Below are 57671 nucleotides of genomic sequence, written 5' to 3'. Positions count from 1 at the left end.
CTTGCTGACCACCGTGTCCAGATGTGTGGATATTGTTGACCTTACCATGGATAACCTCAACACCAGCTTCCTGAATGGTGTTGATGAGTTTATTCACGCTTGTGGTATTACCTGGAATTGGGCTGGATGAGAAGATAACCGTATCGCCAGGTTGCAGGGTCACTTGGCGGTGGGTACCATTTGCGATACGTGCTAAGGCTGCCATGGATTCTCCTTGGCTACCTGTACACATAATCATGATTTCACTAGCGTGGTAGTCTTTGATCTCATTGGGCTCGATAAATGTACCATCTGGCACTTTGATATAACCAAGTTCGATACCATTGACGATGGCTTTCTCCATGGAGCGACCAAAAACAGCAATCTTACGCCCTGTCTTTACAGCAGCTTCAGCAGCTTGTTGGAGACGGAAGATATTGGAGGCAAAGGAAGCGAAAATAATGCGTCCGTGAATGCCTTCGATAATCTTCATGATAGATTGTCCAACGACTTTTTCAGAATTAGTAAAGGTCGGTATCTCAGCATTGGTTGAGTCAGAGAGCAGGCATAGCACTCCTTCCTCACCAAGGGCAGCCATACGATGGAGATCAGCTGGCTCACCTACAGGGGTAAAGTCAAACTTGAAGTCTCCGGTACAGACAATCTTTCCTTGAGGTGTATGGATAACGATCCCTAAGGGTTCTGGAATAGAGTGGGTGGTACGGAAAAAAGTAACACTCAGATTTTTAAAGGTTAATTCAGTATTTGCGTTGATCTCGTAGAGAGTGGCATCACGTAGAAGACCGTGTTCTTCGAGTTTACCACGAATGAGAGCTAAGGCTAGAGGGCCTGCATAGATAGGGATATTGGCCTGCTTTAGTAAAAATGGAATACCACCAATATGGTCTTCGTGACCATGGGTGATAACTAGAGCCTTAATGCGGTCAACATTTTCAACAATATAAGAATAATCAGGAATAACGTAGTCGATACCTAGGAGGTCATCTTCTGGAAATTTAATACCAGCATCAACGATGACAATCTCATCTTGATACTCGATACCGTAGGTGTTTTTACCGATTTCTCCGAGACCACCAATGGCGTAGACACCAACTTCTTCCGGTTTTAAATTGATGTTTGACATATTAGAACTCCGTTAGTGAAAAAGCACCTGTTTCTTTTTCATATTCAAGGTGTTTATCTGATAGTAACTCGATTAATTCGATATTGTAGGTGGTATTGTCTTCGATGAGCTTACGAGCTTTGATGCGACCTTCTAGCTCTGTCGTAGCATCGATGTCTAGGTAAAGGGTTTGTGTTGATTCGCGACGAGGACTGCGATCAGTTGTTTCTTGATAAAAAACTTTGTAAATCATAAGGTTTCCTTTCTGCAATGTCAAGGTCGGTTACACGAAAGAAATCAAAGTCAGCTTACCTGGTCCAACTTTGATAACTTCTACTCTTCTATAAAATTGTCTAGTGTAATAAAATTGACCTGAACTGTTTATAATTACTAACATTGTACCACAAATCCTTTTATTCGTAAAAGGAGAATGAGAAGAGTCCCTGATATTAGGTTAGGTTTTTACTTTACAATGCTTGTCTATTAGTATAGACTTGAGTGAATTTCGATGAAAGGGGGAATTCATATGGCAGTTGGTTGTTATACATTATGTCATGTAAAACCTGATAGAGTGGCGGAATTCGAAGCTATTGCTAGTCGTTTTGTGACAGAATCGAATACTCATTCAGGCTGTTTGCACTATGATTGTGGCAAAGTTGTGGATAGTGATAGTGATTATGCTTTCGTTGAAAAATGGAAAGATCATGATGCTTTTGAAGCACATGTTAACCATCCGTTTTTCTTAGCTAATGCGCCAGAGATGGAAAGCTATACTGTAGATGGTCTCTTACATACACAATTAGTTGATTTATTTGAAATATAAAAAAACAGTACATTATGAATTGCCTCCTAAAAAGTTGGATACACAATCCAATAAATAGGGTGAGGTTCATTCATAGGTGCTGTTTTTATTTTGTTTAATTTAAATAGCCGTGATTACGATACCATTTGATGGTATCTACCATTGTCTCTTCAACTGGTCGGAAGTTTCCACCTAGTTCCATCTCCATCTTGGTGTTATCAAAGTGGGTGCGCTGGTATTCTTCAGCAAAGAGATCTACTAAATCTTTACTGACTAGGACGGGTTTTCTGGTGATGGAATGATAGATTTCATTCCACATGGCGAGGGTTTTCAGCAGAGGACGGGAAATGTTTCTTTTAGGAGCAGGAATCTCTGTGACTGATTCTAGAGTATTCATTAGTTCCTGCATGGTCATGTATTGACCAGCAGCTAAATAGCGTTCGCCTTTGCGTCCATATTTCATAGCTCGGATATGGATATCTGCCACATCTCTGGCATCAACTACACTGTAGCTAGCTTTGATAATCCCTGGAATTTTCCCTTGCATATAATTTAAAATCATCTGGCCTGTAGAGGTTGGTCCCATATCACCAGGACCATACATAGATCCCGGAAGCACAAAGGTCAAAAACAAATCGGAGTGTTTGGCCAGAAAATCTTTAGCGGCATTTTCACTAAGAATTTTACTGCGATAGTATTCTATTTTGGTATCGGGACTGCGAGACATTGTCTCATCAATGAGCTGGTTAGGCTGGCCTTTGAGCACAGCAATAGAAGAGGTGTGTACGATTTGTCGAATTCCAGCGTCATAGGCAGCTTGCAAGAGATTTTTTGTTCCTGTGATATTAGTATCGTAGAGTTCTTGCCAGTGTTTGCCACCCTTATGGCTGTCACGAAAGAAAGCTGCTGTGTGAAAAAGGCTGTCACAATCAGGTAGATGGGATTTATAGCTTTCTGGATCTAGAATATCTCCTTGAACAAAACGAATGGGAAGATCTCCAAATTGTTTTTGTGCTCTATCCATTGACCTGACCAAAGCCGTAACGTGGATATTCTCTTTGAGTAAAGCACGGACAAGGTTATTTCCTAGAAGTCCTGTTGCTCCGGTAACAAAGGCGTGTTTAATGGTTCGAGAGGGAGTTATCGTATTCATGAGAAATCTCCTTTTAATGAATTTTAAAATAGATGACATGTCATCTATTTTCTTCTATTCTAGTTTTTAACTATTTTATTGTCAACAATTTACTTAATCTGTTGTACAATAGTAAGAGATTGAAATAAAAGGAAAAATTATGTCAGTACACGAAATAGTTCGTTTTAGGTATATGTTTAAAAGTGTTGAAAACATAGTGAATAAAGAGTTAATTCATCTGTTGGCGCCTTTGCATATAACGCCCAATCAGAGTGAGGTTCTTCTTGTTCTTCAAGAGTACGGTCCTTTATCTTTAAAAGAACTAGGTGACTTATTAATTTGTGAGGAAAGAAGTCCTAGTCGCTTAGTTAGCTCTCTCATTAAAAAGGGACTTGTTACCAAGGAAATATCTGAAAAAGATCGAAGAGCTAGTCTTTTATTCTTATCGCCTGAGGGGGAAACCTTAATTCCTAAAATTCTAGAGATAAGAACCCAGTATGATCAACATCTGTTAGGGGAAAACATTGACTTTGAAAGACTTAGTGAGATCTTTAAAGCCTTTATTGCAGGGACATCTTATGAAAAAAAATTGAAAGAGCGTTCTATGTGGAATCATTAAGAGGAAGTTCATGAAATTATTAGCATTTGATACGTCTAGTCAGGCTTTGTCGGTGGCGCTTTTGGAAGATGGGGCCCTGATTGCGGATTTGACATTGACGGTAAAAAAGAATCATAGTATTAGTCTGATGCCGACCATTGAGTTTTTGATGGCTCAGGCTAGTTGGGCGCCCAGCGATTTGGAGCGTATAGTTGTAGCGCAAGGACCTGGATCTTATACTGGTCTGCGTGTGGCGGTGGCAACTGCCAAGACTTTGGCCTATACGTTAGATGTGGATTTGGTTGGTGTCTCGAGTCTACTAGCTTTAGTTGGTGGTCATACTCATATTTCTGGTGTGCTGATTCCCTTGATGGATGCTAGACGTAACAATGTTTACGCTGGATTTTATAATGAAAAGTACCAGTTGGTAGAGCCCGAAGGGCATGCTTCTATGCTTGAGGTAATTGAGCGAGCTAAGGCCTACTCAGATGTGACTTTTGTAGGTGAAGTGGACGGTTTTAAAGAACAGATTATTCAAGAGTTACCAGACGCTAAAATCTTGCCAAGTTTGCCTAATGCTAGCTTTATTGGTCGTTTGGGTGCGGAATTGCCAGCACAGGATGTGGATCGTTTTGTCCCTAATTATCTCAAGCGTGTAGAAGCTGAGGAAAATTGGCTTAAAGATCATGAAGAAGATGGCAGTGAAGCTTATATTAAGCAAGTATGATGAGGATTGAGGATTATGGTCAGGCTGTTCATGCTATTTTAAAAGATGTCTACGGGGAGTCCCCTTGGACCTATCAGCAAGTTCGAGATGATCTTGCCAAGGACAGCAGCGAGTATTTTTTTAGCTATGATGGTCAAGAAATTGTTGGTTTTATGGCGGTACAAGACTTGGCGGGTGAGCTTGAATTAACGAATATTGCTATTAAGCAAGCTTATCAAGGACAAGGAAGGGCAGATAAGCTCTTATCTTATCTGAGCCAGCGTGAGGAGGCCATTTTTCTTGAGATGAGAGTCTCTAATCAAGAGGCTTATCATCTTTACCGTAAACATGGTTTTGAAGAGGTGGCTAGGCGTAAGGCCTACTACCATAATCCTATAGAGGCTGCCTTGATCATGAGACGTCAAGCTAGATGAAAGTGAGGAGAAAGCTGTTTTTTCCGATGAAGAATCAGTAAAGTTTTATGGCAGAAGATAGATATATTTTAGCTATTGAGTCATCTTGTGATGAGACTAGTGTAGCTGTTCTGAAAAATGAGAATGAGCTTTTAAGTAATATTATTGCTAGTCAGGTGGAGAGTCATAAGCGTTTTGGCGGTGTTGTTCCAGAGGTGGCCAGTCGCCATCACGTTGAGGTGATTACTCTTTGTATCAAGGAGGCCTTAAAAGAAGCAGACGTTGATGTAAAATCTTTGAGTGCTGTTGCTGTGACTTATGGTCCTGGTTTAGTTGGAGCGCTTTTAGTTGGTATAGCTGCTGCCAAGGCTTTTGCTTGGGCCAATGGTCTACCTTTAATCCCTGTCAACCATATGGCTGGTCATTTGATGGCGGCGCGTGAGTCAGGTCCCTTGACTTATCCTCTTATGGCCTTGTTGGTGTCGGGGGGACACACTGAACTGGTTTATGTCAGTGAGCCTGGTAACTATAAGATTATTGGGGAAACTCGAGACGATGCTGTGGGTGAGGCTTATGATAAGGTTGGCCGAGTGATGGGCTTGAGCTATCCAGCAGGTCGTGAAATTGATGAACTAGCTCATAAAGGTAAGGATACTTATCAATTTCCTAGGGCTATGATTAAGGAAGATAATTTAGAGTTTTCATTTTCAGGTCTCAAGTCAGCTTTTATTAATTTGTATCATAATGCCCAGCAAAAAGGTGAGGTATTGTCTACAGAAGATTTGGCTGCTTCCTTTCAAGCAGCTGTTCTTGATATTCTTATGGCTAAGACCAAGAAGGCTTTGGCGCTCTATCCTGTAGAAACTTTGGTTGTTGCTGGTGGTGTAGCTGCTAATCAAGGATTGCGTGAGCGTTTGAGTCAGGAAATTTCAGAGGATGTTAGAGTGGTTATTCCTCCTCTTCGTCTCTGTGGTGATAATGCGGGTATGATTGCTCTGGCGGCTGTTATTGAGAATGAGAACAAGCAGTATGGGGATCTGTCACTCAATGCTAAGCCCAGTCTTGCCTTCGAGCCCCTTGAGCAAGGTAGCTAGAAGGTTTACGCTTGGGATTAGGAACTGCATCTGTTATGGTGGAAGGTGGCTGAGGCTAGTCGGTTATAAGTGATTGCTTAAACCATTTTTGATGTATTCGGGTTGTTTTATTTGGACACTAATATTGAGGTGAGTGTTATGGTTTTATCGAAAAAACGGGCGAAAAAGGTTATTGAGGAGATTATTGCGCTTTATCCTGACGCTCAGCCTAGTTTGAATTTTAAAAATAATTTTGAATTGGTTATAGCTGTTTTGTTATCGGCTCAGACAACAGATGCTGCTGTTAATAAGGTGACACCAGCTCTGTTTGAGGCTTTTCCGACACCAGAGGCTATGGCAGAAGCTAGTGAGACTGAATTAGCTCGGTATATATCAAGTCTGGGGCTTTATCGTAATAAGGCTAAATACATGAAAAAATGTGCGCAACAATTAGTCGCTGATTTTCAGGGAGTAGTCCCTCAGACTAGAAAAGAACTCGAAAGTTTGGCTGGTGTTGGTCGTAAGACTGCTAATGTGGTGATGAGTGTGGGATTTGGTATTCCTGCATTTGCGGTAGATACGCATGTGGAGAGGATCTGCAAGCACCATGATTTGGTTAAAAAATCTGCAACGCCGCTTGAGATTGAGAAGTACGTGATGTCTGTTTTACCTGAGCAAGAGTGGTTAGCGGCTCACCAGGCCATGATCCTTTTTGGTCGTGAAATTTGTCACCCTAAGAATCCAGAGTGTGATCAGTATCCTCAGTTGTATGATTTTTCTGATTTGTAAGGAGTAGGTATGCTACATTTTGAAAATGATTATAATGAAGGTGTTCATCCTAGATTGTTGCAGGCTTTAATTGAGACTAATGAGGAAAATTTAGAAGGCTATGGGATGGATCGTTATACGGAGCTGGCAGCAGAAAAGATTCGTAATGCTTGTGACTGTCCTGAGGCCCAGGTGACTTTCTTGACAGGTGGTACTCAGACTAATCAGGTTGTTATCGATACTGTGTTAGCACCGTATGAGGGTGTGTTGGCAGCGGAGACAGGACATATCGCAAGCCATGAGGCAGGTGCTATTGAGTTTACGGGACATAAAGTGCTACCCCTTCCGCAAGAACACGGTAAAATAAAGGCTGAGGATGTGGAGGATTATCTGAAAACTTTTTATGCTGATGGCAATCATGAGCATATGGTTTTTCCTGGGATGGTTTATATTTCGCAGCCGACAGAGTATGGGGCGCTTTATAGTCGCCATGAGCTGGAATTAATCAGTCAAGTCTGTCGTTCTTACAGCCTCCCTCTCTACGTTGATGGTGCTCGTCTAGGGTACGCTTTAGGCTCTCCTGAAAATGATGTGGACTTGCCTACCCTGGCAGAATTGGTAGATGTCTTTTATATCGGTGGGACAAAATTAGGTTCTCTTATAGGTGAGGCTGTGGTATTCACGAAGAAAAATGAACCCAAGCATTTTGTGACCCAGGTCAAGCAACATGGTGCCCTTTTAGCCAAGGGACGAGTCATAGGTGTTCAATTTGATGCCTTCTTTAAAGATGACTTGTATACAAAAATCGGTAGAGAAGCTATTGGTTATGCCAAGCAGCTTCGCTCTGTTCTAAATGATAAAGGTTATCGATTTTACTATGAGTCTCCAACTAATCAGCAGTTTATCATTGTTAAGAATGAAGATCTTGGGGATCTGGCAGAGAAAGTGGTTTACAGTTATTGGGAACCCTATGATGAGTCTCATACGGTTATTCGTTTGGCAACTAGCTGGTCTACGACACAAGAAGATATCAATGCTCTAAAAGAAGTGCTTTAAAGAGAGTGGGACAAAAATCAATAAACCGTGAGAAAATCACGGTTTTGATTTTGTTGTCCCACCTCCGCAAAGTTGATTAGGCTGGTCGCTATCACTTGCTTAGCAAGGGATAAGGACCGCCAATCAACCACTGCGCCTAGCAAATAAAATTGACCAAATAAGGATGAGAATTTTTGAACATCCTTTTAATGGATTGAACCTGCTACCCAGCCGGTACATAGGGCGGATGTGATATTGAAACCGCCTGTATGGGCATTGATATCGAGGACTTCGCCAGCAAAGTGAAGTCCAGGTACTTTTTTACTTTCCAGTGTTTTAGGATTGATTTCCTTTAAATCAACGCCTCCCTTGGTGACAAAGGATTTGGCTAGGGACATCTTACCAGTAATCTTTATGGGAAGTTCTTTGATAGAGGCGGTCAGTTTGTCTATGTCTTGGTGATTGAGCTGTTTGACCTTCTCAGGGTAGTCTTGGCTGAGAAAGTCTGCTAAGCGCTCAGGCAGCAATTGTTTCAGGGTGTTTTTGACAGACTTTTCTCGATTTTTCTCTAGTAATTCTATGATTTGCTTTATGCTTTTATTGGGAAGTAGATCCAGATGTGCTAGTTCCCCGCCGGATACAAAACTGGATAAGCGCAGAGCAGCAGGCCCAGATAGACCAAAGTGGGTAAATAGTAGGTCGTGTGTGATTTTGTGCTTGTTACAGCTCAGGGTGACGTCAGTGAGGGAAATACCTTGTAAGGCCTTGTGGGGAAAATCGGTTAGGAGTGGACTTTCTGCTGCTTCGAGAGGAGTTACTTCTAATTTAAAATGGCGAGCAATGTCATGACCAAATCCGGTTGATCCAGTAGACGGATAGGATTTACCACCGGTTGTGACGATGAGTTTGTCGCAGCTTAGCGTCTGTTCTGGAGTACGAAGGATAAAACGTCCCTCGTCTTTTTTGACTGAAAGAACTTCGATGCCCGTTTGAATCTGTCCGTTTAGCGCCTTGATCTTACCTTCCAGGGTTTGGATGATGGTGCGTGATTGATCTGTTGTTGGGAACATACGACCGTGATCTTCCTCCTTAAGAGGAGTGCCATTATCTTCAAAAAATTGAATAATATCATGGTTGTTAAATTGGGAAAAAACGCTGTAAAGGAAGCGGCCATTTCCGGGAATGCCGTCCATAAGGTCTTCTAGTGTTCCGCTGTTTGTGACATTACAGCGGCCGCCACCTGTGCCGGCTAATTTTTTACCCAAGCGCTTATTTTTTTCGATCAGGAGGGTAGAGAGTCCATAGGAGCAAGAGGCAATAGTGGCCATCATACCAGCAGGACCGCCTCCGATTACGATAGTATCATAATGTGTCATAAGAGTATTATACCATGGGATAGTTACTGGAACCAGACTTGATGATTATTGCTAATAGTTAGAGAGTCCTCGGCTGATTTTAATTAAGAGCAATGAGAAGAGGCAACTAGTCCCAACACCTTAGTTTTTCTTGTAAGCCGACAGATAGGCAGCTCGATTAAAATGAAAAAAGCAGAAATTTTAGTCTTTTTTTGATATGTTAAGAATTGAAATCGAATTGGTCAGTAAAGGCCTGCTTATAAAACGTTTAAATGATAGTATGGAGCTGTGAGTGATTTTAGTTGTTTTAGAAATTTCCGATAGCCTGGGTGTTGGAAGTGTATTCGCTCTTGGAGGCGCTGCTCTAGGCGTAGCTGAGGGGCTGGCATTATTGTGATTTCAGGTGGTTGATATGAGATATGTTATTATTGCTGCATTTGCCCTTATTTCAATTATTGTACTTGTAATTGTTTTATATAAATTGGGAGTTATAAAATTTAAATAAGGACTTATGATTTTAGTTTAATAGATTGAAGGAGTTTGAGACTTTTGTCCCAGCTCCCTTTCTTTTTGTGCTTACTGGAGGGATTTTTCCTATAAATTGACAGTAAAAGGCCATTATGATACTATTTTATAAGAATTTTCGGATAAAAGAGGATGATATGGCTATTGAAAAAACAGTCAGTGAATTAGCTGAGATACTTGGTGTCAGTCGCCAGGCCGTTAATAATCGTGTTAAGTCACTTCCTGAGGAGTTTGTTGATAAAAATGAAAAGGGCGTAACGGTTGTTAATCGTGGCGGCTTGATTAAGCTCGAGGAAATCTATAAAAAAACTATTTTTGAGGATGAGCCTGTTAGTGAAGAGACTCAGCAACGTGAGTTAATGGAAATTTTGGTAGATGAGAAAAATGCTGAAATCACACGACTTTACCATCAGCTAAAAGCCAAAGATGAGCAGCTATCTGCTATGAATGAACAGCTGGGGATCAAGGACGTTCAGATTGCTGAGAAAGATAAGCAACTGGACCAGCAGCAACAGTTGACTTTGACTGCTATGCAAGACAGTGAGAATCTTAAATTAGAATTAGACGAAGCTCGTACACAAGTTGAAGAAATACAAATGAATCAGAAAAAAGGATTTTTTCAGCGCCTTTTTGGTCGCTAATAGCAATGAAGGAGGAGTTGAGGAACTCTTCTTTTTTTATTGAAAGGATGGTTGTTATGAAGGTTTTAAAAGATTATATTGCATTTGATCTAGAGTTTAATACGGTAGATGATATTAGTCATATCATTCAAGTGTCAGCTGTTAAATATAAGGATCATAGGGAAGTCGATGCCTTTGACTCTTATGTGTACTCGGAAGTACCTCTACAGAGCTTTATCAATGGTTTGACTGGGATTACCGCTGAAAAAATTGCGAATGCTCCCAAAATCGAGACGGTTATAGCTGATTTTGCTACCTTTGTTGGGAAGACACCGCTCATTGGCTACAATGCTCTCAAGTCTGATTTGCCTATATTGATAGCTAACGGGCTTGATCTGACAGAGCAGTATGTGGTTGATGTGTATGATGAAGCCTTTGAGCGTAGAAGTACCGATTTAAATGGGATTATCAATCTTAAATTAACCAGTGTTGCTGACTTTTTAGGGATCAAAGGGCATGGCCACGATAGTTTGGAAGATGCTCGCATGACGGCGAGCGTCTATGAGGCTTTCCTAGAATTTGACAATAATAAGTCCTATCTTGAAACTCAAGAAGTAGCTAGTACAGACAATCCTTTTGCAGCTCTTGACGATCTACTGGATTGACAAGATTGTCAATTAATACCCCAAAAAAATTGAAAAAATAAAAAATCACCTTGCGTTAGGACTTGCATATGACCTAAGGTAATAAAGTACATTATGGGTGTAAATCAATTGAATGTGTGCACATAAGAAGCAATGATTTTACAAAAAACACGCTAAAGGAGGTAAGCATGTCTCAATTGTATTCAACAGGAGAGTTGGCAAAATTAGCAAGCGTCTCTGTGAGGACTGTTCAATACTACGACCAAAGAGGAATCTTACCACCGACTGAACTATCAGAAGGTGGACGACGGCTGTATTCGGAAAAGGATCGTCAGCGTCTTGAGGTCATCAGTTTCCTACGAGAAATAGATTTTTCGATCGAACAGATTAAGAAAATCTTATTAGAAGATAATGCCAATCAAGTGCTTAGTCTTTTGCTGGAGGATCACATTCATCATCTTGATTCAGGTATCCAGTCTCAAAAAGAAAAATTGGATAAGGCAAATCGTCTTAAGAAATCACTTAGCCAACAAACGAACTCATCCATTGAAAAATTGAGAGACATGTCCATAAAAATGAAAACACAAGATCAATGGCGTCGCTATTTTTTAAAAACCAATGCTGTTATTATACTCATGATAGCGATTTACATCGCTGTCGAGGTTATCGATGGCTATTTCCTAAAAACGAGATGGTTGAGCTTTGGTGCCATACCAGTCTTTATTGTTTCCTTAACTGCTTGGATTCTGCACCGGCAAAGAGGGCTTGTTTATCTCTGCCCAAACTGCCATCAGGTTTTTACTCCTGATTTTAGAGAGTTTGCCATTGCAGGTCACACCCCACGTACCCGCAAACTAACCTGTCCTCACTGCCACCAAAAGTCCTATTGTCTAGAAATAGTGAAAGAAAAATAAGAAAAACGAGACTTTAAGGTCTCGTTTTTTATAGGTTTAAAATGGTAATTTACCAGCAAAAGCGCCCATTGATTTTTTTGTCGCTTCGTCAATTTGAGCAAGGGCGTCATTGACAGCTTGGGCGGTCATGTCGGATAAGGTTTCCAGATCTTCTGGATCAACGACAGCTTCTTGAAAGTCAATAGCGACTAATTTTTTATCGCCTGTCAAAGTTGCTACAACCAGATCCTGAGCTGACTTGCCGATAAATTCTTGGGCAGCTAGCTCGCTTTGTTTTTGTTCCATTTGCTTTTGTAGCTTTTGTGCTTGCTTCATCATTGACTGCATATTCATCATAAGATTAATAGTTTCCTTTCGTATAGAGCTATTTTATTATTTCAGTATTAACACCTAATAAGTACTGGCTCCAGAGAGACTCTGATTTTCCAGATTCCATTTGAGGTCATGAAGGCATCGTAGTTGACGTGGCTGTAGCATGAATCTCCTGCTCATTATATCATTTTTGCTATTGAATTCAAAAATATCACTTATTGTCATAATATCTGTCTTTCTAATTATTGTTTGTTTAAAGAAAGGATTGACATCAGCTTACCTTATAGATTTCATAAAATTCAGAATAAATACGGAAGTATTAGGTAATTTTAAACATACTTGTGTATGATAATAAACTGGGGGATAGAGGCAGTCTCATCATATTTTGGTAGCTGTAACGCTTTCTACCTTATTACAGTTTTAGAGATGTCTAATGCTGTAAAGGAGGCTGCTAGTATCAGTTGAGCGCAAGGAATTTTATTCCACTGTCTTAAACTGTGTATTATAGCGTTAAATGTTTTTAATGGGAGGGTTTTTAGCTGAATAAGAAGTTTATAACTAGTAGAAAAATAATGCTATTGACGCTTGGAATTGTTATTGTCCTAATAGGGTTGAGTAGTCGTTTATACCTATTATCGGTTAATCACTATGTGACTTATTATGACAAGCAATTTGTTAGTGCGGTTGCCCATGGGTTGGAAGATCAATGGTCTTACACCGATACGCTTTCTCATAAGCATTATTCTAAAGAAGAATACCGCACAATGGTTGGCAAAGAATTGGACCAGATCAAGGAATTTGAGTCAAAGCCTTTTAAAAATGATGACTTGCGTGTTCAGGCTATCGCCTATATTGATACGGTTAATATCATGGACACACTAGTGAAAGACAAGTATGGTTCTAAAGATTTTCATGAAAAGTGGCAGGCGGAACTGGCTAAGCGCCAGTCGGAATTAGTTGCTATTAATAGGATTGAAAAGATTGAAGTATCACAAGACTATCAAAAGCATCTTAAAAACCTGCTCTTGCCATCGGATTGATGAGATTGCTCTTTCTACTGGCTATTTGGTCCATATGGTTTCGTTGTATCGATAGTTACTACTATGAAAAGTTTAATCTTAAGGATAAAGTTCTTGAAGATTACAATAATTTTGCTATGATATGAGTATGTAGTAGTTGTGATGTACTTTTAGAGAAGAATAATAGTGTTGGAGAGAATTAAAAATGAATAGAAAACAGCGTTTTTCGATTAGAAAATATAGCTTTGGAGCAGCCTCTGTTTTGTTGGGGACAGCTCTATTTGCTATCGGTAACGGTTCAGTAAAAGCTGATGAAGTTAATTCTGGTACGGTGGCTTCAACAGCTGCTGAAAACAGCTCTAATCAAGAGAGTTCGGCAGCTCAAGCGACAGGTTCTAGCTCTACACCTGCTCAGACTGAGTCTGATGAGGTTCGTGTGGTTAGTGAGGATCAGCAAGGTAATACTACTGTGACAACATCTGAAGTAGTATCTCCTGAGTTGGAGCAAGCCAAGGAAGCAGCTGAAAAAGAAGGTGTTGAAGTGAAGGAGACAGCTCCTAAAAATCAACCATCTGTAGAAGCTGCTATAGCTGATAATGAGGCTCAGGCTCAAGCTATTAATACAACGTTGAATGAGTATCAGGTGTCTAAGGCTCAGTATCAGCAAGCTGTTGAGAATTACAATAAAAGTAAGCTTGAATTTGACAATAAAGTAGCTGAAAAGGCAGAAGCTGATCGTATTAATGCAGAAAATGAAGTCAAGTATCAGGAAGCTTTGGCAACTTATAATGCCGAAAAGAGTAAATACGATGCTTTGTTGGCGCAATATCATGAAGATAAGAAAAAATATGAGCTAGCAAAGGCAGATTTTGATACTAAGACAGCCGAAAAAGCAGCAGCTGACAAGGCGAATGCGGAGGCAGAAGCTAAGTATCAAGAAGCCCTAGCGGCCTACAATACTGCGAAGGCACAGTACGAGCAAGATAAGGCCCAGTACGACCAAGACAAGGCTAAGTATGATACTGATAAGGCAGATTTCGATACTAAGACAGCTGAAAAAGCAGAAGCTGATCAGATCAATGCTGCCAATCAATTAGCTTATGAGACTGCTTTGTCGTTTTATAATCAATCTAAGGCCCAGTACGAGCAAGACAAGGCAGCTTATGATAAAGCTGTAGCGGACAAGGCCGCAGCGCAAGCGCAAAACACGCAAATCCAAGCGGATAACGCAGCAGCGCAAGCAGCCTATGAGCAAGCGCAAGCCGCTTATGAAGCAGCTCAAGCTAAATACGAACAAGATAAAGCTGCTTACGATAAAGCAGTAGCAGATAAGGCCGCAGCGGAAGCTCAAAACACGCAAATCCAAGCGGATAACGCGGCAGCGCAAGCAGCCTATGAGCAAGCGCAAGCCGCTTATGAAGCAGCGCAAGCCCAGTATGAGCAAGACAAGGCAGCTTATGATAAAGCGGCAGCAGATAAGGCCGCAGCGGAAGCGCAAAACACGCAAATCCAAGCGGATAACGCGGCAGCGCAAGCAGCCTATGAGCAGGCCCAAGCAGCGTATGAAGCGGCGCAAGCCCAGTACGAGCAAGACAAGGCAGCTTATGATAAAGCTGTAGCGGACAAGGCCGCAGCGGAAGCTCAAAACACGCAAATCCAAGCGGATAACGCAGCAGCGCAAGCAGCCTATGAGCAAGCGCAAGCCGCTTATGAAGCAGCTCAAGCTAAATACGAACAAGATAAAGCTGCTTACGATAAAGCAGTAGCAGATAAGGCAGCTGTAGAAGCGCAAAATACGCAAATCCAAGCGGATAACGCAGCAGCGCAAGCAGCCTATGAGCAAGCGCAAGCAGCGTACGAAGCGGCGCAAGCCCAGTACGAGCAAGACAAGGCAGCTTACGATAAAGCGGTAGCAGATAAAGCTGACGTTGAAGCTAAGAATACGCAGATCCAAGCGGATAACGCGGCAGCGCAAGCAGCCTATGAGCAAGCACAAGCCGCTTATGAAGCAGCGCAAGCCCAGTACGAGCAAGACAAGGCAGCTTATGATAAAGCGGTAGCAGATAAAGCTGACGTTGAAGCTAAGAATACGCAGATTGAAGCGGATAACGCAGCAGCGCAAGCCCAGTACGAACAAGCACAAGCTGCTTATGAAGCTGCAAAAGAGCAGTACCAAAAAGATCTTGAAACTTACAACAAAGCACTAGCGGACAAGGCCGCAGTAGAAGCGCAAAACGCGCAGATCCAAGCAGACAATCAAGCAGCATGGGATGCTTACAATACAGCCAAGGCTGAATACGATGCTAAAAAAGCTGAGTATGATCAGGCCAAGGCTAAGTACGATGCTGATAAGGCTGAATATGACGCTAAAGTAGCTGAAAAAGAAGCAGCTGATAAGGCGAATGTGGAAGCAGAAGCTAAGTATAATGCTGATAAAGAGCAGTTTGAAAAAGATACAATTGATTACAATACTAAGCTTCTAGAATATGAAACTGCTCTGAAGCAGTATGAAAACGCTAAAGAAGCTTATGATAAATTCTTGGCTGATACTGGTTTGACCCAGACGCAAGCAGCCCAAGAATTGACTTTCTTGCGTGAACCTAGTGCGACTCACAAGATTGATGGTATCAGCTCTTATGTGACTCGAGCTGCGCAACAACGCCTAGCCAATGATGGCGGCGTTAAGCAGTATGACTCTAATAAACTGGGAAATGATGATGTTGTCAGCACAAGCCCTTATGCCAATGATGAAGCTGAATGGTTGAGCATCAAGGTTGGAGATAAGTTCTCTGTTACCTACGATGGTCTTTCTAAGTCTAAGATGATTGTTGATGGCGTTGAGCGTGATATTAGCCGTGTCATCTATCGTTATGAGATTCTCAACTTGCCATCTAATGATGGTAAAGGGATCGCTAAGGTTGATGCCGATCCAACGATTACCCTAACGGTTGGTGCGTCGACTGACAAAGCTAATGAGCCAATCAAGGTTGCAGTTGATGTTGAATTTTACGATGAAAATGGTGATATGTATGACCTTTCTCAACGTAAGGCTATCGTTGCCCTCAACTCTCTCAACCACTGGGATGGTGCCGCTTATGCTAATGGTTCTGATAAACCACGTGAATTGCTTTTAGAAGCAAAAGATGTTAACGGCAATACCGTTCGTGGGACTTGGAATCCTTATGCGGATGGCAGTTCACCTAATCTGAATAATGGTGCGCCAGTTGTCAAGTCAGGTTATGCTGATTTCGGCGACAAGACTGTCAACATTTCAGAGTCTAACCCGCTTAAGATCATTGCTCAAAAAGCTGGTTGGAATGGCAGTTGGTTTATAGAAAAAGAAACACCTGTTTTTGGTAATTCAGTTTATGCTTCAGGTGGCGGAAATGGTCACTCAACGGGACTTGAAGAATATAAATTTGGTGATCAAGACGATGTTTTGGGCAGCTATGTGGTTGATCCAGCTTCTGGCTTGATTACCTTTACGCCTAGGAAGAAATTCCAATCGATCAAGCACCAAGAGTTTGTTAATATCGGTGATAAAGAGTTTGTCGCTATTCCAAACTCAAGTGTCACCTATAATCCAGCTACCAAGGAAGTGACATCAGAAAAAGACAACCAGTATATCGAACATGGTGCTGTCTTTAATGGTGAGACAACCCCTACCTTACGCGGTTGGGATGATGCTGACTCTCCATATCTTTATTATGGTGGTGCAGGGGTTAAGATGACAGATGGTCATTTAGTCTTTACTGCAACTGGTGCTAACGCTGAAGGTCAGCCGACGGTTTATTGGTTTGCTATTAACTCTAATGTCGGATTCCCTAAGGATCCGGGAGAGGAGCCAAAGGCACCAGAAAAACCAACGCCACCAACGCCACCAACACCAAAAACGGTGACAGTTCCAACCCCACCGACGGAGCCAACGCCACCGACCCCACCGACGGAGCCAACGGATAAACCAACCCTTGATGTTCCTGATGAGCCAACACCGCCGACGGAGCCAACGCCACCGACTCCGGTAACACCAACACCTAAGTTGGATATTCCACCAGTTCCAAGTGAACCGACTCCGCCGACTCCACCAACGGCACCAGAGGTTAAGCCAGTGGTAGATATTCCATCTGTCCCAGATGAGCCAACGCCACCGACTCCACCAACGGCACCAGAGGTTAAACCAGTGGTAGATATTCCATCTGTCCCAGATGAGCCAACGCCACCGACTCCACCGACGGCACCAGAGGTTAAACCAGTGGTAGATATTCCATCTGTCCCAGATGAGCCAACGCCACCGACTCCACCAACGGCACCAGAGGTTAAACCAGTGGTAGATATTCCATCTGTCCCAGATGAACCAACGCCACCGACTCCACCAACGGCACCAGAGGTTAAACCAGTGGTAGATATTCCATCTGTCCCAGATGAACCAACGCCACCGACTCCACCAACGGCACCAGAGGTTAAACCAGTGGTAGATATTCCATCTGTCCCAGATGAGCCAACGCCGCCAACGGAACCAACGCCACCAACTAAGGTGATCGTTGAGGTTCCAAATGAGCCAACGGAACCAAATGAGCCAACACCGCCAACGGAACCAACGCCACCAACTAAGGTGATCATTGAGGTTCCAGAAGAACCAACAGAACCGAATGAGCCAACGCCGCCAACGGAACCAACACCACCGACAACTATTGTGGTTGTTGTTCCAAATGAGCCGGTACCACCAGTTGAACCAGAGGTTCCAGTGGTAGAATGGCATAAGAACTACGTTACCGAAGTTACTACAAAACCTGATCCTGAAATTCCTACTGCGAATAAGCCTAAGGGGAAAGTTTCAGTATCAACTCCTCAGCAGTCAGAATCTGGTTTGCCAGAGACTGGTGATGATAGTTACGGTCTAGTAGCCTTTGGTATGGGGGTTGTATCCCTTGCAGTAGCGATGAATTTGGCTTACTATAAAGGTAAAAAAGATTAAGGCCTTAACAAGCCTTTAATCTAAAAGAGGTTGAGAACTTTTATCTCAGCCTCTTTTTTGTATATGGTAAAGTAAGGTTGCATCTTGGATGATAGTGATGGTTGACTTATTTTAAAAGTTTTAGAAAATAATAAGCAAATAGTTGGGATTTTAAATAGAGTTGGACTATAATGAAGGCGTAAAGGGGTTAGTAATCGTTTAGGTTACACTTTTACATATGTAGGGGGACTTGTTCCCAGTTTTCTGGCCTTATATAAGGAGGACATGTCATATGGTAGTTAAAGTTGGTATTAACGGATTCGGACGTATCGGACGTTTGGCTTTCCGTCGTATCCAAAACGTTGAAGGTGTTGAAGTAGCTCGCATCAATGACCTTACAGACCCAGCAATGCTTGCACACTTGCTGAAATATGATACAACACAAGGTCGTTTTGACGGAACTGTTGACGTAAAAGACGGTGGTTTTGAAGTCAACGGTCAATTCGTCAAAGTTTCAGCAGAACGTGACCCAGAACAAATTGACTGGGCTAACGATGGTGTTGAAATCGTTCTTGAAGCGACAGGTTTCTTTGCCACTAAGGAAGCTGCTGAAAAACACTTGCACGATGGTGGTGCTAAGAAGGTTGTCATTACTGCACCTGGTGGTAATGATGTTAAGACTATCGTCTTCAACACTAACCATGATATCCTTGATGGTACTGAAACAGTTATCTCAGCTGGCTCATGTACAACTAACTGTCTTGCACCATTAGCAGATGCTTTGAACAAGAACTTCGGCATCAAAGCTGGTACTATGACAACAATCCATGCTTACACTGGAGACCAAATGATTCTTGACGGTCCACATCGTAAGGGTGATTTCCGTCGTGCTCGTGCAGCGGCAGCTAACATTGTTCCAAACTCAACAGGTGCGGCTAAAGCTATTGGTCTTGTCTTGCCAGAGTTGAATGGTAAGTTGCAAGGACATGCTCAACGTGTTCCAATTACAGCGGGATCACTGACTGAATTGGTTTCAGTTCTTGACAAGAAAGTTACTGTTGACGATGTTAATGCAGCTATGAAGGCAGCAGCTAATGAATCTTATGGTTACAACACTGATGAGATTGTTTCATCAGACATCGTTGGTATGTCATTTGGCTCATTGTTTGACGCTACTCAGACAGAGGTTACTGAAGGCGCAGACGGTACACAATTGGTTAAGACTGTTGCATGGTATGACAATGAAATGTCTTACACTTCACAATTGGTTCGTACGCTTGAATACTTCGCAAAAATCGCTAAATAAGCGATAGTCAACTTTAGATTTTTTGCTAACTGAATCAATCAGCAAAGGATCCTATAGATAGAGTTCCCTTTATAGTGGACGGTGACCACCAGATAGTCACATGAAGCTATAGGGGGAACTTTTTAGTAGTCTTGCATATTCTAAGATAAGTACTATAATGATTTATATCACATGCATTAAGGAGAATCCTATGTCAAAAATTGATCAAAGTTTTACAGATAAGTTATTTGCTGATTTTGAAGCTAATCCTAAATACCGTTCGCTTGAAAATGCTGTGACCAATGCTGGTTTGCTCAAGAGTTTAGAGAATCGTGCGCTGGTTAGTCAAAATGATTTTGCTTTTTCTATTGATTTGACAAATGATAAGGTAGCTAATCAAAAACAATCTGGTCGTTGTTGGATGTTTGCTGCCCTCAATACTTTTCGTCATAAGTTGATATCTGAGTTTAAACTGGAAAATTTTGAACTCTCACAGGCTCATACTTTTTTCTGGGATAAGTATGAAAAATCAAACTGGTTCTTGGAGCAAATTATTGCAACAGCTGATCAAGACTTAGGAAGTCGTAAGGTGAAATTCTTGCTCGATGTGCCTCAACAAGATGGTGGTCAGTGGGACATGGTTGTCTCTCTCTTTGAGAAATATGGTGTTGTTCCCCAGTCTGTCTATCCTGAGTCTGTATCATCAAGCAATAGTCGTGAACTCAACCAATACCTTAATAAAATTTTGCGGCAGGATGCTCAAATTCTGCGTGAGCTGATGACTTCTGGTGAGGATAGAGACACTGTAGAAGCTAGAAAAAAGGAACTTCTCCAAGAAATCTTTAATTTTTTGGCTGTTAATCTCGGATTACCACCACGTCAGTTTGACTTTGCTTATCGTGATCAAGATGGGAACTTCCACAAAGATGTGGCGATTACTCCTCAGGAATTTTATGATAAGTATGTTGGGATAAAATTGGATGATTATGTCTCTGTTATCAATGCTCCAACAGCTGATAAGCCTTTTGGTAAATCTTATACTGTTGAGCTTCTTGGTAATGTTGTTGGTAGTCGTCCTGTTCGCTATATCAACTTAGATATGAAACGGTTTAAAGAGTTGGCTATCGCACAAATGAAGGCGGGTGAAACCGTTTGGTTTGGATCTGATGTTGGTCAAATTAGTGATCGTCAGGCAGGATTGATGGCTCAAGGTCTCTATGATTTTGAGCAGGGCCTAGATATTGCTTTAGTCCAAGATAAGGCTGGGCGCCTAGATTACAGCGAGAGTTTGATGACTCATGCTATGGTTTTGACAGGAGTTGATCTCGATGAAAAGGGACATCCTCTAAAATGGAAGGTTGAAAATTCATGGGGAGACAAAGTTGGTAAGGATGGTTATTTTGTAGCTACAGATGCTTGGATGGATGAGTATACCTACCAGATCGTTATCCGTAAAGATTTGTTAACGGCGGAGGAGCTAGCTGCTTATGAATCTGAGCCAACTATTCTTGCTCCTTGGGATCCAATGGGGGCACTTGCTTGGATGTAATCAATAAAAAAATTCGGGATTTCCCGAATTTTTTTATTCGAATGATTCTGGCTCAGCTTGATCTTCCTCTTCCTCTTCACCGTCGTCCTGATTAGATGAGCTAGATGATGACTCTTGTGCTTGGGAGCTGGAGGATTGAGAAGTATCATTACCGCTTTGTGAGCTAGAAGATGAAGAACCAGATGAATCTGAGCTGGATGATGAGCTAAAGCTAGCTTGATAACCGCTCTTGCTGATAAAGGAACCAGAGCGGTAGACTCCTGCTGGCATGGTCCAGTCATCTGAGCCACTGCCATCTGTTTCAAAGAGATAGCTACTCATTGAGCTGTAGACCAAAGCTGCAATATCGAGGTTAGAACCATAGAGTGGTGTGAGTCGATCCTTATACCCTGTCCATACAGCAATAGAATACATTGGAGTGATTCCGACAAAGGTTTCGTCTGGTGCCATAGTCCCGACAGAGTCACTGTAGACTCCGGTCTTAGATTCGACTTGGTACAGTTCATCATCAGAATAGTTGGATGTTCCTGTCTTACCGGCGTTGATAGCTCCTGCTACATTGGCTTTCTCACCTGCACCGGTACCACCATCGAGGACAGATTTTAGCATATCGACCATCATGTATGCTGTGTCTTCAGACATAGCTTGCTTACCTGGTGAGGAGAATGTTTGGTCGGTGTCATCACTGAATTCAACTTTATTGATGTAGAGTGGTTCATAGTAGGTTCCGCCGTTTGAGAAGGCTGCATAGGCTGCTGCCATCTTTTCAGAGCTAGCACCATACTTTTGGTCTGAACTGCTCGTATTACTTGAAATGGCATTAGCATAAACTAAATCAGGATATTCAATGCCAAGACCGCCTAAGAAATTTTTGGCCTTGTCGAGACCGACAGCTTCCAGTGTTTTGACGGCTGGGACGTTACGAGATTGCTGGACAGCTGTTTCAATCGAAATGTTGCCTTGGTATTTGCGGTCCCAGTTGTAGACAGGCGTTCCTGTTCCAGGGAAGTTATAAGGGCTGTCATCAATGGAAGCTCCTGTTGAATTATAGACGCCATACTCTAGAGCAGGGCCATAATCAGTGATGGGTTTCATGGTAGAACCCCAGTCACGATCGGTTAGTGTAGCTTGGTTGGTTCCCATGGATACACCTTGTCCTTGATGGCGAGCCCCTATTTGGGCAACCACATTACCATTGGATACATCAACAACGGTAGAAGCGACTTGAAGTTTCTTATCTGGATAGGCTACATGATCATCGCTGTTGATAATATCATAGAGTTGTTTTTGTGCATCAGTATCGACGTTGGTATAGACTTTGAGACCAGCGCTATAAACATCAGCTCCTGTTTTGTCAGAAACTTGCTTGACGACTTCCTTAATGTAATTATCTAGGTAGGCATCATAGCTTGATTTTTTGGTTTGAGGGATTAGACCATCATCGATAGGTGTTGCAACTGCCTTGTCATAGGTGCTTTTATCAATACTACCGACCTCATACATTTCAGAAAGGACGGTATCCCTGCGTTTTTTGGATTGCTCAGGATTGACATAAGGATCATAGAGAGTTGGAGCGTTTGGAAGACCAGCCAAGAGCGCTAATTGAGGAATGGATAGATCTGTTAGGGTTTTACCATAGTAGCCATTGGCTGCTGTCTGCATACCATAGTATCCGTTTCCCATGTAAACCTTATTGACGTAGAATGTTAAGATTTCTTCTTTGCTGTATTTTCTCTCCATTTGGATAGCCAACCAGGCTTCTTGAGACTTACGCTTCAAGGTTCGGTCAGAATTATCAGTTGAGAAATAAGCTAGCTTGATCAACTGTTGGTCTAGAGTCGATCCACCTTGAGTACTTGAGCTAATAAGGTTGTTCCAAGCGGCACCGATGATACGATAAATATCAACACCACGGTGTTTATAGAAACGGTGGTCTTCAATAGCTGTGATGGCATTGACCAAATTGACAGGAATCGTATCTGTCTTAGCGCTGATTCGCTTTTCAGCCCCTAGGTCGGCAATTTTATTATTGTCCTTGTCATAGAGGATGCTAGAATTAGTCGCCACCAACTGTTTTTGAGATAGAGCAGGAGCTGTACTGATATAGTAGGTAAATAAGAGACCACCGGCAATCAAAACAACCAAGAGCAAGGAGAAAAGAATACCAAAAGCATACTTGGCAATCTTTAGGATTCTTTGCTTTCGAGACAATGACCTGTAATTAGAACGAGAACGGCCTGGCTCTTCGGGAACACGTTTCCCAATTCGACTTTTAAGAGAGGAAATAAAATTATTTTTGTTCATACGTCTTTACTTTCATTTAAAAAATAGTGATCAATAGTAGCTAGATAAGGAACCTGTGGGAAAGCACCTTGCTCAAGTTCTATGCCCCTTTTTTTGATATAATCAAGTGGCATAGATTTGCTACCATGGTCTATCTGATAAAAGGAGATCAACTCTTTAGCGGGTAGCAGATAGGTTTGCTTGAGTGTTGAAAAATGTAGGAGTACAAAGCATATACCATCTTGATCAAGGACTTGTTGCATGTGCTTGACTTGGTGAGCATGGAAATTTTTCATAGGCATGGCTGCTTTTTGACGAGTTTCCTTGGCTTCAAAGTCAATATAATGTCCCTTATAGACTCCTGAGTAATCGGTTGTAGATGCTTGCCGGAAGTAAGCTTCCACGATTTTGGCTCGACTTCTTTTAGGATAGTCAACTTTAACGATTTGAACAGGTGTCGGTTTTTTGTGGATGACTGCTATACCATGTGATAGGTAGTAATCATTGGTTTTATTGATTGCCGCTTCAAAGCTCATTCCACGATTAGCAAAATCCGTTGTTTTTTTAATACGATTCGTTGATTGTGTGGCTGGCTTACGAAGCAAGTTATGTGGGTATTTGACCATATTGCTCCTCACCTCTATGGGTATAAAACTCCATAATCCCGAATATTATACCATAAAAGCGTAAAGGAATACAGACTATGACTTCAATTCTTGTAGCTGGCTATAAAAGTTTTGAACTTGGCATATTTAATGATAAGGATCCTAAAATATCTGTCATCAAAAAAGCAATCGAAAGAGATCTTCTTAGTTATTGTGATCAGGGCATGGAATGGCTGATTTTTACTGGAAATCTAGGCTTTGAGTACTGGGCTTTTGAGGTGGCGGAGTCTTTAAAGGAGGAGTATGGCTTTCAAACAGCAGCTATTTTTCCCTTTCAGACTCATGGTCAAAATTGGAATGAGTCTAATCAAGAAAAGTTGAGACGTTACCAGCAAGCTGATTTTGTTAAGTATAGTTATGAAGCTTATCATAATCCTAGGCAATTTCGTCAGTACCATCAATTTTTGATTCATAATACTGATCAAGCCTATGTTTTTTACGATGAGGACGCTGGGCAGAGTAAGTTGAACTATTTTATTCAAATGATGCGAGAGACTCCGGGTTATCCAGTTGATTTTTTAACTTTTGATCGGCTCAATGAAATTTTATCTGAGGACCAATGATAAATTCTTGCTTTTTGAAATTATTGACGATATAATTATATCGATTAGTGCTTGTCATCGACAAGTTACAAGATAAATTTGATAGGTATGGAGATAGTAATGGCAAGTATTAATTTTAGCCCAGAAGAGATCGCTGATTATGACTTTAAAAAGAGCATGCGTGGGTATGACAGAGCTGAAATAGACGAATTTTTGGACAGTGTCATTCAGGATTATACGACTTATGCTGCGCAAGTAGCAGCCCTTCGTAAGGAAAATGAGAAGTTGAAGGCCGACTTGAAAAATGCTGAGTCACAACCTTCTACAACAGGAACCTTCTCCTTTGGAAACGATGGAGTGCGTACAGCCAGCGCTGTTTCGGCACAAGCTAGCAATATTGATTTGTTGAAGCGTGTCAGCCGTTTGGAAAAAGAAGTATTTGGTAAACAGATTGTTGACTAATAACTAGGTCAACTGTGCAATTTTTGGATAATCGCATGTCGTCTTTACGGTGGCATGAGGAAAGTCCATGCTAGCACTGGCTGTGATGCCAGTAGTGTTTGTGCTAGGTGAATCCATAAGCCTAGGGATGTCTTAAATGACATTACGGCGGAGTGACAAGGGCTACGTCTGTTGATAGGTCCTTGTTTCCTGAAAGTGCCACAGTGACGTAGCTTCTTGGGAAACTAAGAAGGTGGAACGCGGTAAACCCCTCAAGCTAGCAACCCAAATATTGGTCGGGGCATGGGATGGCTGGAAGACGAACGGACCATCTCGACTGCTTAGGCAGTAGACAGATGATTATCGAAAGAGATATGGCCTAGTATCTCTGGAACAAAACATGGCTTATAGAAAATTGCATAATAGGTTGTAAAGCTAGCTTAGGCTAGCTTTTATTTGTAAGGTGAACTAAGGACAAGATGGGGAATGTCATGAAGGAACGATTTGAACTTGTAGCAACTGCTGCAGCTGGTTTAGAAGCTGTTGTTGGCCGGGAAATTCGAGACAGAGGAATTGATTGCCAAGTAGAGAATGGACGTGTTCGCTTTAAGGGAGATGTCCAAACGATTGCTGAAGCTAATCTTTGGCTGCGTGCAGCCGATAGGGTGAAGATCGTCGTTGGCGAATTTGAAGCTAAAACTTTTGAACAACTTTTTCAGGGAGTTTTTGCTTTGGATTGGGAAAAATACCTGCCTCTCGGAGCTAAGTTTCCAGTAGCTAAGGCTAAATCTGTTCGCTCTAAACTTCATAATGAACCTAGTGTGCAAGCAATTACTAAAAAAGCGATTGTTAAAAAGCTACAAAAATATTACCATCGTCCAGATAGTGTTCCTTTGCCAGAGACCGGAGCGACCTATTCGCTTGAAATCGCTATTCGTAAGGACTGGGCGACGGTTATGATCGATACGACCGGCGATAGTCTTTTTAAGAGGGGCTATCGTACCGATAAGGGGGGCGCTCCTATTAAGGAAAATATGGCGGCTGCTATTTTGCTCTTGTCTAATTGGTATCCTGATAAGCCCCTGATTGATCCAACTTGCGGATCCGGAACTTTTTGTATCGAGGCCGCAATGATTGGGATGAATATTGCGCCTGGTTTCAATCGTAGTTTTGCTTTTGAGTCTTGGGATTGGGTGCCTCACGACTTGGTACAAAAGGTTCGTGATGATGCTGAAGCACAAGCTAACTATGATATTTCTCTTGATATTGAGGGAAGTGATATTGATGCACGTATGGTTGAAATTGCTAAGGCAAATGCCCTGGAAGCGGGTCTTGGAGATGTGATTAAGTTCAAGCAAATGCGGCTTCAAGATTTACATACGGATAAGACCAATGGCGTGATTGTTTCCAATCCGCCTTATGGTGAGAGACTCCTGAATGACAAAGCGGTTGATATCTTGTATAATGAAATGGGTCAAACTTTTGCGCCATTAGAAACATGGAGCAAGTTTATTTTGACAAGTGATGAAAACTTTGAATTAAAGTATGGTAGCCCGGCAACTAAAAAGCGTAAGCTTTACAACGGGACGTTGCGGGTGGATCTCTATCAATATTTTGGTAGGAGACAGAAACGATTAGATGGTATCGGAAAGGATTGATATGGATAAGGACGAGAAGAACCTCGAGTTTGAGGATGCTAAAGATCTAACCATTCAAGATGCTCTGAAAAAGCATAAGGAAATTGAAGCTGGTATTACTCCAGAAGATAGCGTTTTGGATAAATATATTAAGCAAAATCCGGAAAAGGTTGCTGCTCAAAAATATTCAGGAAAGCTCTCAGATTTCAACGGTATTGATACATCATCATTAGATACCTTTATTCAGCGCCAAAAAGAAGATTTAGTTGATAAAGGATTGTTGAATTCTACTGAAGGTCCTGCTAGTTCGGTCAGCCCTCAGTCATCTGAGGTGGCGGCAGCAGATTTTCCTGATTCGGAAGTGCAAGAGGCTCCATCTTCAATAGAAGAGGGAGTGGCTCAGCAAGCGGCACCAAGTGAGGCTGTCATACCTGATGAGGAAAAAGCTGTTCCTGCTTCTTTGAATCTAAGATCAGAGCAGTCTAGAAACGATGCATTAGATGATGAGGACACGTACGGTTTTTATGAGGAAGACCGTAAGGCTTCTAAGAAAAAAGTCATTGCGATCACATCGGGGATTTTGGTCTCTGCTATTGTTTTGCTAGGCTTGGGCTATGGTCTTAATACTTGGAATAATAATTCCAAAACAACTGTTAGCTCACAAACGTCTTCTAGTGATTCTGGTAAGAGTGACTACCAAGCCTTTGAGAAGACCTATAATTCGTTTTTTATCGATAAGGATCAGACGGAGCTGGATAATGATAAATTCTCTGAGATAGATGATTTAGAGAATCAGCTCAATGCCCTAAAAGGGACATCTTATTACGATGATGCGAAAACGGATTTTGATAATTTAGATCAGCAGGTCACAGCTATTAAGACCATCAATGGTCTCTTTAATAAGGATATTATCGTAGATGGCGCTCTTGTCAAAAAGGTTAGTGTCAAGAAGTCTGCTAATTTTGATAACCTGTCTGATGATGTGCTGAAGACTGGTAATGCTAAATTGGATAAATTAATCCAAAAAGCCATTGCTGAGGGTAAGAAACAGTTGAAAGCTTCTAAGAATAAGAAGACTTCAAGCGCTAATAAGCAGGGAGCATCAGGTAATGGATCTGCTCAGGCAACGCCTGCGCCGTCTAGTCCATCCTCTTCAGCACCAAGCCAAGGTGGTGGTAGCTCAAATCCAGGATCTGGATCAGGCTCTGGTTCAGGTTCAACGCCATCGGCACCAGCTGCCAAGGGAAATATTCGCCAAGCAGGTATTACTAACTATGATCCTGCTATTCTGCAGCGTGATCGCAGTCGTGTTCCTTATAATGCGACAGTCGTCCAAGATGTTAACAATACAGCTTGGATATTCGGAGAAGGTGTTCTAGAAAAGATTATTGCAACTGCTCAGCAGCGTGGGCATTTTACTGGTAATAATTTCATTTTAGAGCCTGTAAATATTATCAATGGGCATGGCTATTACAACATGTATAAGGCTGATGGGACTTATCTTTTCAGTATCAATGCACAAACTGGATACTTCTTTGGTAATGCCAAGGGTCGTGCTGATAAGGCCGATTACTAAAATCTTGATAAACTGCAAAAGAGTCTGGAAAAATCCAGACTCTTTTGTATTGTACTAGAATTATCGGACTGATACCGTGCTTGGAAATTAGACTTGTTGCCTTCGTTCAGTCTTATGAACAGCTTATTAGAGATTTCACATTAATGGATCACCGCTGTTTGACTTTTTGCGATTGTGTAAAGTAGATAAAGGGGAATTCTTTTAAACGATATGGCGCTTAAAAGGATCGTCTGAGATTCCTTGTGATAAAATCAATTTTGCCCATTCTTTGGCAGAGTGAAGGCTGTGATCTTTGTAGTTGCCGCAAGACTCAATCGTTGTTCCTGGGACATCTTCCCAAGTGACTTGATTGGCGATGGCTTCTAAGGATGAGGTGATGACTTTTGCGATTTTGTTGGCATCTTGTTTACCCCAAAAAATCATATGAAAACCTGTGCGGCAGCCAAAAGGTGAGCAGTCGATTAAACCGTCCATGCGTTGGCGGATGAGCTTGGCTAGTAGGTGCTCAATAGTGTGTAGTCCAGCTGTATCAATGGCATTTTCATTAGGTTGGACTAGGCGGAGATCAAAGTTTGTAATAGTGTCCCCCAAAGGGCCTTGCTCTTCCGAAATAAGTCTAACATAAGGTGCTTTTACAGCAGTGTGGTCTAGTTCAAAACTTTCAACAGTAACTTCTTTTGACATAGCTATCGTCCTTTCAGCAATCTATTTTTCTTATCATAACATAATCTGGTCAATTGTGCTTATGGAGACGAGGAGAACTTGGTTTAAGTGGTGAGTTTTTCGTCTTTTAAGCGTTTCTCTTGTTTTTGTATAGATCTCTTTCTCAAAATCTGCGACATATAGGAGTTTTATCAGATTATTGAGTTATTCTCTTAAATGTGGTAGACTTAAGGTTAGCCTTTTAAGGAAAAAATGTATTAGAGTTGAGGTTAAAACATGCTAGAAACTATTTTAGCGCTTGTTGCGATCCTCATCGGTTTAGTGATTGGCTATGTTGCTATGATGGCTAAGACTAAGGCAGATCGTGAAGCTGCAGCCTTGGTCCTTGCAAATGCTGAGCAAGAAGCTGTAACGATCCGTGAAAAAGCCAAGGATGACGCTGACGCTATGCAGCAAACAGCGCAGTTGGATATCAAGGCGGAACGTAAAGCTATGCTTCTTGATGCTAAGGAAGAAGCCAGAAAATATCGCGAAGAAGTTGATAAAGAATTTAAGTCTGATAAACAAGAGTTGAAGCAGATGGAGTCGCGTCTGAGCGAACGTGCGACTAGTCTTGATCGTAAGGATGAGAATTTGTCTAGCAAAGAAAAAGTGTTGGACAGTAAGGAACAAAGTCTTTCAGATAGATCTAAACATATAGATGAGCGAGAGGCAAAAATCGCAAAAATCGAAGAAGATAAACAAGCTGAGTTGGAACGAATCGCTAACTTATCGGCTGAAGAAGCCAAAGCAATTATCTTGGCTGATACAGAAAAAAATCTGACCCAAGATATTGCGACTCGCATTCGAGAAGCAGATGAGGAAGTGTCACGCTCAGTGGATAATAAGGCTAAGAGTATGTTAGCTCAAGCTATGCAACGCTTGGCTGGTGACTATGTGGCTGAACAAACGATTACGACAGTGCATCTGCCTGATGACAGCATGAAGGGGCGCATTATTGGTCGTGAAGGACGCAATATTCGAACCTTGGAAAGCTTGACAGGGATTGATATTATCATTGATGATACACCGGAAGTGGTTGTCCTTTCAGGCTTTGATCCTATCCGTCGTGAGATTGCTCGGATGACCCTGGAAGCCCTTATTCAAGACGGACGTATTCATCCTGCTCGGATTGAGGAGCTGGTTGAAAAAAATCGGCGGGAAATGGATAATCGCATTCGTGAAGCGGGTGAGGCTGCTGCATATGAGATTGGGGCACCTAATCTACATCCAGATCTTATTAAGATTATGGGACGTTTGCAGTATCGGACGTCCTATGGTCAAAATGTTCTTCGGCATTCTGTTGAGGTTGGTAAGTTGGCTGGCATTTTGGCTGGAGAACTTGGTGAGAATGTTGCCTTGGCTCGTCGAGCAGGGTTCTTGCACGATATGGGAAAAGCCTTGGATCGCGATCTAGAGGGTAGCCATGTTGAGATTGGAACTGAATTTGCTAGAAAGTACAAGGAAAATCCTGTTGTTGTCAATGCGATTGCTAGCCACCACGGGGATGTTGAGCCTGAGAGTGTTATTGCAGTTCTGGTTGCAGCTGCGGATGCGCTCAGCTCAGCTCGTCCAGGGGCTCGCAATGAATCTATAGAAAACTATATTAAACGTTTGCGTGATCTGGAAGATATAGCTTCTAGCTTTGAAGGTGTTGAGTCGAGTTTTGCTCTGCAAGCCGGTCGTGAAATTCGTATCATGGTGCAACCTGGAAAAGTCTCAGACGATGAGGTTACGATCTTGTCGCATAAGGTTCGTAAAAAAATTGAGGATAATCTTGACTATCCCGGTAATATCAAAGTTACTGTTATTCGTGAATTACGGGCTATTGATTATGCTAAGTAAGAAAAAGGTTCCTAATCCAGTGAGGATAGGAACCTTTTTAAGTAGATAATTGTCCAGAGCAGTGGACAAAAAAAGAGTCATATCTTCTAATTGATAGAGTAAAATAAAGGTATAGATGAGGATGATACATTATGGTGAAATTGAAGCAAAGTGATTTATTGACAATACTGATTGATAGAAATGGTTATATTACAGCTGAAGAGTTGTCCAGGCGATTGGATGTTTCATCAAAAACTATATATCGCTTAGTAAAAAAGATTAATGCGACTGAAGAGAGTGGAGAACTTATCCACTCTGAATCAGGAAAGGGCTTGAAACTTAATAAAAATTTGTATTATCAACATCTAGGAAATTTTCATTCAACTCAAGAAGAATTTTCAACTGAAGAAAGACGTAATAAAATGTTGGAACATTTGTTGCTGATTTCTCCCCACTCTGTATCAATTTATGAGATGGTAGAAAAGTTTTTTGTGTCGGAATCTGTTCTGTTAAAAGATAAGAGAGAAATTCAGAGAAAAATTGATGACTATCATTTAAAGTTGATAATCAGTCATGGTGAAATATCGATTGTTGGTGATGAATTCAATTTACGAAGTGCTATCGCTGATTTGGTTGCCACCTTTAGCTTGATTGACTTGGAGAACTTGAGTCTCTCAAATACTGATAAAAGTATTGATTATGATCTTGCGAGATTTATCTTATCTGAAATCAATCAAATAGAAATTGATTTGAATGTTTCTATCCCTTATCCCTATAATGTTAATATATTTTCACATCTTTATATAATGGTTGTTAGAAGTAAGCGGTTTAGAAGTATCCCTAATAATGCATATGTCAATATTTCTAGTATTGAATTTTTTGAAGATAATAGTTTAAAGACTGAGAGTCAAAAGGTGATCGATGATCTTTCTCTTTTTGTTGGGTTTTCTATAGCTGAGGAAGAGGTTTACTATTTATATCGCTATCTTATTTCTTCTAGGATGCAGGTAAATAATGAAGAGGTAGATGTTTATTTTCCTAAAATAGTATATGGGGTAACTCGATTTTATTTTGATAATATCACTTTTTTGAAAGAAAAGTTGATATTGGATAAAGATACTATCTTCACAGATTTAGCTAATCATATTAGTCCAATGTTAAAACGATTGGATAATAAGATTCGTATAAAAAATGTCATGCTAGATGAGATAAAAAGAAATTATCGAGAAATCTTTTTAGAATTAGAGAGTTTATCCTTAAAGGTCGCTGATAAGTATGCTATAGGTTCTATCAATCAAGATGAAATAGGTTTCCTTGTTCTGTACTTTGTCCGTTTTAAAGAGATGATTAGAGAGCCTATCAAAGTTTTATTGATGTGCTCATCAGGCATTGGGATATCACAATTATTGAAAGTTAAAATTGAAAATAATTTTAAAAACATTGATATACTTGAGGTTACTTCGAGTTCAAAGTTTCAGGACGCATTAGAAAGGTATCCTGAAACAGATTTAGTGATATCTAGTATTAATTCTGAAATTTCAATTCCAGTGGCAAGTATTTTGGTAAGCGCAATGCTAACGGCTGAAGATCAGAGAAGAATTAGAAATGCAATAGAAGAGATATACTATGGTAGATAATCATAATCTGTTTAAAATTTTTTATAATCAAAATTTGCAGAGTCGGCATGAAGTATATAATTTTTTAGCAACCTATCTTTGTAGGGAGAATGATTATCTGTCTCATAGTGATGTTGTTGAAGCATTTCTTGCGAGGGAGGCTGTTGGAAATATACAGATTGCTAAAAATACTGTACTCCCACATTTTGAGAGTCATAATGCTAACAATCAAGTGATAATAATTAGATTACATTCCCCAATATCTTCTTGGTCAAGTGATATTGATGATATACGATTAGTTGTTGCGATTACCTTTAATCGTAATGAAAGTCGAGAGCGGTGCCTGACGGATTTTATCATGAAATTGGTAGATGATAGTTTTATTGATTATTTGTTAAATGAGGAAGTAATTAATAGAAATAAATTACTAGATTAATCAGTTATTAGAGGAGTGGTTTTATGCTAGAAAAAATGTTGACAAAAGATGTCATAATCTTTAGGGATAGTGTTGAGGACTGGGAGGAGGCGATACGAGTGGCTGCACACCCTTTATTGATTAATAAAAAAATTGAAAATAGGTATGTGCAAGCGATGATTGATAAAGTGAAAGAGTTCGGACCCTTTATACATATTGGAGATCATTTAGCTATGCCTCATGCAGGATCAGATGAGGGGGTGTTAGAAAAAGGGATTTCAATTTTAAAAGTTAGTCAACCAGTTAATTTATTGCATGATTCAAGTCATCCTATCAGTGTTTTTGTTTGTTTGGCAGCTAGTGATGCTAACTCTCATTTAGAAGCTTTGAGAGAATTGACGACAGTTCTATCTAAAAAAGAGAGTCTACAAGCTTTGCTTGATGCACAAAATGAAAATGAGATAATGAATTTATTTGTAGAAGGAGAAGCAAAATGAAAATTTTAGCAGTATGTCAAAGTGGATTAGGAACAAGTTTTATGGTTCAAATGAATATTGAGTCAGCTTTAAGTTCACTTGGTGTAGAAGAGAGTGATTTTGAGGTTAATCACTCTGATTCTGGTAGTGTTAGCGGTGATATGGCTGATTATTTCTTTGCTGAAAAGACATTAGTACCAGCTCTTACTAATCTACCTAATGAAAAAATAATTCCGTTAAATTCCATCATTGATGCTGATGAAATTAAAGAGAAAGTAATTCAAGTCCTTGATCAAAATGGAATTGCTCATACTTGAAGCAAAAGAGGTGATCTATCATGAAGGCTATTCTTAATTTATTTGTATCTATAGTGACTCAACCAGCGATTTTAGTTGCTTTGATTGCATTGATTGGACTAATTCTTCAGAAAAAGAAATTTTCAGATATAATGTCTGGGACTATTAAAACAGTTGTCGGTTTCTTGGTATTAACCGGTGGCGCTGGAATACTGCAAAGTTCTCTTGAGCCGTTTGCAAAGATGTTTCAGGTTGCTTTAAATACGCAAGGTGTGGTTCCTAGTAATGAAGCTGTGGTAGCTATTGCCCTTAAAGATTATGGGAGTCAAACTGCCTTGATTATGTTTGTTGGTATGATAGTTAATATTTTATTAGCTAGATTTACTAAATTTAAATATCTGTTTTTAACAGGTCAGGCAATGATGTATGTTTCTTGTATCACAGCGGTTATACTTATTAGTGCTGGTATAAAGGTGGATGCTGTAGTTATTCTCCTAGGTGGTTTATTTGAAGGAACTCTATTAACGATTACCCCAGCTTTATGTCAGCCTTTCATGAAAAAAATAACGGGTAATGATACTGTGGCTATGGGGCATACTGGTAATATTGGTTATGCTATTTCAGGTTGGATTGGTAAAGTGTTTGGTGACAGTAGCAAATCAACTGAGGAGATAAATGTTCCGCAATCATTTGGATTTTTAAGAGATTCTACAGTGTCAATTATGCTTTTGATGAGTGTGGTCTATATTGTTTTAGCGATTGTAGCGGGTCCACATTATGTAGAGAACGAATTAAGTAATGGAACTAGCTCGTTTGTTTATGCTATTATCCAAGCCGGAACTTTCACAGCAGGTTTTGTGGTTGTACTCCAAGGAGTGCGTATGGTTCTTGCTGAAATTGTTCCAGCCTTTCAAGGTATCGCAAAAAAATGGGTTCCAAATTCAAAGCCAGCTTTGGATGTTCCTATCATCTTTTCCTATGCGCCTAATGCTGTACTAATCGGTTTCTTTACAAGTTTTATTATGGGTACATTGTCTATGCTAGCTATGATAGGATTGCACACAACTGTTATTATTCCAGGTGTTGTTGGTCACTTTTTCTGTGGTGCTGCAGCTGGAGTATTTGGTAATTCAACTGGTGGTAGACGTGGAGCGGTTTTAGGTTCTGCAGTTAATGGATTGCTATTAAGCTGGTTGCCATTATTTATTTTGCCACTGTTGGGTACTTTGAACGTAGCTGCTTCAACTTTTGCAGATACCGATTATCTTATTCCTGGATATATCTTAGGTAAATTAGGTGGATTTGGATCAGGAATCCTTGTTTTAGGAATTTTATCTTTTGTTGTTATTACAGTACTGATCGGTACTTTAATAAAACCTAAGTCTGAGTAAATAGTTATTGTATCTACTATTAGACTGTTATTCGTGAATTACGGGCTATTGATTATGCTAAGTAAGAAAAAGGTTCCTAATCCAGTGAGGATAGGGGCTTTTTTGTGATTGTCAGTGAAATATTGCAGTGAAAATCATTATAATTTATGCTACAATAGGGACAGTAATGTATGGTTGTTGAGGCTAGTCCTCATGAAGTAGAAAGGTCGTTTTCTTTATGACATTTGATAAGATTGATCAGCTTGCTGTCAATACCGTTCGTGCTCTCTCAGTAGAAGCGATTCAAGCGGCTAATTCTGGTCACCCTGGTTTGCCAATGGGGGCTGCTCCAATGGCTTATGTGCTGTGGAACCATATTATGAATGTGAATCCTAAGACCAGTCGCAACTGGACAAATAGAGACCGCTTCGTCTTGTCTGCAGGTCATGGGAGTGCTTTACTCTATAGCTTACTCCATTTATCAGGTTATGATGTGAGCATGGATGATTTAAAGCAGTTTCGTCAGTGGCAATCTAAGACGCCAGGACATCCAGAGGTTAATCATACTGATGGTGTTGAAGCGACTACAGGGCCGCTGGGGCAAGGGATTGCCAATGCTGTTGGTATGGCAATGGCGGAAGCTCACCTGGCTGCTAAGTATAATAAACCGGGATATGAGATCGTTGATCATTATACTTTTGCTTTGAATGGTGATGGTTGTTTGATGGAAGGTGTCAGTCAAGAGGCTGCTAGTCTAGCAGGGCATTTGAGACTTGGTAAATTGATACTTCTTTATGATTCAAATGATATTTCTCTTGATGGCCCTACTTCTATGGCCTTTACTGAAGATATTAAAGGAAAATTTGAAGCCTATGGCTGGCAGCATATCCTTGTCGAAGATGGTAATGATCTAGAAGCTATTGAAGCAGCTATCAAGGCTGCTAAGGCTGAAACAGAGAAGCCGTCTATCATCGAAGTCAAGACAGTTATTGGTTACGGAGCTGAGAAGCAAGGAACCTCAGCTGTTCATGGTGCTCCGCTAGGTTCTGAAGGGATTGATTATGCTAAGAAAGCTTGGGGTTATGACTATCCTGCTTTTACAGTTCCGGAGGAAGTGGCTAAACGTTTTGAAGTCGGTATTAAGTTTCGTGGTGAGGCGGCGGAAAATGCTTGGAATACGCTCTTTGCAGAATACGAAAAGGCATTTCCAGAGTTAGCCAATGATTATAAGGAAGCCTTTAGCGTCAAGCCAGATGTTGTTGAATTGCAAGCCCATGAAGTTGGGACTTCTGTAGCTAGCAGAGTTTCAAGTCAAGCGGCTATCCAACAAATTTCTAAGCAGCTAGGTTATTTCTGGGGAGGTTCAGCGGATCTGTCTGCTTCCAATAATACCATGGTCAAGGCTGAAACAAACTTCCAAGCGGATAATTATGCGGGGCGTAATATCTGGTTTGGTGTACGCGAATTTGCTATGGCAGCTGCTATGAATGGGATTGCTCTTCATGGCGGATCACGTGTATATGGCGGTACTTTCTTTGTTTTCTCTAACTATTTATTACCAGCTGTTCGTATGGCAGCCCTTCAAAGTCTTCCAACGATTTATGTCATGACCCATGACTCTGTTGCTGTTGGTGAGGATGGTCCAACGCATGAGCCAGTAGAGCAGTTGGCTAGCGTGCGCTCGATGCCTAATCTAAATGTTATTCGTCCAGCAGATGGAAATGAAACGAATGCTGCATGGCAGCGTGCTTTGGCGGAGACGAATCGTCCAACCATGTTGGTTTTGACCCGGCAAAATTTGCCTGTCCTGTCAGGAACCAAGGAGCTAGCTAAAGATGGCGTCAATAAGGGAGCTTACATCATTTCTGAAGCCAAAGGAGATCTTGATGGTATTCTTATTGCGACAGGATCTGAGGTTAAATTGGCTCTGGACACGCAAGAAATTCTTGAAAAGGAAGGTAAGCATGTGCGTGTCGTTTCGATGCCATCGCAAAATCTTTTTGATGAGCAAGATGCTAGTTATAAGGAAAGTGTCTTGCCAAGGACAGTTACTAAGCGTTTAGCTATTGAAGCAGCCTCTAGCTTTGGCTGGGGTAAGTATGTTGGTCTTAATGGTAAAGTTCTTTCTATTGATACCTGGGGGGCATCTGCTCCGGGTGCTAAGATCTTTGAGGAGTACGGATTTACAGCTGAGCATGCTGCCGATCTTTATAGATCACTATAAAAAGACGTTAAAGAGGCTGGGATAAAAGTTCTCAGCCTTATTTATTTGGTCTATTTTAGAGTGGTTGGATATCTTTATCTTGGAGTGTGCTCTTATTTTACTTGGTCAGTTAGAATAATGGGACATAAGTCTCTAATTTATGGTAAAATAAAAGTTATGGCAAATGAATTTCATCATGTGACAGTTCTTCTTCATGAGACCGTTGATATGCTGGCTATTAAGCCAGATGGTGTCTATGTTGATGCTACTTTAGGAGGAGCAGGTCATAGTCGCTATCTGCTGTCTCAGTTGAATGAGCAGGGGCATCTTTATTGTTTCGATCAGGATCAGGCAGCTCTTGATTATGCTCAAATAGCCTTGAGAGATTATGTGGATCGAGGGATGGTGACCTTTATCAAGGATAATTTTCGCCATTTGTCCTATCGACTGGCTCAAGAAGGAGTTCAAGTCATTGATGGCATTGTGTACGACTTAGGTGTATCTAGCCCTCAGTTGGATGAGCGTGAGCGTGGCTTTTCTTATAAAAAGGATGCCCCTCTCGATATGAGGATGAACCGTGACGCTAGTCTGACGGCATATGATGTTGTTAACACTTATGATTATCATGATCTTGTGAAAATCTTCTTTAGATATGGGGAGGATAAGTTTTCCAAGCAAGTGGCTCGAAGGATTGAGCAGGCTAGACTTGCTAAGCCGATTGAGACAACGACAGAGTTGGCAGACATTATTAAATCTGCTAAGCCGGCTAAGGAACTAAAAAAGAAGGGGCATCCGGCCAAGCAGATTTTTCAAGCTATTCGTATTGAGGTCAATGATGAGCTAGGAGCAGCAGCGGAGTCTATCCAGCAGGCCTTGGAACTTCTGGCGGTGGATGGTCGTATCTCTGTTATTACTTTTCATTCGTTAGAGGATCGTTTGGTTAAGCAATTGTTTAAGGAAGCTTCAACAGTAGAGGTTCCCAAGGGCTTGCCCTTTATTCCAGATGAGCTGCAACCAAAGGTAAAAATTGTTAATCGTAAACCAATTTTGCCATCAGATATAGAGTTAGGTGAAAACAATAGAGCCCATTCTGCTAAATTGCGGGTGGCTGAAAAAATTCGAAGGTAGGGGAGTGTATGGCTAGAGATAAGCGAGAAGAGCGTGCGATACGAGAAGCGTTTCAGCGGCGTTTTCGCCAGTTTTCTAGATTAGAGATTGCTTTTTATGGCTCCATTATTTTGGCTGCTATTTTGATGGCTGTGAGTACTATTTATTTGCAGAGTCGCAATCTGCAAGTCAAGCAGGAAATTACAGAAATCAATAGCCAAATCAATGAAGAAGAAACATCTCTCAATAATGCTAATCAGGAAGTCAATGAATTGAGTCGTTCGGACCGGATTACTAAGATAGCTGAAAAGGCAGGCTTGACGATTGATAATGAACATATTGAAAATATTGGGAGTGAAGACTAGGGCATGAGACGATTACTCAATAGATTTTTAAGCTTTGCAACGACAGATCGTCGAACGCCTCAGGTCAATCGTGAGCGTGTTGGACAGAATCTGATGATTACAGCTGTTTTTATCTTTTTTGTCTTTATTATTAACTTTGCCATTATCATTGGGACAGATAGTAAATTTGGGGTGGATCTCTCCAAAAATGCTAAAGATGTCTATCAAATGACCTTGACTAAGGCTGCTAGACGTGGTTCTATCTATGACCGAAATGGCCGGGCTATTGCTGAAAATTCAACGACCTATACGGTGTATGCCATCGTTGATAAAAATTATGTTTCTGCCTCTCAAGAAAAGCTTTATGTTCAACCTAGTCAGTATCAGACTCTGGCGGGTATTCTAAAAGATGAGTTGGGAGTCAAAACAGATTATAGTATCAAGCAGTTGGGTCAGGACAAGTTGACTCAAGTCTACTTTGGCTCTAAGGGAGCTAAATTGTCTTACAGTAAGATGCGCTCTATTCAAAAAAAGGCTAAGAAGGCTGGTATCAAAGGGATAAGCTTTGATGAGACTGCTAGCCGTATCTATCCTAATGGGGCTTTCGCATCTGAATTTATCGGGATTGCACAGGCTCAAAACGACAATAAGGGCGACGTCACACTTGTTGGATCGACTGGTCTTGAATATTCTATGAATGATACATTGTCTGGAACAGACGGTCAGATTACTTATGAAAAAGATGAGAATGGTAATCTCCTCTTTGGAACTGGGAAAACTGTCAAGGATACTATTGATGGTCGGGATGTTTATACGACTCTGGATTTGACCTTGCAAAACTTCCTTGAGAAGAAGATGGATAAGTTTATGGAAGACGCCGGTGGTGCTACAGAGGCTAGTGCGACTCTGGTCAATTCTAAGACTGGTGAAATTTTAGCAACAACTCAGCGCCCAACCTACAATGCCGATACTCTTGAGGGGATGAGCGAGGATGGCTACAACTGGCTCAATATGCTCTATGAGAATAATTTTGAGCCTGGTTCAACTATGAAGGTGATGCTTTTGGCATCAGCCATCAATGAGGGTGCTTTTAATCCTAATAAGACCTATTTTAACGGAAATGGTATCAAGATAGCTGATGCTGAGATCAATGACTGGGCTATCAATAGCGGTAGTTCTGCTGGTCAGACAATGACCTTGGCTCAGGGCTTTGCTTATTCTTCAAATGTGGGTATGACTATGATTGAGCAAGATCTCGGTGATGAGACTTGGGGAAATTATCTGTCTAAATTCCGCTTTGGCCTTCCGACGCGTTTTGGTATGTTGGGTGAGGCCTCTGGTCTAGTATCACTTGATAATAAAGTGACAGCAGCCATGTCTTCCTTTGGTCAAGGGGTGTCTGTTACAGAAGCACAGATGCTAAGAGCTTTCTCAGCTATTTCCAATGATGGTAAGATGTTAGAACCACGTTTTATTAGCCAGGTTTATGATCCTTCTGATAATACGAGCCGCATCAGCAAGACAGAGGTGGTAGGAAATCCTGTCTCAGCCTCTGCTGCTAAAGAAACACGTGATTATATGGTTACAGTTGGTACGGATCCTGAGTATGGAACGCTCTATGCTAAAGGTGAAGGGCCGATTATCAAGGTTGGTGATCAGTCTGTTGCGGTAAAATCTGGTACTGCCCAGTATGCGACTAAGGATGGCGGTTATGCTCAAGGTGAGCATGACTATATCTATTCAGTGGTTGCTATGGTACCTTCTGAGGACCCTCAGTTTACTATGTATGTGACGCTGAAAAAGCCTAAGAAATGGAGCGGTATGTACTGGCAAGACGTGGTCAATCCGGTTATGGAACAGGCTATGTTGATGCAAGATGAGCTGGTCTCTACTTCAGCGGTTAACTCAGCTTCTGCTGAGACTAAGTATAAGATGCCAGACTTTAAAGGGGGAAATGCTGGTGATGCAGCAGTGACCCTGCGTCAAAATCTTGTGCATGTTGTACCGGTTGGTACTGGCAGTAAGGTCAAGGAAAGCTCAGTTAGTCCGGGTACTAATTTGAAGTCTGGTGATCAAGTGCTCTTGTTGACTGATAAGCTGGATAAGTTACCTGATATGTATGGCTGGACTAAGGCTAATGTTGATGCTTTTGCCAAGTGGCAGGGTATAGAGATTAGTTACAAGGGGTCTTCATCAGGTAGTGTTGTCAAGCAAAATATCGACTCAGAAACAAAGATTAATAAAGTTAAAAAATTAACGATTACACTAGGAGATTAATATGTTAGTCATATTGATTGGAGCGGGCTTGCTGGCCTTTATACTGACGGTTGTAGGCATGCCTTTCTTCATTAAATTTTATCAGGCCAAAAAGATTGCTGGTCAGCAGATGCATGAAGATGTTAAGCAGCACATGGCTAAAGCCGGTACACCAACCATGGGGGGGACTGTTTTTCTTCTAGTCGCTACCTTGGTGAGTCTGTTGTTGATGGGCTATCAGTCCTTACTAGGCCATCAGACTGGTCCCTTGGGGGCGACGGCTGGTATTTTGTCTGTTATTGTGATTTATGGGATCATTGGCTTTTTGGACGATTTTTTGAAGATTTTTAAAAAAATCAATGAAGGATTGACTCCTTGGCAAAAGATGATTTTACAGATTGCAGCCGGCTTGATTTTTTACTTTTCACACTTACGGCCGAGTGGCACTGACAGTGTCAATGTCTTCGGTTATCATCTTCATTTAGGGCTTTTCTATCTCTTCTTTGTGCTTTTTTGGGTTGTTGGATTTTCCAATGCGGTCAACTTAACAGATGGGATCGATGGCTTGGCTTCTATATCGGTCGTGATTAGCTTGATGGCTTATGGTATCATTGCCTTCGTTCAAAAGCAATTTGATATTTTGGCCTTGATTGTTATCATGATTTTTTCCCTGCTAGGTTTCTTTGTCTTTAACCATAAGCCTGCTAAGGTTTTTATGGGAGATGTTGGTAGTTTGGCTCTGGGGGCTATGCTGGCTTCTTTGTCTATTGTTCTTCGGCAAGAATGGACCTTGTTGGTTATTGGTTTTGTATATGTTTTAGAAACTGCTTCGGTCATGATTCAAGTGACCTATTTCAAATATACTAAGCGTAAATATGGAGAAGGTCGTCGAATTTTTCGTATGACACCATTTCATCATCACCTAGAATTGGGTGGTTTGAGCGGAAAAGGTGGGACTTGGAGTGAGTGGAAGGTTGATGCCTTCCTCTGGTCTTTAGGTGGTCTAACTAGTCTGATTGCCCTAGGTATCTGGTGGCTGGTTAAATAAAGAGTGAAAAGTGTCCAGGAAGGATGCTTTTTCTTCTGTTCTTCCCTATTAGCCTGATATTTTTGATATAATGAGAAGGCTTTTGTACAGTAATGAAAGGGGATTCCCCCTAGTAAATGAGGTTATCATGAGTTTTAAAGACTATAATTTTAAATCATATATCAATGCTGCCCTTCAAAAGATGGGCTTTCAAGAGCCAACCGAGGTTCAGGCGCAGTTAATTCCTGTGATTCGATCAGGGCGAAACCTAGTTGGTGAGTCAAAGACTGGTTCTGGGAAAACGCATACTTTCTTGTTGCCGATTTTTGAAAAGTTGGATGAGGCTAGAGGTGAGGTTCAAGCTGTTATTACCGCACCTAGTCGTGAGTTAGCTAGGCAAATTTATGAAGCTGCTAAAGTGATAGCTGCTGAGTCTAGTCAGGAGATCCGTCTGGTAAATTATGTGGGTGGAACGGATAAACTTCGCCAAATTGATAAATTGCAGGTTAGTCAGCCTCAGATCGTTATTGGGACACCTGGACGAATCTATGACTTGATTAAATCAGGCTATCTAGATGTGCATAAGGCTGAGACCTTTGTCGTAGATGAAGCTGATATGACATTGGATATGGGCTTTTTGGATCATGTTGATAGGATTGCAGCTAGTTTACCCAGTCAGATCCAATTTTTAGTTTTTTCAGCAACCATTCCGCAAAAGTTGCAACCTTTTTTGAAAAAATATCTGACCAATCCTGTTATGGAGAAGATCAAGACACAGACAGTTATTGCAGATACTATAGACAACTGGTTGCTTTCGACCAAGGGGCGTGATAGAAATAGCCAAATTTTGGAAATTTTAAAACAGTTAAATCCTTACATGGCGATGATCTTTGTTAACACTAAGGAACGTGCGGATGATTTGCACCATTATTTGGTCTCTAATGGGCTTAAGGTTGCTAAAATTCATGGGGATATTCCTCCAAGAGAGCGTAAGCGGACGATGAATCAGATCAAGCGACTAGAGTTTGAATATATTGTTGCAACAGACCTAGCTGCGCGTGGTATTGATATTGAAGGGATTAGTCATGTCATTAATGACGCTATTCCCCAAGACCTATCCTTCTTTATTCATCGTGTCGGTCGTACAGGGCGTAATGGTTTGCCTGGTACTGCTATTACGCTCTATCAGCCGAGTGATGATAGTTATATCCGTGATCTTGAAAAGATGGGGATTCGCTTTGTTCCTAAAGTGTTAAAGAATGGTGAATTTCAGGATACTTATGATCGTGATCGCCGAGTTAATCGTGAAAAAGCTTATCAAAAATTAGATACTGAGATGATTGGTCTGGTTAAGAAGAAAAAGAAAAAAATCAAACCGGGCTATAAGAAAAAAATACAATGGAAGGTAGATGAAAAGCGTAAGCGCAACCGTAGAGCTGAGGCTAGGGCTAAGGGACGTGCCCAGCGTAAGGCGAAAAAACAGACCTTTTAAGTCAGTGGCAAAGTTGGACTGAGCAATCTCATCCCTCGTTTGAGGTATGTCTTGGTCAATGAAGCCTATGGTGTGTCGGTGATTGTTTCTAAAAGGGTGGAACATTTGTTCCACCCTTTTATTGGGGAATAGTTCTTAACTATCAGCTGATAAAAAAATGTTACTATTCAAATAGTGTCTGGCGTGTTAGACTTAAAATTAGAAGAATGAAGGAGACAGCATATGCGATTAAAAAAATTACTAGTGTTTACAGTCTTAGTGGGGATAGCTGCAGTGACGCTGGTAGCTTGCTCTTCAAAGGGGTCTAATGCCAGTAAGAAGGAAACTGTGGTCATTGCGACAGATTCGGATACAGCGCCATTTACCTTTCGAGATAAAAATAACAATCCTACAGGATTTGACATAGAGGTTATGAAGGCTGTTTTTAAGGATTCAGATAAGTATGAAGTCAGTTTTGAAACGACTAAATTTGACTCTATTTTATCTGGTATTGATACAGGGCGGTATCAAATTGCAGCTAATGACTTTAATTACAATGAGGAACGTGCTAAAAAATATCTCTTTTCCGACGCTGTTTCTCTCTCTAACTATGCGATTGTAACCAAGTCTGGAACCAAGTATGACAGCTTTGAAGATCTCTCTGGTAAGTCCACAGAAGCTCTGTCTGGTTCTAATTATGCTCAGGCTCTGGAAAAATGGAATGAAGATCATCCTGACAAGGATCTTATTACAGTTAATTATGTGGATGGGAGTACTGGTTTGACATCACGCCTGCAAGATCTGTCTAGTGGTAAAATTGATTTTATTTTTTACGATCAAATCTCATCTACCTATGCTTCAGAAAGCCAAAACTTTAACTTTCAGGTTACCCCGCTTAAGGACAAAATCGGTAGCGATAAGGATGGTAAGGAATACTTCTTATTTGCTAAAACAGAAAAAGGTAAAGAAATACAAAGTTTTGTCAATAAACGTCTGAAGGAATTACGTAAAGATGGAACTCTTAAGCAGTTAAGTGAAAAGTACTTTAAGGGAGATTATGTGTCTTCTTTAAAATGAGATAGAAAGAAGCTATCAGGTCATAGCTTCTTTTTATCTCTTATTTAGGATTAACTATTTTACAGGTCTTATTAGGGGTGGTAAAATGAGAGAATAGCTAAACAGGTAATAGGAGAAAGTATGGCAAACAAGCAGAAAACGTCAGAAAAAGTAACTCGTGTTGATTCTGGTGAGCAAATATTTTGGAAATCAGAACTTGGTAAAACACTGATCTTTTTATTTTTATTTGTGATTAGTATCTTTGTAGGGACTCTGCTATGGAGATTTTTAATTGATTCAGGTATCTACGATGGCTTTGTTAATCTCTTTCCAGAGACTAGGAGTGATAATTTTACAGCTTACTTTAGTATTCGTGAAGTTTTTGCCGCCATTCCTAGTATCATACATTACCTACCGACAACTTTGTGGTTGACTGTGGTTGGGGCTTTGATCGCCTTGGTGCTAGGATTAGTCTTTGCCTTGGTAAAGATTAACCGTGTTCCAGTTCTTTATCAGATGCAAGCGGTCTTTGTTAGCTTTTTGAGGGGGACACCGGTTTTAGTTCAACTGATGATTTCCTTCTTTGGTATTCCCTTGTTTTTACGTTACATGCATGATATGCATGGATGGACAGTTAATGTCAATAAGATTCCTAATTTTATCTATGTTGTCATTGCCTTTGGGTTTAATGAGGCAGCTTATGTGAGTGAAACTCTCCGAGCGGCTATTCAAGCTGTTAGCTCAGGTGAAATCGAAGCGGCTAAGAGTCTGGGGATGACTAATATTCAAATTTATCGTCGAGTGATTATTCCTAATGCAGCTGTTATTGCAACGCCAACGCTTATCAATACGCTGATTGGGATGACTAAGGGAACTTCATTGGCTTTTAGTGCTAGTATTGTAGAAATGTATGCCCAAGCGCAAGTCATTGCCGGTCGTGATTTTCGTTATTTTGAGCGCTATATTGCTGTAGGACTTATTTACTGGTTCTTAAGCATTATTACTGAGAATGTTGGCCGGTATATTGAGAAACGCTTGTCTATTCCGGATCCTGAAGATAAGCTTGTTGAGGAAGGAGATTTGCGCTAATGATTAAGATTACCAACTTAACAAAAGCTTTTTCTGGTCAAAAGGTTTTAGATGGTCTTGATTTAGAAATTAAAAAAGGAGAAGTTATTGCCCTTGTCGGTGCATCTGGTGCAGGTAAGTCTACTTTCTTACGAAGTTTGAATTATTTGGAAGAGCCAGATTCTGGAAAGATTGAAATCGATGATTTCAAAGTTAATTTTGAAACGATTACTAAGGATGAGATTCTGACCTTGCGTCGGAAATTGGCAATGGTTTTTCAGCAATTCAATCTTTTTGAGCGTCGCACAGCCCTAGATAATGTTAAGGAAGGTTTAAAAGTTGTTAAGAAGCTTTCTAATGCTGAAGCGACAGATATTGCCAAGGAGGAATTGCGTAAGGTTGGTCTATCAGATCGGGAAAATCACTATCCCCGTCATTTATCTGGTGGACAAAAGCAGCGGGTGTCTTTGGCACGTGCTCTGGCGATGAAACCAGATGTTCTTCTTTTAGATGAGCCAACATCAGCGCTTGATCCAGAGTTGGTTGGAGAGGTTGAAAAATCAATTCTCGATGCTGCTAAATCAGGACAAACTATGGTATTGGTTAGTCACGATATGAATTTTGTGGCACAGGTTGCGGACAAGGTTCTGTTTCTTGATAAGGGGCATGTACTTGAGCAAGGAAGTCCCGAAGAACTCTTTAATCATCCTAAGGAAGAGCGGACTAAGGAATTTTTTGCTAGTTACAAAAAATCTTACGTTTGATATAATAAGGAGACTTATTATTTGACTAACCATCAAAAGAGAGGCTAGGCGGTTCTCTCTTATTTTGGTGGTATAAAGGACTGTGGGATGTTAAAAGATATTTTTAGTTTCTATATTCAGGGGTTGATTTCAGCAGTGATTTTTACGGTTTTAGCCCTGATTTTTTGGCTGGTTTATCGCGCACTCAAGCAAAAAGATAAGACAGTGAAGGCCCGTCAAAATGCTCTATATGATGGCATTATGATGGTGATGGTTTCGATTCCGATCTTGTCTTTTGCTTTTTTGGCAATTATCATTATGGTTAAATCGAGTTAGTGACTATTGTTGAATATTTGACAGATGCGATGTAGTGGTTGATGTTAGCCTAACATTGTATAAAAGGAGTATGATTTATGTTGTATGATACATTAATTATTGGATCGGGACCTGCCGGTATGACAGCGGCTCTTTATGCTGGTCGTAGCAATCTTAAAGTTGGGATTGTTGAGCAAGGGGCACCGGGAGGACAGATGAATAATACATCTGATATTGAAAATTACCCTGGTTATGAGGCTATCTCAGGGCCTGAGCTATCCATGAAAATGTATGAGCCCTTAGAAAAATTTGGGGTAGAAAATATTTATGGCATCGTTGAAAGAATTGAAGATCATGGGGACTTTAAGCGCGTGGTAACGGCTGAGGAGCACTATGATGCTAAGACAATTATTCTGGCAACGGGTGCTAAGCACCGTCTCCTTGAGGTACCTGGTGAAGATACTTATAATAGTCGTGGTGTATCCTATTGTGCGGTTTGTGATGGTGCTTTTTTCCGTGACCAAGAGCTTTTGGTCGTTGGTGGCGGCGACTCAGCTGTTGAGGAGGGACTTTATCTGACTCAATTTGCTAAAAAAGTAACGATCGTTCATCGCCGTGATGAACTCCGTGCTCAAAAGATTCTTCAGGACCGTGCCTTTGCTAATGAAAAGGTCGATTTTATCTGGGATTCAGTAGTTGAAGCAATCAAGGGTGATGATGTCAAGGTTCGCTCGGTAGCTATCAAAAATGTTAAGACTGGACAAGTGACTAATCATGATTTTGGTGGTGTTTTCATCTATGTTGGTTTAGATCCTGTTTCAGGTATGGTAGCTGACTTAGGTATTACTGATCAAGCAGGGTGGGTCATTACTGATGAGAAAATGAGGACCAGTCGCCCAGGTATTTATGCGATCGGAGACCTTCGTCAAAAAGATTTGCGGCAAATTACAACAGCTGTTGGTGATGGTGCCATCGCTGGCCAAGAGGTTTATAATTATATTGCCGAATTGGGCTAAGTTTGCAGGATTGTCTGGCAAAGCCTTTGTTTAACGGGTATCTTTGAGCATCCCATCTGGGGGTGCTTTTTTCTTATTGTTGGAATTGTGCTATAATATGACCTATACTTTAGAAGGAGAAAAGGATTTGAACCTTTAGCCTGTCTGGGCTAGTAGGGACAGATTGAGAGTTGAAATGTCAGAACAACATACAAACGAGGCAGATGCTGAGACAGAGAAAAATGGTATGGATCGGGGATTGACCAACCGTCATGTCCAGATTATTGCCATTGCTGGAACTATTGGGACAGGACTCTTTCTGGGAGCTGGGAAGTCCATTCACCTGACGGGGCCTTCCATTGTCTTGGTTTATATCATCACAGGAATTTTTATGTACCTGATGATGCGAGGAATTGGGGAGATGCTTTTTCAAGATCCCGACCAACATACCTTTATTAACTTTATTACCAAGTACTTGGGACAGGGCTGGGGCTATTTCGCTGGCTGGTCCTACTGGATATCCTTGGTACTCTTAGGGATGGCAGAGTTGACTGCCATTGCTAAATATGTTCAATACTTCATTCCCAGCGCTCCCAGTTGGCTGATTCAGTTGGTCTTTCTCTTGATCCTCTGCGGAGTCAATGTTGTCGCCGTAGCTGTCTTTGGTGAAGTAGAGTTCTGGTTTGGGATGATTAAGATCATTGCTATTCTAGCCTTGATTGCAACAGCCATTTTTATGGTGCTGACTGGCTTTCAGACTCCGGTTGGCCACGCTAGTCTCACCAATATTTTCCATGGTTTTAAGTTTTTCCCTTTAGGAATTGATCATTTTTTTATGGCCTTCCAAATGGTCTTCTTCGCCTATCAGGCTATTGAGTTTGTCGGGATTACAACATCTGAAACTAAGAACCCTAGAGAGGTTCTGCCTAAGGCCATTCATGCTATTCCAAGTCGAATTATGTTCTTCTATGTAGGAGCCTTGATTGCTATTATGTCAATCTTCCCTTGGAGGCAGCTGCCTGATGACCAGTCTCCTTTTGTTATGGTATTTAAGTTAGCCGGTGTCAACTGGGCAGCTGCTCTTATAAACTTTGTAGTTTTGACAGCAGCAGCTTCCTCCCTCAATTCTATGCTCTATTCCAGCGGCCGCCACCTCTACCAATTGGCTAGAGAAACGCCTGCCTTAGATCGCTACCAACTTAATCGTCTGTCTCGAACTAATGTCCCGCAAAATGCTATCTTTACCTCAGCTGGATTTATGGTTATTGCGGCCATTCTCAGCGTAGTTCCCTGGATTTCTGATAGTTTTACTGTTATCACCTCATCTTCTTCAGGGGTTTATATTGCTATCTATGCCCTTACTATGCTGGCCCATCTACGTTATCGCAAATCGCAAGACTTTATGGCGAATGGCTTTCTCATGCCAGCCTATAAGGTGCTTAACCCCTTGACTATTGCCTTCTTTGGCTTTATCTATTTGTCACTCTTTCTGCAACAGTCAACCTTTATCGGAGCAGTCGGCTCGACCCTTTGGATTTTGGTCATGGGAACCATTTGTCAAGTGGTTATGCGTAAAAGCAGCACAGTCTCGGATATAAGATGAACAACGTTTATAAGATTAGATCATCTTTAGTCGTTTGAGAAATGTCTATCACTTGCCTAGTGGCTAAACAGTCCAGTATAAAGATAGGAATATGTCCTAAGTTAAGGACACCCGCTACTAGGTAAATCTGTTAAATATAGATGTGCGAATGAGTCTTGGCTTTCATCCAAGGCTTTTTTATTTAGTATAAAAGTTTAAGAAGAGTGCAGTGATATTACTTTGTAGACTAGTCTTTTTTGAATGTTTAAATAGGCAGATATGGACAAATCCTGTGGGCAGAATATTTAGTGAATTTGCTTATAGGTTGGTGGAGAAAGATAACTTGAGGTTTGAAAATCTTTGCCTTAGCGCTAGTTTTCCTATTTATGTTATAATAGTCACAAATTTTAAAGGAGTTTTCCGATGTATAAGGACGACAGTTTGACCTTGCATACAGACCTTTATCAGATCAATATGATGCAGGTCTATTTCAACCAAGGGATTCATAATAAAAAGGCTGTGTTTGAGGTTTATTTTCGAAAAGAGCCTTTTGCTAATGGCTATGCGATTTTTGCTGGTTTGGAGCGAATTATTGATTATCTCAATCATTTGACCTTTTCAGAAACCGATTTAGCTTATTTGAAAGATTTGGGCTATCCTAAGGATTTCTTAGACTATTTGGAAAATCTTGAGATAACCTTGTCCGTCAGAGCGGCTAAGGAAGGGGACTTGGTCTTTGCCAATGAGCCTATTGTTCAGGTAGAGGGACCGTTAGCCCAGTGCCAGCTGGTCGAAACAGCCATTTTAAATATTGTTAACTATCAGACCTTGATTGCAACCAAGGCTGCACGGATTCGATCAGTTATTGATGATGAACCGCTCCTAGAGTTTGGAACACGTCGTGCCCAAGAAATGGATGCAGCTATTTGGGGCACACGGGCAGCGATTATTGGTGGGGCAGATGCGACTTCCAATGTTCGGGCGGGTAAACTTTTTGATATTCCTGTGTCAGGGACTCATGCCCATGCCTTGGTTCAGACCTTTGGCAATGATTATGATGCTTTTAAGGCTTATGCTGAGACTCATAAGGATTGTGTCTTCTTAGTTGATACTTATGATACACTTCGTTTGGGTGTTCCTGCTGCTATTCGTGTCGCTAAAGAGTTTGGAGATCGTATTAATTTTAAGGGTGTTCGCTTGGACTCGGGCGACCTGGCTTATCTCTCCAAAAAAGTACGCAAGCAGCTAGATGAAGCAGGCTTCCCAGACGCTCAGATCTATGCTTCTAATGATCTGGATGAAAATACTATTCTCAATCTCAAGATGCAAAAAGCCAAGATTAATGTTTGGGGAGTTGGAACTAAGCTAATCACAGCTTATGATCAGCCAGCGCTAGGAGCGGTTTATAAGATCGTTGCTTTGGAGGATGATCAGGGAGTGATGCAAAATACGATCAAACTGTCTAATAATGCTGAGAAGGTCTCGACTCCGGGTAAGAAGCAGGTTTGGCGGATCACTAGTCGTGAAAAGGGGAAATCAGAAGGGGATTATATCACTTACCATGATGTTGATCTTAACCAAGTTGAGGAACTCAAGATGTTCCATCCAACTTATACTTATATCAGTAAGATGGTGACAAACTTTGATGCTGAGCCCCTCCTGGTAGATATCTTTGATCGGGGACGTCTAGTTTATGAGTTGCCAAGCTTGGCAGCTATTAAAGCTTATTCTAAGGAGAAACTAGATGATCTTTGGGATGAGTATAAGCGGGTGCTCAATCCTCAGGATTATCCTGTCGATCTGGCTCCAGATATTTGGCAGGATAAGATGGACTTGATTGATACCCTGCGTAATAAAGCGAATCAGATGCACTTGGATTAAGAATGGGAAAATCTAGAAGGAGTTGTCATGACTTTACAAGAAACTATTATTAAAAGGTTAGGGGTCAAGCCAGAGATTGATCCCAAGGAAGAAATTCGTCGATCTGTAGATTTTCTTAAGGATTACATGAAAAAGCATCCTTTTTTGAAAACTTATGTACTAGGTATTTCTGGTGGGCAGGATTCTAGCCTGGCCGGTCGCTTGGCTCAGCTAGCTATGCAGGAGTTGCGCCAAGAGACGGGTGATGATAGTTACCAATTTATTGCTATTCGCTTGCCTTATGGCGTCCAGTCAGATGAAGCGGATGCTCAGCGTGCACTAGACTTTATCCAGCCGGATCTGTCTCTTGTTATTAATATCAAGGAAGCTGTCGATGGGCAAGTGAGTGAATTAGCCAAGGCTGGTATAACGGTTTCTGATTTTAATAAGGGTAATATCAAAGCGCGTCAGCGGATGATTACTCAGTATTCTGTAGCGGGAGAAAAGCAAGGGGCAGTCATTGGGACAGACCATGCGGCTGAAAATATTACGGGCTTTTTCACTAAATTTGGTGATGGTGGTGCGGATATTTTACCTCTTTATCGTCTCAATAAGCGCCAGGGAAAGGCGCTTTTGGCAGAGTTGGGTGCTGACAAGGCTCTGTATGAAAAGATTCCAACGGCTGACCTTGAAGAAGATAAACCGGGTATTGCAGATGAAGTTGCCCTTGGGGTGACTTATCAAGCTATTGATGATTATTTGGAAGGAAAATCGGTTAGTCAAGAGGCTAGGGAAAGGATTGAAAGCTGGTGGTATAAGGGTGAGCATAAGCGTCATCTTCCTATTACTATCTTTGATAATTTTTGGAAGTCCTAATATTGGAAATACCAAAAATGGTTTATAAGAGAGTAGGAGAACAAAACCATGATTTTGTTATCCTACTCTCTTTTTTCTTCTTGCTCATGAAAGAGTTGCATGTTATACTAACAGTAAGTTACTAGACTAATCATTTATTGGGGAGGGTACATGTTTTCAGCAGAAAAATTGAAGCGCCGTCGTCAGGAGCTGGGGTTATCCCAGGCTGATGTGGCTAGAGAGCTAGGAATTTCCAGACCGTCTTACTTTAACTGGGAAAATGGTAATACTAAGCCTAATCAGAAAAATTGGCAAAAGCTGAGTCAAATTTTAAAGGTCAGTCCGTCTTTCTTTTTATCTGAACATGAGATTGTGGAAACGTATGTTCAGCTCAGCAAGAGCAATCAAAAGAAAACACTCGACTATGCTAATGCGCTCTTGGCCAATCAAAATCAGATGATTGGGACATCCTCCAAGCAGCTCTATGCGTATAAGGTCTATGAGCGTCTATCAGCTGGTACAGGATTTAGTTATTTTAATGATGGAAACTATGATGAGGTCTTCTATGATGAGGAGTTGGATCATGACTTTGCCTCATGGGTCTTTGGCGATTCTATGGAGCCTACTTATCTCAATGGCGAAGTGGTCTTGATTAAGCAATCAGGCTTTGACTATGACGGGGCTGTCTATGCTGTTGAGTGGGACGGGCAAACCTATATCAAGCGTGTCTATCGTGAAGAGTCTGGTCTCCGCCTGGTTTCTATCAATAAAAAATATGCGGATAAGCTAGCTCCCTATGATGAAAATCCCCGTATTGTCGGCAAAATCGTGGGAAATTTTCTACCGATTCAGCAATCATGAGAAAAAGCGGTCTGAAAACTCAGATCGCTTTTTGCTGTTTTAGTCTATGGGTAATTGAAGTTGGGAATGAGCAAGGTCTACAGTTATCTGATAATTACTATTATCTCTTATGGTATGCTCAAAGTCTGTTGTATAAAGGACTAGGCGCAGCTGGTCTCCTTCTTCTAACTGATAGATACTAGGTTGGAGCTCAAAAGTGAGATCTAGACATTGATCTGCTGGGACCTCTTGGATATTAAGAAGGGAGGTGCGGTTTTGCAAGTTGAGGGAGGCTTTTGAAATCACTCGCCAGTCGTCTTGTTTAAAGGGGAGCTCCATACAATGTTCGATCATATAGTACTGCCCATTATCGATCCCTTTTGCTTCTTTGATTTTGGGAGTGTCTTGGTAGCGTTTCTTAGCCCCAAAATCTAGAAGTTGAGCTGAAATCAGTCCTTTTGGGCTTGATGACTTGAGTCTGAGATTTAGGATAGGACGACCATTGAGACGTATCGCTTCTTTAACATTAATATCAATGGTTAGCTGGTTGCACTTGCCTTTAAACAGGGCCGATTTGAAGGTGTGGTAGTCTTTGGAGAAAGTCTCGAATAGATCTTGTGCGTAGTGGTTGCCAATGCTATCCTCCCGATCGCCTAGAGGATAGTTGATGGCAGTGTTACTGCCGAATCCTTCTAAGACCTTCCAGGTTTGTTCCTTTTGATTGTCCTGCCAAATCACTTCTGGGAGCTGATAATGATTATCTAGGTCAAGGAGTTTTTTGGATAGGAGAGCATTCATGCTTTCACGAAAGTCTATGGACTGCCAATTATTCATGTAGACATGCATGCCATTATGGAGAAAGAGATGTTTTGGGAGGTTGCTTGGTAAAGCACGGAAGAATTGATAAGCGTGCAGAGGTTTCACATTCCAGTCCTGACTACCATGAACCATGACTACCTCGGCTTGGACTTTATCAGCGTGAGCGACATAGTTACGTTCCTGCCAAAATTGACTGTAGTCTCCGGTTTGTCGATTTAGTTCTTGGGTCATCTTGCTCAGGTAGCCTTGGTAGTGGTCATTGTGACGTAAGTAATCGCCTGCCAGGAGATTACGAGAATAGGTGTATTCAGTCAGGACATCTAAGTCCTCACCAGGGTAGCCTCCTGGGCTGGAGACCAGTCCATTTTCTCTATAGTAGTCGTACCAAGATGAGATACCTGCTTCTGCAATGATAACTTCTAATCCCTCGACAGCTGTAGTGGCTAGGGCAATAGACATGGTGCCTAGATAGGAGATACCAGTAGTGGCCACTTTAGCATTGGTCCAGTCGGCGATGACCTGATAATTTTTCTTTAGACTGGTATAGGCATTGGCTTTACCATTGAGCCAGTCGATAACAGCTCGATAGGCTGTGACTTGTTGGTAGTCACCGCTGGTCATCAGGCCTTGAGAGGCCTTGGTACCAATGCCAGAGACGTAGATATTAGCAAAACCACGTGCTAGCAGGTAGTCATTGAGTGTATAGTTAGCGATATGAGTAAAGGTTTCGAGGTGATTGTCGACGGGAGCGTGACTCTTGGTATAGGTCGGTTCGGGGATAGAAATCGGTTCGATAGGGATAGTACCACTTGGTTTGATAGTAAGCTCACCAGTCATTTGGTGCATTTTTTTGTCGTTAGCAACGGGATTGGTCCCTTGATGATAAGGGCTTGCAGTCAGGATGACGGGAACCTTGTGGCTAGTCTTGGGGCGGATGATATGAACACGTATTAGGTCTGGTTGGCCGTCCTGATCACTGTCGATACCAGTCTCGACGTAGACGACTTCACGGATGACTTGACTGGTATCAAAGCTGGCTAAGCTCTTACCATTAAAGTAATGGTAGTGGTTATCAAGAGGTATTAACCCTTGACTGACTAATCGATCCAGCAGGGTCATACCTGTTTTTTGCCTGGTTGCTAAGAGTTGATGGAGATTCAGAAGCAAGCTATCTTTGTGATAATGGATGGGGAAGTTAATTTCTTGAATGAAATCCATGCTGTCTTCAAAGTCAACATGAGGGACAAATTCCAGAAGCTGCAGTGCCACGGTATAGAAGATCTCTGGGCTTAGTTCTAAGTCTGATCGCAGAAAACTCAACAGATCCATAGTGGGGTGGGCAATTAACTGGCTAATAGGGATTTCTGGATCGGGATAATTAAAGAAAAAACGATTGAGGAAGGCTTCGAGGTTGCTTTTGGGATCTTGATCTAATTGATAAGGAAAGCCAAGCTCCTCTAGTTCTTTGAGAGCTGTGTCGGCTTGGGTTGGTAGATAGGAAAATTGATTATAACGCATAATGTCCTCCCTGTGTATCAGGTTTTTTCTTACTGTAATAGCTTTACTTTATCAATTATACTTGATAAAATGGTAACTGTCTAAAACTTGAAAAGAAGAAGGGAATGACTAGACATATGAACGAATTTTTTAAAGAGGCCTTGACACATCAAGCGCTGTTGAATTATGTAACGGAAGTTATCGCTACGGCCTTGATGGTGATGCTAGGAAATGGAGCCGTTGCGAATGCAGAACTGAAAGGAACTAAGGGTAGTGGAGCCGGTTGGTTAATGATTGGCTTTGGTTATGGTTTTGCTGTTATGATGCCAGCGCTTATGTTTGGTACAGTATCAGGTAACCACATTAATCCAGCCTTTACGATCGGATTGGCAACAGCTGGTTTGTTTGATTGGACCTTTGTTCCTGGCTATCTCCTTGCTCAGTTTATCGGAGCCATCCTTGGTCAAACTATTTTGGTTTATGCTCTGTCAGCTTATTTCCAAAAAACAGAAAATCCAAATAGTATTCTAGGCTCATTCTCAACAATCTCTGCATTAGATGATGGCAGTGTTGAAAGTCGTCGTCAGTCCAAGATCAATGGCTTTATTAATGAATTTGTTGGTTCATTTGTCTTGTTCTTTGGGGCTTTGGCATTGACTAAGAATTATCATGGAACCGAAATGATTCGTGATCTAGCTATTAAGCAAGGAACTACTTATACGGAAGCTATGAATAGTGTTAATGCTCAGGCTGGTCCTATCTTCTCAGGGTCTATTGAAGGTGCTCATATTGGTCTTGGATTCTTGGTCGCAGCTCTTGTTATTTCACTTGGTGGTGCGACAGGTCCTGCCCTTAATCCGGCGCGTGACCTTGGTCCACGTTTGGTTCACCATTTTATGCCGGTGACAGTCCTTGGTAAGCACAAGGGTGACTCTAAATGGTGGTATGCTTGGGTGCCTGTTGTAGCGCCTATCCTTGCCGGTATTATTGCGGCAGCAGCCTTTAAGGCACTTTACCTATCTTAATGATATAAATAAAAAGAGTGGGATAAAAATCATCTCTGAATGATTGATTTCTATCCCACTCTTTTTGTGCTGTATAAAAGGTCTGGTTTAATATTGGAGATAAGATTTTATAAGGTTGGATAAGATACGTTTCGGTGGGTATTTAGGCTTGCTAAAGCTATTACTTGTTTGACTAAACTGTGCTTTTCCTATACATTAATTAAATAGATAGGGCTGAGAACTTTTGTCTCAGCCTTATCTATTTATTAGTTGCTTTTTACTAGTGTTTTGATAGAGGTTGGCGCTTGATGAGGGAAGAGCGGATCAGCATAACTCCTGTGAAGATAACGATACCAATAATAAGAGTTTTTAGGGCATTGATGTCAATACTGGTCAGGAATTTAACCGCTAAGAGAACTCCGGCCACTCCTCCGATGACGATGCCAGCAAAACCAGTCCAATTAACCCGATCTTCCTTGATAAATTGGCTACTAGAAGCAACCATGATCATAGCAGCGTCCAGCATCATTACTGGCATGGCGATGACTGGGCTGAGTCCCATGAGAGAAAAGAAGATTAATTCTGGTGCGTAGTTTCCTAGCCCCATGGTCATGAGAATACCGATAATAAAGTTGTATACAACCCCTATGATCAACCAGACGCCATGGAGACCATGAACAGCATCTGATAAGTTTCCTCCTGGATTTGATACCATACGATAGATCATGATGATGGCTGCTATGATTAGTAGGCTTCCTAGAATAGCTTGGACTAGGCGCTCGTTCCAGTTCTTGGTTAAGCGGGTTCCAAAAAGGGCACCAATAAAAGAAGCAGCAGCCATTGAAATCAAGGTCAGGGGCTCAACTCTGACAGCAGTGATAAAGCAGAGGGCTTGTACAATAACAGGGATGACATGGACAGTATTCATGGTACCTGGGAGCTTGCTATCATCGTCATTGATTTTGGTGATTTTTAGCAAGGTCGTCGTGGTTGCAAAAGAGCCAATACCTAGTGTATCTAGCATATCGGTTAAAAAACCTATCCATAGACCTGTAAAGAATCGGCTAAAGACATTGATTTTTTTGTGCTTAATATGGAAGTAAAAGCGCAGGATGATAGCCAGCATGGAGATAACCAAAAGGGCTTGGATGAGGTGTAAAATGATATCTTTATTCATAGTATAAGTTTACAGAAAAAACAGCTAATAGTAAACTCTTTTTTTAGCTGCACAATATTTCTTGTCAAATAAGATCATTTTGACTACAATGGAACTAATAGTTGGGGGGCATAGGCTAGTGCTCCTTATGCCTGCTAGAAATTTAATAAAGGATAGAATAATTATGACACTATTTGATGGTATCCGTTTATCAGCTCCTTTCTTGCGTGTGAACAATCGTGAGATCAATACTCGCTTTTACCGTGACCAACTTGGCTTTAAAGTCATCAAGGAAGAAAGTGCTATGGTCTTTTTTGGTGGTCATGTTGAGAAGGAAGTACGACTGGTTACAGAAGAGTCTCCATCGTTTACTGTTCGAGAGGTAGAGGGAACAAAAAAGTTACAGACGATTTTTGTTAGAGTGTCCGATCCCAAGGAGATTGAGGCTCTCTTAGCGAGAGGAATTGCTTATACTCAACTCTATAAAGGTGAGCATGGCTACGCTTTTGAAATCTTTTCTCCAGAAAACGATCGGTTTGTTCTTCATGCTGAGGATGATGTGGCTGATTTGACAATTATTGATGATGAGGGGCTTAGTTTTACTGCTGGAGATGATACTTTTGAAGGCTTGTCAGCTTTTAGACTCGACCATCTGGTCCTCAATGTTGCTCAATTAGAAAAAGAAACTGCTTTCTACGATTTATTTGATGGTGTAGATGTTTTACCAGAATTGGTGGAAGCTCAGGGGGAAGATCTTTCTGCTGCTCCCAGTGAGGTTTGGGATCTCGAATTGATCGAATATCAAGTGGAAAAGGATTATGATT

51 protein-coding genes and 1 other RNA gene (2 of these 52 cut by a window edge) are annotated in these 57671 nt (G+C 41.2%); 42 read left to right on the top strand and 10 right to left on the bottom strand.

Annotation, left to right across the window (positions count from 1 at the left end; translation table 11 throughout):
- A protein-coding gene (gene rnjA, locus AC4HAI_RS07930) for a ribonuclease J1 (protein WP_491078991.1) crosses the window boundary here: on the bottom strand, positions 1-1123 show its 5' portion. It extends 563 nt beyond the left edge of the window; the window shows 1123 of its 1686 coding nt (coding positions 1-1123); the start codon lies at positions 1121-1123; the stop codon falls past the left edge of the window.
- 1 nt (position 1124) lies between these two features.
- Complete coding sequence (locus AC4HAI_RS07925; protein ID WP_491078992.1) at positions 1125-1355, bottom strand: DNA-dependent RNA polymerase subunit epsilon; 231 nt, start codon at positions 1353-1355, stop codon at positions 1125-1127.
- Between the two features lie 273 nt (positions 1356-1628).
- Between AC4HAI_RS07925 and AC4HAI_RS07920 the strand changes: the two genes are divergently transcribed.
- On the top strand, positions 1629-1925 hold the full coding sequence (locus AC4HAI_RS07920) for a putative quinol monooxygenase (RefSeq protein ID WP_491111164.1): 297 nt from the start codon (positions 1629-1631) through the stop codon (positions 1923-1925).
- A gap of 94 nt (positions 1926-2019) precedes the next feature.
- On the opposite strand, the gene AC4HAI_RS07915 is transcribed toward AC4HAI_RS07920, so the two are convergent.
- Positions 2020-3057, bottom strand: a complete 1038-nt coding sequence (locus AC4HAI_RS07915; protein WP_491111162.1) for an SDR family oxidoreductase — start codon at positions 3055-3057, stop codon at positions 2020-2022.
- A gap of 139 nt (positions 3058-3196) precedes the next feature.
- Here AC4HAI_RS07915 and AC4HAI_RS07910 point away from each other — a divergent pair, with 139 nt between their 5' ends.
- The 6 genes from AC4HAI_RS07910 to AC4HAI_RS07885 all read left to right on the top strand — a co-directional run bounded on the left by AC4HAI_RS07910 (position 3197) and on the right by AC4HAI_RS07885 (position 7650).
- Entirely contained in the window at positions 3197-3655 is a 459-nt protein-coding gene (locus tag AC4HAI_RS07910) for a MarR family winged helix-turn-helix transcriptional regulator (protein ID WP_491111160.1), read from the top strand.
- 10 nt (positions 3656-3665) lie between these two features.
- Positions 3666-4361, top strand: a complete 696-nt coding sequence (gene tsaB / locus AC4HAI_RS07905; RefSeq protein WP_491111158.1) for a tRNA (adenosine(37)-N6)-threonylcarbamoyltransferase complex dimerization subunit type 1 TsaB — start codon at positions 3666-3668, stop codon at positions 4359-4361.
- Positions 4361-4774 carry a ribosomal protein S18-alanine N-acetyltransferase gene (gene rimI, locus AC4HAI_RS07900; RefSeq protein WP_491111184.1) on the top strand — a complete coding sequence of 138 codons (414 nt, stop codon included), beginning with the start codon at positions 4361-4363 and terminating at the stop codon, positions 4772-4774. The genes tsaB and rimI overlap by 1 nt, the downstream gene beginning before the upstream one ends.
- Positions 4775-4821: 47 nt before the next feature.
- Positions 4822-5847, top strand: coding sequence for a tRNA (adenosine(37)-N6)-threonylcarbamoyltransferase complex transferase subunit TsaD (tsaD, locus tag AC4HAI_RS07895; RefSeq protein ID WP_491111156.1), 1026 nt, complete (start codon positions 4822-4824; stop codon positions 5845-5847).
- Positions 5848-5985: 138 nt separating this feature from the next.
- Positions 5986-6615 carry an endonuclease III gene (gene nth, locus AC4HAI_RS07890; RefSeq protein WP_491111154.1) on the top strand — a complete coding sequence of 210 codons (630 nt, stop codon included), beginning with the start codon at positions 5986-5988 and terminating at the stop codon, positions 6613-6615.
- 9 nt (positions 6616-6624) lie between these two features.
- Positions 6625-7650, top strand: a complete 1026-nt coding sequence (locus AC4HAI_RS07885) for a threonine aldolase family protein (RefSeq protein ID WP_491111153.1) — start codon at positions 6625-6627, stop codon at positions 7648-7650.
- A 185-nt stretch (positions 7651-7835) separates the two neighbouring features.
- Here the strand turns inward: AC4HAI_RS07885 and aao are convergent, their stop codons facing one another.
- Positions 7836-9005, bottom strand: coding sequence for an aminoacetone oxidase (gene aao / locus AC4HAI_RS07880; RefSeq protein WP_491111151.1), 1170 nt, complete (start codon positions 9003-9005; stop codon positions 7836-7838).
- Positions 9006-9646: 641 nt separating this feature from the next.
- Here aao and AC4HAI_RS07875 point away from each other — a divergent pair.
- The 3 genes from AC4HAI_RS07875 to AC4HAI_RS07865 all read left to right on the top strand — a co-directional run bounded on the left by AC4HAI_RS07875 (position 9647) and on the right by AC4HAI_RS07865 (position 11687).
- The gene (locus AC4HAI_RS07875) at positions 9647-10150 is read left to right on the top strand and encodes a DUF536 domain-containing protein (protein WP_491079001.1); all 504 of its coding nucleotides are present in this window, start codon (positions 9647-9649) and stop codon (positions 10148-10150) included.
- A gap of 56 nt (positions 10151-10206) precedes the next feature.
- Positions 10207-10794 (top strand): 3'-5' exonuclease, encoded by a 588-nt coding sequence (locus AC4HAI_RS07870; RefSeq protein WP_491111149.1) that lies wholly within the window; start codon positions 10207-10209, stop codon positions 10792-10794.
- Between the two features lie 167 nt (positions 10795-10961).
- Positions 10962-11687, top strand: coding sequence for a MerR family transcriptional regulator (locus tag AC4HAI_RS07865; protein ID WP_491111148.1), 726 nt, complete (start codon positions 10962-10964; stop codon positions 11685-11687).
- 36 nt (positions 11688-11723) lie between these two features.
- On the opposite strand, the gene AC4HAI_RS07860 is transcribed toward AC4HAI_RS07865, so the two are convergent.
- The gene (locus tag AC4HAI_RS07860; RefSeq protein ID WP_491111146.1) at positions 11724-12023 is read right to left on the bottom strand and encodes a YbaB/EbfC family nucleoid-associated protein; all 300 of its coding nucleotides are present in this window, start codon (positions 12021-12023) and stop codon (positions 11724-11726) included.
- 587 nt (positions 12024-12610) lie between these two features.
- On the opposite strand from AC4HAI_RS07860, the gene AC4HAI_RS07855 reads away from it, so the two are divergent.
- The 4 genes from AC4HAI_RS07855 (at position 12611) to pepC (ending at position 20806) form a co-directional block, all read left to right on the top strand.
- Positions 12611-13039, top strand: coding sequence for a hypothetical protein (locus AC4HAI_RS07855; RefSeq protein ID WP_491111145.1), 429 nt, complete (start codon positions 12611-12613; stop codon positions 13037-13039).
- Positions 13040-13223: 184 nt separating this feature from the next.
- A complete protein-coding gene (locus tag AC4HAI_RS07850) occupies positions 13224-17993 on the top strand; it encodes a GbpC/Spa domain-containing protein (RefSeq protein WP_491111143.1) in 4770 nt (1589 codons plus the stop codon).
- A 271-nt stretch (positions 17994-18264) separates the two neighbouring features.
- Entirely contained in the window at positions 18265-19278 is a 1014-nt protein-coding gene (gene gap / locus AC4HAI_RS07845; protein ID WP_491111142.1) for a type I glyceraldehyde-3-phosphate dehydrogenase, read from the top strand.
- Between the two features lie 190 nt (positions 19279-19468).
- Entirely contained in the window at positions 19469-20806 is a 1338-nt protein-coding gene (gene pepC, locus AC4HAI_RS07840) for an aminopeptidase C (RefSeq protein WP_491111140.1), read from the top strand.
- Between the two features lie 33 nt (positions 20807-20839).
- Here pepC and pbp1a read toward each other — a convergent pair whose 3' ends face one another.
- Positions 20840-23110, bottom strand: a complete 2271-nt coding sequence (pbp1a, locus tag AC4HAI_RS07835) for a penicillin-binding protein PBP1A (RefSeq protein WP_491111138.1) — start codon at positions 23108-23110, stop codon at positions 20840-20842.
- On the bottom strand, positions 23107-23715 hold the full coding sequence (recU, locus tag AC4HAI_RS07830; protein ID WP_491111136.1) for a Holliday junction resolvase RecU: 609 nt from the start codon (positions 23713-23715) through the stop codon (positions 23107-23109). The genes pbp1a and recU overlap by 4 nt, the downstream gene beginning before the upstream one ends.
- A 77-nt stretch (positions 23716-23792) precedes the next feature.
- Here recU and AC4HAI_RS07825 point away from each other — a divergent pair, with 77 nt between their 5' ends.
- The 5 genes from AC4HAI_RS07825 (at position 23793) to AC4HAI_RS07805 (ending at position 27950) form a co-directional block, all read left to right on the top strand.
- Positions 23793-24317 (top strand): SLOG family protein, encoded by a 525-nt coding sequence (locus AC4HAI_RS07825; RefSeq protein ID WP_491111135.1) that lies wholly within the window; start codon positions 23793-23795, stop codon positions 24315-24317.
- Positions 24318-24416: 99 nt separating this feature from the next.
- A complete protein-coding gene (gpsB, locus tag AC4HAI_RS07820; protein WP_491079012.1) occupies positions 24417-24758 on the top strand; it encodes a cell division regulator GpsB in 342 nt (113 codons plus the stop codon).
- A 19-nt stretch (positions 24759-24777) separates the two neighbouring features.
- Positions 24778-25150, top strand: an RNA gene (gene rnpB / locus AC4HAI_RS07815) — RNase P RNA component class B.
- Positions 25151-25228: 78 nt separating this feature from the next.
- The gene (locus tag AC4HAI_RS07810; RefSeq protein WP_491111134.1) at positions 25229-26395 is read left to right on the top strand and encodes a THUMP domain-containing class I SAM-dependent RNA methyltransferase; all 1167 of its coding nucleotides are present in this window, start codon (positions 25229-25231) and stop codon (positions 26393-26395) included.
- A 1-nt stretch (position 26396) separates the two neighbouring features.
- Positions 26397-27950, top strand: coding sequence for a cell division site-positioning protein MapZ family protein (locus AC4HAI_RS07805; protein WP_491111182.1), 1554 nt, complete (start codon positions 26397-26399; stop codon positions 27948-27950).
- A gap of 201 nt (positions 27951-28151) precedes the next feature.
- Here AC4HAI_RS07805 and AC4HAI_RS07800 read toward each other — a convergent pair whose 3' ends face one another.
- Complete coding sequence (locus tag AC4HAI_RS07800; RefSeq protein WP_491111133.1) at positions 28152-28634, bottom strand: S-ribosylhomocysteine lyase; 483 nt, start codon at positions 28632-28634, stop codon at positions 28152-28154.
- 255 nt (positions 28635-28889) lie between these two features.
- Between AC4HAI_RS07800 and AC4HAI_RS07795 the strand changes: the two genes are divergently transcribed.
- The 21 genes from AC4HAI_RS07795 to AC4HAI_RS07695 all read left to right on the top strand — a co-directional run bounded on the left by AC4HAI_RS07795 (position 28890) and on the right by AC4HAI_RS07695 (position 52392).
- A complete protein-coding gene (locus tag AC4HAI_RS07795; protein ID WP_491079016.1) occupies positions 28890-30497 on the top strand; it encodes a ribonuclease Y in 1608 nt (535 codons plus the stop codon).
- Between the two features lie 131 nt (positions 30498-30628).
- The gene (locus AC4HAI_RS07790; RefSeq protein ID WP_491079017.1) at positions 30629-32113 is read left to right on the top strand and encodes a BglG family transcription antiterminator; all 1485 of its coding nucleotides are present in this window, start codon (positions 30629-30631) and stop codon (positions 32111-32113) included.
- On the top strand, positions 32103-32528 hold the full coding sequence (locus tag AC4HAI_RS07785; RefSeq protein ID WP_491079018.1) for a PTS sugar transporter subunit IIA: 426 nt from the start codon (positions 32103-32105) through the stop codon (positions 32526-32528). Before AC4HAI_RS07790 ends, AC4HAI_RS07785 begins: the two co-directional genes overlap by 11 nt.
- Positions 32529-32551: 23 nt before the next feature.
- Complete coding sequence (locus tag AC4HAI_RS07780; RefSeq protein ID WP_491079019.1) at positions 32552-33004, top strand: PTS sugar transporter subunit IIA; 453 nt, start codon at positions 32552-32554, stop codon at positions 33002-33004.
- The gene (locus AC4HAI_RS07775; RefSeq protein ID WP_491079020.1) at positions 33001-33300 is read left to right on the top strand and encodes a PTS sugar transporter subunit IIB; all 300 of its coding nucleotides are present in this window, start codon (positions 33001-33003) and stop codon (positions 33298-33300) included. Before AC4HAI_RS07780 ends, AC4HAI_RS07775 begins: the two co-directional genes overlap by 4 nt.
- A 20-nt stretch (positions 33301-33320) precedes the next feature.
- The gene (gene ulaA / locus AC4HAI_RS07770) at positions 33321-34670 is read left to right on the top strand and encodes a PTS ascorbate transporter subunit IIC (RefSeq protein WP_491079021.1); all 1350 of its coding nucleotides are present in this window, start codon (positions 33321-33323) and stop codon (positions 34668-34670) included.
- 217 nt (positions 34671-34887) lie between these two features.
- Positions 34888-36873, top strand: coding sequence for a transketolase (gene tkt, locus AC4HAI_RS07765; protein WP_491111132.1), 1986 nt, complete (start codon positions 34888-34890; stop codon positions 36871-36873).
- Between the two features lie 156 nt (positions 36874-37029).
- Positions 37030-37980, top strand: coding sequence for a 16S rRNA (cytosine(1402)-N(4))-methyltransferase RsmH (rsmH, locus tag AC4HAI_RS07760; protein ID WP_491111131.1), 951 nt, complete (start codon positions 37030-37032; stop codon positions 37978-37980).
- A gap of 8 nt (positions 37981-37988) precedes the next feature.
- Complete coding sequence (gene ftsL / locus AC4HAI_RS07755) at positions 37989-38324, top strand: cell division protein FtsL (protein ID WP_491079024.1); 336 nt, start codon at positions 37989-37991, stop codon at positions 38322-38324.
- A gap of 3 nt (positions 38325-38327) precedes the next feature.
- Complete coding sequence (gene pbp2x / locus AC4HAI_RS07750; RefSeq protein ID WP_491111130.1) at positions 38328-40580, top strand: penicillin-binding protein PBP2X; 2253 nt, start codon at positions 38328-38330, stop codon at positions 40578-40580.
- Position 40581: 1 nt separating this feature from the next.
- Positions 40582-41607, top strand: a complete 1026-nt coding sequence (mraY, locus tag AC4HAI_RS07745; protein WP_491111129.1) for a phospho-N-acetylmuramoyl-pentapeptide-transferase — start codon at positions 40582-40584, stop codon at positions 41605-41607.
- A gap of 127 nt (positions 41608-41734) precedes the next feature.
- Entirely contained in the window at positions 41735-43078 is a 1344-nt protein-coding gene (locus tag AC4HAI_RS07740) for a DEAD/DEAH box helicase (RefSeq protein ID WP_491111127.1), read from the top strand.
- Positions 43079-43300: 222 nt separating this feature from the next.
- Positions 43301-44134: a transporter substrate-binding domain-containing protein gene (locus AC4HAI_RS07735; RefSeq protein WP_491111126.1), complete on the top strand. Its 834-nt coding sequence runs from the start codon at positions 43301-43303 to the stop codon at positions 44132-44134.
- A 120-nt stretch (positions 44135-44254) separates the two neighbouring features.
- Positions 44255-45202 carry an amino acid ABC transporter permease gene (locus AC4HAI_RS07730; protein WP_491111125.1) on the top strand — a complete coding sequence of 316 codons (948 nt, stop codon included), beginning with the start codon at positions 44255-44257 and terminating at the stop codon, positions 45200-45202.
- Entirely contained in the window at positions 45202-45945 is a 744-nt protein-coding gene (locus tag AC4HAI_RS07725) for an amino acid ABC transporter ATP-binding protein (RefSeq protein ID WP_491079030.1), read from the top strand. Before AC4HAI_RS07730 ends, AC4HAI_RS07725 begins: the two co-directional genes overlap by 1 nt.
- Before the next feature lie 87 nt (positions 45946-46032).
- Positions 46033-46260, top strand: a complete 228-nt coding sequence (locus tag AC4HAI_RS07720) for a DUF4059 family protein (RefSeq protein WP_491079031.1) — start codon at positions 46033-46035, stop codon at positions 46258-46260.
- A gap of 77 nt (positions 46261-46337) precedes the next feature.
- Positions 46338-47255: a thioredoxin-disulfide reductase gene (gene trxB, locus AC4HAI_RS07715; RefSeq protein WP_491079032.1), complete on the top strand. Its 918-nt coding sequence runs from the start codon at positions 46338-46340 to the stop codon at positions 47253-47255.
- 175 nt (positions 47256-47430) lie between these two features.
- Positions 47431-48837, top strand: a complete 1407-nt coding sequence (locus tag AC4HAI_RS07710) for an amino acid permease (RefSeq protein WP_491111124.1) — start codon at positions 47431-47433, stop codon at positions 48835-48837.
- A gap of 402 nt (positions 48838-49239) precedes the next feature.
- Positions 49240-50697 (top strand): nicotinate phosphoribosyltransferase, encoded by a 1458-nt coding sequence (locus AC4HAI_RS07705; protein ID WP_491079034.1) that lies wholly within the window; start codon positions 49240-49242, stop codon positions 50695-50697.
- A 27-nt stretch (positions 50698-50724) separates the two neighbouring features.
- Entirely contained in the window at positions 50725-51552 is an 828-nt protein-coding gene (nadE, locus tag AC4HAI_RS07700) for an NAD(+) synthase (RefSeq protein ID WP_491079035.1), read from the top strand.
- Positions 51553-51702: 150 nt separating this feature from the next.
- A complete protein-coding gene (locus AC4HAI_RS07695; RefSeq protein WP_491079036.1) occupies positions 51703-52392 on the top strand; it encodes a LexA family transcriptional regulator in 690 nt (229 codons plus the stop codon).
- Between the two features lie 39 nt (positions 52393-52431).
- Here AC4HAI_RS07695 and AC4HAI_RS07690 read toward each other — a convergent pair whose 3' ends face one another.
- Positions 52432-54708: a Xaa-Pro dipeptidyl-peptidase gene (locus AC4HAI_RS07690; protein ID WP_491111123.1), complete on the bottom strand. Its 2277-nt coding sequence runs from the start codon at positions 54706-54708 to the stop codon at positions 52432-52434.
- Positions 54709-54824: 116 nt separating this feature from the next.
- On the opposite strand from AC4HAI_RS07690, the gene gla reads away from it, so the two are divergent.
- Entirely contained in the window at positions 54825-55712 is an 888-nt protein-coding gene (gla, locus tag AC4HAI_RS07685; protein WP_491079041.1) for an aquaglyceroporin Gla, read from the top strand.
- A 259-nt stretch (positions 55713-55971) separates the two neighbouring features.
- Here gla and AC4HAI_RS07680 read toward each other — a convergent pair whose 3' ends face one another.
- The gene (locus AC4HAI_RS07680) at positions 55972-56868 is read right to left on the bottom strand and encodes a TSUP family transporter (RefSeq protein WP_491079042.1); all 897 of its coding nucleotides are present in this window, start codon (positions 56866-56868) and stop codon (positions 55972-55974) included.
- Positions 56869-57031: 163 nt separating this feature from the next.
- On the opposite strand from AC4HAI_RS07680, the gene AC4HAI_RS07675 reads away from it, so the two are divergent.
- Positions 57032-57671, top strand: the 5' portion of a protein-coding gene (locus AC4HAI_RS07675) for a CppA N-terminal domain-containing protein (protein WP_491111122.1). 116 nt of this gene lie beyond the right edge of the window; only the first 640 of its 756 coding nucleotides appear in the window; the start codon lies at positions 57032-57034; its stop codon lies off the right edge, out of view.

Source organism: Streptococcus sp. ALY_208, assembly GCF_058314295.1.
Note: the sequence above shows the minus strand (reverse complement) of the source record. Positions and strands in the feature narration are given on the sequence as shown.

Coding starts and splice junctions, on each gene's coding strand:
- AC4HAI_RS07925 (WP_491078992.1), bottom strand. CDS start 1,355: ATGATTTACAAAGTTTTTTATCAAGAAACAACTGATCGCAGTCCTCGT.
- AC4HAI_RS07920 (WP_491111164.1), top strand. CDS start 1,629: ATGGCAGTTGGTTGTTATACATTATGTCATGTAAAACCTGATAGAGTG.
- AC4HAI_RS07915 (WP_491111162.1), bottom strand. CDS start 3,057: ATGAATACGATAACTCCCTCTCGAACCATTAAACACGCCTTTGTTACC.
- AC4HAI_RS07910 (WP_491111160.1), top strand. CDS start 3,197: ATGTCAGTACACGAAATAGTTCGTTTTAGGTATATGTTTAAAAGTGTT.
- tsaB (WP_491111158.1), top strand. CDS start 3,666: ATGAAATTATTAGCATTTGATACGTCTAGTCAGGCTTTGTCGGTGGCG.
- rimI (WP_491111184.1), top strand. CDS start 4,361: ATGAGGATTGAGGATTATGGTCAGGCTGTTCATGCTATTTTAAAAGAT.
- tsaD (WP_491111156.1), top strand. CDS start 4,822: ATGGCAGAAGATAGATATATTTTAGCTATTGAGTCATCTTGTGATGAG.
- nth (WP_491111154.1), top strand. CDS start 5,986: ATGGTTTTATCGAAAAAACGGGCGAAAAAGGTTATTGAGGAGATTATT.
- AC4HAI_RS07885 (WP_491111153.1), top strand. CDS start 6,625: ATGCTACATTTTGAAAATGATTATAATGAAGGTGTTCATCCTAGATTG.
- aao (WP_491111151.1), bottom strand. CDS start 9,005: ATGACACATTATGATACTATCGTAATCGGAGGCGGTCCTGCTGGTATG.
- AC4HAI_RS07875 (WP_491079001.1), top strand. CDS start 9,647: ATGGCTATTGAAAAAACAGTCAGTGAATTAGCTGAGATACTTGGTGTC.
- AC4HAI_RS07870 (WP_491111149.1), top strand. CDS start 10,207: ATGAAGGTTTTAAAAGATTATATTGCATTTGATCTAGAGTTTAATACG.
- AC4HAI_RS07865 (WP_491111148.1), top strand. CDS start 10,962: ATGTCTCAATTGTATTCAACAGGAGAGTTGGCAAAATTAGCAAGCGTC.
- AC4HAI_RS07860 (WP_491111146.1), bottom strand. CDS start 12,023: ATGATGAATATGCAGTCAATGATGAAGCAAGCACAAAAGCTACAAAAG.
- AC4HAI_RS07850 (WP_491111143.1), top strand. CDS start 13,224: ATGAATAGAAAACAGCGTTTTTCGATTAGAAAATATAGCTTTGGAGCA.
- gap (WP_491111142.1), top strand. CDS start 18,265: ATGGTAGTTAAAGTTGGTATTAACGGATTCGGACGTATCGGACGTTTG.
- pepC (WP_491111140.1), top strand. CDS start 19,469: ATGTCAAAAATTGATCAAAGTTTTACAGATAAGTTATTTGCTGATTTT.
- pbp1a (WP_491111138.1), bottom strand. CDS start 23,110: ATGAACAAAAATAATTTTATTTCCTCTCTTAAAAGTCGAATTGGGAAA.
- recU (WP_491111136.1), bottom strand. CDS start 23,715: ATGGTCAAATACCCACATAACTTGCTTCGTAAGCCAGCCACACAATCA.
- AC4HAI_RS07825 (WP_491111135.1), top strand. CDS start 23,793: ATGACTTCAATTCTTGTAGCTGGCTATAAAAGTTTTGAACTTGGCATA.
- gpsB (WP_491079012.1), top strand. CDS start 24,417: ATGGCAAGTATTAATTTTAGCCCAGAAGAGATCGCTGATTATGACTTT.
- AC4HAI_RS07810 (WP_491111134.1), top strand. CDS start 25,229: ATGAAGGAACGATTTGAACTTGTAGCAACTGCTGCAGCTGGTTTAGAA.
- AC4HAI_RS07805 (WP_491111182.1), top strand. CDS start 26,397: ATGGATAAGGACGAGAAGAACCTCGAGTTTGAGGATGCTAAAGATCTA.
- AC4HAI_RS07800 (WP_491111133.1), bottom strand. CDS start 28,634: ATGTCAAAAGAAGTTACTGTTGAAAGTTTTGAACTAGACCACACTGCT.
- AC4HAI_RS07795 (WP_491079016.1), top strand. CDS start 28,890: ATGCTAGAAACTATTTTAGCGCTTGTTGCGATCCTCATCGGTTTAGTG.
- AC4HAI_RS07790 (WP_491079017.1), top strand. CDS start 30,629: ATGGTGAAATTGAAGCAAAGTGATTTATTGACAATACTGATTGATAGA.
- AC4HAI_RS07785 (WP_491079018.1), top strand. CDS start 32,103: ATGGTAGATAATCATAATCTGTTTAAAATTTTTTATAATCAAAATTTG.
- AC4HAI_RS07780 (WP_491079019.1), top strand. CDS start 32,552: ATGCTAGAAAAAATGTTGACAAAAGATGTCATAATCTTTAGGGATAGT.
- AC4HAI_RS07775 (WP_491079020.1), top strand. CDS start 33,001: ATGAAAATTTTAGCAGTATGTCAAAGTGGATTAGGAACAAGTTTTATG.
- ulaA (WP_491079021.1), top strand. CDS start 33,321: ATGAAGGCTATTCTTAATTTATTTGTATCTATAGTGACTCAACCAGCG.
- tkt (WP_491111132.1), top strand. CDS start 34,888: ATGACATTTGATAAGATTGATCAGCTTGCTGTCAATACCGTTCGTGCT.
- rsmH (WP_491111131.1), top strand. CDS start 37,030: ATGGCAAATGAATTTCATCATGTGACAGTTCTTCTTCATGAGACCGTT.
- ftsL (WP_491079024.1), top strand. CDS start 37,989: ATGGCTAGAGATAAGCGAGAAGAGCGTGCGATACGAGAAGCGTTTCAG.
- pbp2x (WP_491111130.1), top strand. CDS start 38,328: ATGAGACGATTACTCAATAGATTTTTAAGCTTTGCAACGACAGATCGT.
- mraY (WP_491111129.1), top strand. CDS start 40,582: ATGTTAGTCATATTGATTGGAGCGGGCTTGCTGGCCTTTATACTGACG.
- AC4HAI_RS07740 (WP_491111127.1), top strand. CDS start 41,735: ATGAGTTTTAAAGACTATAATTTTAAATCATATATCAATGCTGCCCTT.
- AC4HAI_RS07735 (WP_491111126.1), top strand. CDS start 43,301: ATGCGATTAAAAAAATTACTAGTGTTTACAGTCTTAGTGGGGATAGCT.
- AC4HAI_RS07730 (WP_491111125.1), top strand. CDS start 44,255: ATGGCAAACAAGCAGAAAACGTCAGAAAAAGTAACTCGTGTTGATTCT.
- AC4HAI_RS07725 (WP_491079030.1), top strand. CDS start 45,202: ATGATTAAGATTACCAACTTAACAAAAGCTTTTTCTGGTCAAAAGGTT.
- AC4HAI_RS07720 (WP_491079031.1), top strand. CDS start 46,033: ATGTTAAAAGATATTTTTAGTTTCTATATTCAGGGGTTGATTTCAGCA.
- trxB (WP_491079032.1), top strand. CDS start 46,338: ATGTTGTATGATACATTAATTATTGGATCGGGACCTGCCGGTATGACA.
- AC4HAI_RS07710 (WP_491111124.1), top strand. CDS start 47,431: ATGTCAGAACAACATACAAACGAGGCAGATGCTGAGACAGAGAAAAAT.
- AC4HAI_RS07705 (WP_491079034.1), top strand. CDS start 49,240: ATGTATAAGGACGACAGTTTGACCTTGCATACAGACCTTTATCAGATC.
- nadE (WP_491079035.1), top strand. CDS start 50,725: ATGACTTTACAAGAAACTATTATTAAAAGGTTAGGGGTCAAGCCAGAG.
- AC4HAI_RS07695 (WP_491079036.1), top strand. CDS start 51,703: ATGTTTTCAGCAGAAAAATTGAAGCGCCGTCGTCAGGAGCTGGGGTTA.
- AC4HAI_RS07690 (WP_491111123.1), bottom strand. CDS start 54,708: ATGCGTTATAATCAATTTTCCTATCTACCAACCCAAGCCGACACAGCT.
- gla (WP_491079041.1), top strand. CDS start 54,825: ATGAACGAATTTTTTAAAGAGGCCTTGACACATCAAGCGCTGTTGAAT.
- AC4HAI_RS07680 (WP_491079042.1), bottom strand. CDS start 56,868: ATGAATAAAGATATCATTTTACACCTCATCCAAGCCCTTTTGGTTATC.